60 protein-coding genes and 1 tRNA gene (1 of these 61 running past the window's edge) are annotated in these 56507 nt (G+C 71.3%); 36 read left to right on the top strand and 25 right to left on the bottom strand.

Features of this window, described 5'->3' with window-relative positions; genetic code table 11:
• Positions 1-284: inositol monophosphatase family protein (locus QRN30_RS11600; RefSeq protein WP_284761118.1), on the bottom strand; the 284-nt coding region annotated here is incomplete at its 3' end.
• A 241-nt stretch (positions 285-525) separates the two neighbouring features.
• Between QRN30_RS11600 and QRN30_RS11605 the strand changes: the two genes are divergently transcribed.
• From QRN30_RS11605 to QRN30_RS11620, 4 genes are all read left to right on the top strand, one after another.
• The gene (locus QRN30_RS11605; protein WP_017885686.1) at positions 526-1512 is read left to right on the top strand and encodes a carbohydrate ABC transporter permease; all 987 of its coding nucleotides are present in this window, start codon (positions 526-528) and stop codon (positions 1510-1512) included.
• On the top strand, positions 1512-2342 hold the full coding sequence (locus QRN30_RS11610; RefSeq protein ID WP_017885687.1) for a carbohydrate ABC transporter permease: 831 nt from the start codon (positions 1512-1514) through the stop codon (positions 2340-2342). The genes QRN30_RS11605 and QRN30_RS11610 overlap by 1 nt, the downstream gene beginning before the upstream one ends.
• Positions 2343-2398: 56 nt before the next feature.
• Positions 2399-3736 (top strand): ABC transporter substrate-binding protein, encoded by a 1338-nt coding sequence (locus QRN30_RS11615; protein ID WP_284761119.1) that lies wholly within the window; start codon positions 2399-2401, stop codon positions 3734-3736.
• 122 nt (positions 3737-3858) lie between these two features.
• Positions 3859-5052, top strand: coding sequence for a glycosyltransferase (locus QRN30_RS11620; RefSeq protein ID WP_056069065.1), 1194 nt, complete (start codon positions 3859-3861; stop codon positions 5050-5052).
• A 444-nt stretch (positions 5053-5496) separates the two neighbouring features.
• Here the strand turns inward: QRN30_RS11620 and QRN30_RS11625 are convergent, their stop codons facing one another.
• Together QRN30_RS11625 and QRN30_RS11630 are read right to left on the bottom strand one after the other, a co-directional pair.
• Positions 5497-6015 carry a GrpB family protein gene (locus QRN30_RS11625; protein ID WP_161598062.1) on the bottom strand — a complete coding sequence of 173 codons (519 nt, stop codon included), beginning with the start codon at positions 6013-6015 and terminating at the stop codon, positions 5497-5499.
• Positions 6016-6080: 65 nt separating this feature from the next.
• Positions 6081-6353 (bottom strand): hypothetical protein, encoded by a 273-nt coding sequence (locus QRN30_RS11630; protein ID WP_139179685.1) that lies wholly within the window; start codon positions 6351-6353, stop codon positions 6081-6083.
• Positions 6354-6664: 311 nt separating this feature from the next.
• Between QRN30_RS11630 and QRN30_RS11635 the strand changes: the two genes are divergently transcribed.
• The 6 genes from QRN30_RS11635 to eno all read left to right on the top strand — a co-directional run bounded on the left by QRN30_RS11635 (position 6665) and on the right by eno (position 10780).
• Positions 6665-7171, top strand: a complete 507-nt coding sequence (locus QRN30_RS11635) for a universal stress protein (protein ID WP_284761120.1) — start codon at positions 6665-6667, stop codon at positions 7169-7171.
• On the top strand, positions 7156-7911 hold the full coding sequence (locus QRN30_RS11640) for a 2,3-bisphosphoglycerate-dependent phosphoglycerate mutase (protein WP_350225052.1): 756 nt from the start codon (positions 7156-7158) through the stop codon (positions 7909-7911). Before QRN30_RS11635 ends, QRN30_RS11640 begins: the two co-directional genes overlap by 16 nt.
• Before the next feature lie 89 nt (positions 7912-8000).
• Positions 8001-8411, top strand: a complete 411-nt coding sequence (locus QRN30_RS11645; RefSeq protein ID WP_017885693.1) for a CrcB family protein — start codon at positions 8001-8003, stop codon at positions 8409-8411.
• Positions 8408-8779 carry a fluoride efflux transporter FluC gene (locus QRN30_RS11650; RefSeq protein WP_017885694.1) on the top strand — a complete coding sequence of 124 codons (372 nt, stop codon included), beginning with the start codon at positions 8408-8410 and terminating at the stop codon, positions 8777-8779. Before QRN30_RS11645 ends, QRN30_RS11650 begins: the two co-directional genes overlap by 4 nt.
• 26 nt (positions 8780-8805) lie before the next feature.
• Complete coding sequence (locus QRN30_RS11655) at positions 8806-9291, top strand: inorganic diphosphatase (RefSeq protein ID WP_042538949.1); 486 nt, start codon at positions 8806-8808, stop codon at positions 9289-9291.
• A 154-nt stretch (positions 9292-9445) separates the two neighbouring features.
• Entirely contained in the window at positions 9446-10780 is a 1335-nt protein-coding gene (gene eno / locus QRN30_RS11660; protein ID WP_082046908.1) for a phosphopyruvate hydratase, read from the top strand.
• On the opposite strand, the gene QRN30_RS11665 is transcribed toward eno, so the two are convergent.
• Entirely contained in the window at positions 10765-11691 is a 927-nt protein-coding gene (locus QRN30_RS11665; protein ID WP_042538951.1) for a LysR family transcriptional regulator, read from the bottom strand. The genes eno and QRN30_RS11665 overlap by 16 nt on opposite strands.
• A 207-nt stretch (positions 11692-11898) precedes the next feature.
• Here QRN30_RS11665 and QRN30_RS11670 point away from each other — a divergent pair, with 207 nt between their 5' ends.
• The 3 genes from QRN30_RS11670 to QRN30_RS11680 all read left to right on the top strand — a co-directional run bounded on the left by QRN30_RS11670 (position 11899) and on the right by QRN30_RS11680 (position 14239).
• Positions 11899-12927, top strand: a complete 1029-nt coding sequence (locus QRN30_RS11670) for a TDT family transporter (protein ID WP_017885698.1) — start codon at positions 11899-11901, stop codon at positions 12925-12927.
• The gene (locus QRN30_RS11675) at positions 12924-13496 is read left to right on the top strand and encodes a uracil-DNA glycosylase family protein (protein ID WP_042538953.1); all 573 of its coding nucleotides are present in this window, start codon (positions 12924-12926) and stop codon (positions 13494-13496) included. Before QRN30_RS11670 ends, QRN30_RS11675 begins: the two co-directional genes overlap by 4 nt.
• A 95-nt stretch (positions 13497-13591) precedes the next feature.
• Entirely contained in the window at positions 13592-14239 is a 648-nt protein-coding gene (locus tag QRN30_RS11680; protein ID WP_042538955.1) for a recombinase family protein, read from the top strand.
• Between the two features lie 105 nt (positions 14240-14344).
• On the opposite strand, the gene QRN30_RS11685 is transcribed toward QRN30_RS11680, so the two are convergent.
• Both QRN30_RS11685 and QRN30_RS11690 read right to left on the bottom strand, forming a co-directional pair.
• On the bottom strand, positions 14345-14716 hold the full coding sequence (locus tag QRN30_RS11685) for a hypothetical protein (RefSeq protein WP_284761121.1): 372 nt from the start codon (positions 14714-14716) through the stop codon (positions 14345-14347).
• Positions 14670-15086: a hypothetical protein gene (locus tag QRN30_RS11690; protein WP_284761122.1), complete on the bottom strand. Its 417-nt coding sequence runs from the start codon at positions 15084-15086 to the stop codon at positions 14670-14672. Before QRN30_RS11690 ends, QRN30_RS11685 begins: the two co-directional genes overlap by 47 nt.
• Positions 15087-15320: 234 nt before the next feature.
• Between QRN30_RS11690 and QRN30_RS11695 the strand changes: the two genes are divergently transcribed.
• Positions 15321-15833, top strand: a complete 513-nt coding sequence (locus QRN30_RS11695) for a hypothetical protein (RefSeq protein ID WP_139179712.1) — start codon at positions 15321-15323, stop codon at positions 15831-15833.
• 15 nt (positions 15834-15848) lie between these two features.
• On the opposite strand, the gene QRN30_RS11700 is transcribed toward QRN30_RS11695, so the two are convergent.
• The 3 genes from QRN30_RS11700 to QRN30_RS11710 form a co-directional block, all read right to left on the bottom strand.
• Positions 15849-17222, bottom strand: a complete 1374-nt coding sequence (locus QRN30_RS11700; RefSeq protein ID WP_259575367.1) for a cation:dicarboxylate symporter family transporter — start codon at positions 17220-17222, stop codon at positions 15849-15851.
• 176 nt (positions 17223-17398) lie between these two features.
• Positions 17399-18391 carry an endonuclease/exonuclease/phosphatase family protein gene (locus tag QRN30_RS11705; protein ID WP_152427134.1) on the bottom strand — a complete coding sequence of 331 codons (993 nt, stop codon included), beginning with the start codon at positions 18389-18391 and terminating at the stop codon, positions 17399-17401.
• A 210-nt stretch (positions 18392-18601) separates the two neighbouring features.
• The gene (locus tag QRN30_RS11710; RefSeq protein ID WP_071251461.1) at positions 18602-19288 is read right to left on the bottom strand and encodes a hypothetical protein; all 687 of its coding nucleotides are present in this window, start codon (positions 19286-19288) and stop codon (positions 18602-18604) included.
• Between the two features lie 132 nt (positions 19289-19420).
• Here QRN30_RS11710 and QRN30_RS11715 point away from each other — a divergent pair, with 132 nt between their 5' ends.
• Complete coding sequence (locus QRN30_RS11715; RefSeq protein ID WP_262159923.1) at positions 19421-20758, top strand: nucleotide disphospho-sugar-binding domain-containing protein; 1338 nt, start codon at positions 19421-19423, stop codon at positions 20756-20758.
• An 84-nt stretch (positions 20759-20842) separates the two neighbouring features.
• Here QRN30_RS11715 and QRN30_RS11720 read toward each other — a convergent pair whose 3' ends face one another.
• Complete coding sequence (locus tag QRN30_RS11720; RefSeq protein WP_017885707.1) at positions 20843-21592, bottom strand: GntR family transcriptional regulator; 750 nt, start codon at positions 21590-21592, stop codon at positions 20843-20845.
• A gap of 241 nt (positions 21593-21833) precedes the next feature.
• Here QRN30_RS11720 and QRN30_RS11725 point away from each other — a divergent pair, with 241 nt between their 5' ends.
• Positions 21834-24005: a phosphocholine-specific phospholipase C gene (locus QRN30_RS11725; RefSeq protein ID WP_194590570.1), complete on the top strand. Its 2172-nt coding sequence runs from the start codon at positions 21834-21836 to the stop codon at positions 24003-24005.
• A 144-nt stretch (positions 24006-24149) separates the two neighbouring features.
• Here the strand turns inward: QRN30_RS11725 and QRN30_RS11730 are convergent, their stop codons facing one another.
• The 6 genes from QRN30_RS11730 to QRN30_RS11755 all read right to left on the bottom strand — a co-directional run bounded on the left by QRN30_RS11730 (position 24150) and on the right by QRN30_RS11755 (position 28396).
• Positions 24150-24626 carry a hypothetical protein gene (locus QRN30_RS11730; protein ID WP_284761123.1) on the bottom strand — a complete coding sequence of 159 codons (477 nt, stop codon included), beginning with the start codon at positions 24624-24626 and terminating at the stop codon, positions 24150-24152.
• A 56-nt stretch (positions 24627-24682) separates the two neighbouring features.
• A complete protein-coding gene (locus QRN30_RS11735; protein ID WP_284761124.1) occupies positions 24683-25336 on the bottom strand; it encodes a hypothetical protein in 654 nt (217 codons plus the stop codon).
• Positions 25337-25434: 98 nt separating this feature from the next.
• The gene (locus QRN30_RS11740; protein WP_284761125.1) at positions 25435-26268 is read right to left on the bottom strand and encodes a hypothetical protein; all 834 of its coding nucleotides are present in this window, start codon (positions 26266-26268) and stop codon (positions 25435-25437) included.
• 28 nt (positions 26269-26296) lie between these two features.
• A complete protein-coding gene (locus QRN30_RS11745) occupies positions 26297-26539 on the bottom strand; it encodes a hypothetical protein (protein WP_194590572.1) in 243 nt (80 codons plus the stop codon).
• Between the two features lie 10 nt (positions 26540-26549).
• Positions 26550-27713, bottom strand: a complete 1164-nt coding sequence (locus tag QRN30_RS11750; RefSeq protein ID WP_284761126.1) for a sensor histidine kinase — start codon at positions 27711-27713, stop codon at positions 26550-26552.
• The gene (locus tag QRN30_RS11755; RefSeq protein WP_040418670.1) at positions 27710-28396 is read right to left on the bottom strand and encodes a response regulator transcription factor; all 687 of its coding nucleotides are present in this window, start codon (positions 28394-28396) and stop codon (positions 27710-27712) included. The genes QRN30_RS11750 and QRN30_RS11755 overlap by 4 nt, the downstream gene beginning before the upstream one ends.
• Positions 28397-28520: 124 nt before the next feature.
• On the opposite strand from QRN30_RS11755, the gene QRN30_RS11760 reads away from it, so the two are divergent.
• Entirely contained in the window at positions 28521-29693 is a 1173-nt protein-coding gene (locus QRN30_RS11760) for an acyltransferase family protein (RefSeq protein ID WP_284761127.1), read from the top strand.
• Here QRN30_RS11760 and QRN30_RS11765 read toward each other — a convergent pair.
• Positions 29650-30069 carry a MerR family transcriptional regulator gene (locus QRN30_RS11765; protein ID WP_052481778.1) on the bottom strand — a complete coding sequence of 140 codons (420 nt, stop codon included), beginning with the start codon at positions 30067-30069 and terminating at the stop codon, positions 29650-29652. The two genes, QRN30_RS11760 and QRN30_RS11765, sit on opposite strands and share 44 nt — an antisense overlap.
• 91 nt (positions 30070-30160) lie before the next feature.
• Between QRN30_RS11765 and QRN30_RS11770 the strand changes: the two genes are divergently transcribed.
• Positions 30161-31144 (top strand): aldo/keto reductase, encoded by a 984-nt coding sequence (locus QRN30_RS11770; RefSeq protein ID WP_214562163.1) that lies wholly within the window; start codon positions 30161-30163, stop codon positions 31142-31144.
• A 57-nt stretch (positions 31145-31201) separates the two neighbouring features.
• Here the strand turns inward: QRN30_RS11770 and QRN30_RS11775 are convergent, their stop codons facing one another.
• Positions 31202-32413 (bottom strand): FAD-dependent oxidoreductase, encoded by a 1212-nt coding sequence (locus tag QRN30_RS11775; protein ID WP_071251454.1) that lies wholly within the window; start codon positions 32411-32413, stop codon positions 31202-31204.
• A gap of 187 nt (positions 32414-32600) precedes the next feature.
• Here QRN30_RS11775 and QRN30_RS11780 point away from each other — a divergent pair, with 187 nt between their 5' ends.
• Together QRN30_RS11780 and QRN30_RS17645 are read left to right on the top strand one after the other, a co-directional pair.
• The gene (locus QRN30_RS11780) at positions 32601-32939 is read left to right on the top strand and encodes an ASCH domain-containing protein (protein WP_214562164.1); all 339 of its coding nucleotides are present in this window, start codon (positions 32601-32603) and stop codon (positions 32937-32939) included.
• 293 nt (positions 32940-33232) lie between these two features.
• Entirely contained in the window at positions 33233-33706 is a 474-nt protein-coding gene (locus QRN30_RS17645) for an NUDIX domain-containing protein (RefSeq protein ID WP_350225053.1), read from the top strand.
• Here QRN30_RS17645 and QRN30_RS11785 read toward each other — a convergent pair.
• The 3 genes from QRN30_RS11785 to QRN30_RS11795 all read right to left on the bottom strand — a co-directional run bounded on the left by QRN30_RS11785 (position 33652) and on the right by QRN30_RS11795 (position 37126).
• Positions 33652-34287, bottom strand: a complete 636-nt coding sequence (locus QRN30_RS11785; protein WP_284761128.1) for an RNA polymerase sigma factor — start codon at positions 34285-34287, stop codon at positions 33652-33654. The two genes, QRN30_RS17645 and QRN30_RS11785, sit on opposite strands and share 55 nt — an antisense overlap.
• A gap of 456 nt (positions 34288-34743) precedes the next feature.
• Positions 34744-34816 (bottom strand) — tRNA-Val (locus QRN30_RS11790).
• Between the two features lie 54 nt (positions 34817-34870).
• Complete coding sequence (locus QRN30_RS11795; RefSeq protein WP_284761129.1) at positions 34871-37126, bottom strand: hypothetical protein; 2256 nt, start codon at positions 37124-37126, stop codon at positions 34871-34873.
• Positions 37127-37290: 164 nt separating this feature from the next.
• Here QRN30_RS11795 and QRN30_RS11800 point away from each other — a divergent pair, with 164 nt between their 5' ends.
• From QRN30_RS11800 to QRN30_RS11820, 5 genes are read left to right on the top strand one after another with little or no spacing between them, the layout of a single operon-like run.
• Positions 37291-37935 (top strand): SatD family protein, encoded by a 645-nt coding sequence (locus QRN30_RS11800; protein ID WP_262159940.1) that lies wholly within the window; start codon positions 37291-37293, stop codon positions 37933-37935.
• The gene (locus QRN30_RS11805) at positions 37935-38810 is read left to right on the top strand and encodes a hypothetical protein (RefSeq protein WP_052481781.1); all 876 of its coding nucleotides are present in this window, start codon (positions 37935-37937) and stop codon (positions 38808-38810) included. Before QRN30_RS11800 ends, QRN30_RS11805 begins: the two co-directional genes overlap by 1 nt.
• A gap of 43 nt (positions 38811-38853) precedes the next feature.
• On the top strand, positions 38854-39387 hold the full coding sequence (locus QRN30_RS11810; protein WP_140447963.1) for a hypothetical protein: 534 nt from the start codon (positions 38854-38856) through the stop codon (positions 39385-39387).
• Between the two features lie 50 nt (positions 39388-39437).
• Complete coding sequence (locus QRN30_RS11815; RefSeq protein ID WP_042538995.1) at positions 39438-40418, top strand: aldo/keto reductase; 981 nt, start codon at positions 39438-39440, stop codon at positions 40416-40418.
• Positions 40415-40966, top strand: a complete 552-nt coding sequence (locus tag QRN30_RS11820) for a hypothetical protein (protein WP_052481782.1) — start codon at positions 40415-40417, stop codon at positions 40964-40966. The genes QRN30_RS11815 and QRN30_RS11820 overlap by 4 nt, the downstream gene beginning before the upstream one ends.
• Before the next feature lie 18 nt (positions 40967-40984).
• Here QRN30_RS11820 and QRN30_RS11825 read toward each other — a convergent pair whose 3' ends face one another.
• Positions 40985-42559, bottom strand: coding sequence for a phenylacetate--CoA ligase family protein (locus QRN30_RS11825; RefSeq protein ID WP_236559504.1), 1575 nt, complete (start codon positions 42557-42559; stop codon positions 40985-40987).
• Positions 42556-43593 carry a nitroreductase family protein gene (locus QRN30_RS11830; RefSeq protein WP_071251441.1) on the bottom strand — a complete coding sequence of 346 codons (1038 nt, stop codon included), beginning with the start codon at positions 43591-43593 and terminating at the stop codon, positions 42556-42558. Before QRN30_RS11830 ends, QRN30_RS11825 begins: the two co-directional genes overlap by 4 nt.
• A gap of 103 nt (positions 43594-43696) precedes the next feature.
• On the opposite strand from QRN30_RS11830, the gene QRN30_RS11835 reads away from it, so the two are divergent.
• From QRN30_RS11835 to QRN30_RS11855, 5 genes are all read left to right on the top strand, one after another.
• The gene (locus QRN30_RS11835) at positions 43697-44074 is read left to right on the top strand and encodes a holo-ACP synthase (RefSeq protein ID WP_175470742.1); all 378 of its coding nucleotides are present in this window, start codon (positions 43697-43699) and stop codon (positions 44072-44074) included.
• An 81-nt stretch (positions 44075-44155) separates the two neighbouring features.
• On the top strand, positions 44156-44455 hold the full coding sequence (locus tag QRN30_RS11840; protein ID WP_071251437.1) for an acyl carrier protein: 300 nt from the start codon (positions 44156-44158) through the stop codon (positions 44453-44455).
• Positions 44452-45627, top strand: coding sequence for an acyl-CoA dehydrogenase family protein (locus tag QRN30_RS11845; RefSeq protein ID WP_284761130.1), 1176 nt, complete (start codon positions 44452-44454; stop codon positions 45625-45627). Before QRN30_RS11840 ends, QRN30_RS11845 begins: the two co-directional genes overlap by 4 nt.
• A complete protein-coding gene (locus QRN30_RS11850; RefSeq protein ID WP_194590585.1) occupies positions 45624-46619 on the top strand; it encodes an amino acid--[acyl-carrier-protein] ligase in 996 nt (331 codons plus the stop codon). The genes QRN30_RS11845 and QRN30_RS11850 overlap by 4 nt, the downstream gene beginning before the upstream one ends.
• Positions 46616-48202, top strand: coding sequence for an alpha/beta hydrolase (locus QRN30_RS11855; protein WP_194590586.1), 1587 nt, complete (start codon positions 46616-46618; stop codon positions 48200-48202). The genes QRN30_RS11850 and QRN30_RS11855 overlap by 4 nt, the downstream gene beginning before the upstream one ends.
• A gap of 37 nt (positions 48203-48239) precedes the next feature.
• Here QRN30_RS11855 and QRN30_RS11860 read toward each other — a convergent pair whose 3' ends face one another.
• Together QRN30_RS11860 and QRN30_RS11865 are read right to left on the bottom strand one after the other, a co-directional pair.
• Entirely contained in the window at positions 48240-49157 is a 918-nt protein-coding gene (locus QRN30_RS11860) for an alpha/beta fold hydrolase (RefSeq protein ID WP_284761179.1), read from the bottom strand.
• Positions 49158-49222: 65 nt separating this feature from the next.
• On the bottom strand, positions 49223-49711 hold the full coding sequence (locus QRN30_RS11865; protein WP_017886715.1) for a peroxiredoxin: 489 nt from the start codon (positions 49709-49711) through the stop codon (positions 49223-49225).
• A 241-nt stretch (positions 49712-49952) separates the two neighbouring features.
• Here QRN30_RS11865 and aceE point away from each other — a divergent pair, with 241 nt between their 5' ends.
• From aceE to QRN30_RS11895, 6 genes are all read left to right on the top strand, one after another.
• Positions 49953-52697 carry a pyruvate dehydrogenase (acetyl-transferring), homodimeric type gene (aceE, locus tag QRN30_RS11870; RefSeq protein WP_017886714.1) on the top strand — a complete coding sequence of 915 codons (2745 nt, stop codon included), beginning with the start codon at positions 49953-49955 and terminating at the stop codon, positions 52695-52697.
• A gap of 7 nt (positions 52698-52704) precedes the next feature.
• Positions 52705-53931 (top strand): PucR family transcriptional regulator, encoded by a 1227-nt coding sequence (locus tag QRN30_RS11875; protein ID WP_056068318.1) that lies wholly within the window; start codon positions 52705-52707, stop codon positions 53929-53931.
• Positions 53932-54024: 93 nt separating this feature from the next.
• A complete protein-coding gene (locus tag QRN30_RS11880) occupies positions 54025-54966 on the top strand; it encodes an ACP S-malonyltransferase (RefSeq protein ID WP_056068316.1) in 942 nt (313 codons plus the stop codon).
• On the top strand, positions 54963-56015 hold the full coding sequence (locus tag QRN30_RS11885) for a beta-ketoacyl-ACP synthase III (RefSeq protein ID WP_017886711.1): 1053 nt from the start codon (positions 54963-54965) through the stop codon (positions 56013-56015). Before QRN30_RS11880 ends, QRN30_RS11885 begins: the two co-directional genes overlap by 4 nt.
• A 122-nt stretch (positions 56016-56137) precedes the next feature.
• Positions 56138-56386: an acyl carrier protein gene (locus tag QRN30_RS11890; RefSeq protein ID WP_017886710.1), complete on the top strand. Its 249-nt coding sequence runs from the start codon at positions 56138-56140 to the stop codon at positions 56384-56386.
• Positions 56387-56473: 87 nt separating this feature from the next.
• Positions 56474-56507 carry the beginning of a beta-ketoacyl-[acyl-carrier-protein] synthase family protein gene (locus tag QRN30_RS11895; protein ID WP_017886709.1) on the top strand. 1211 nt of this gene lie beyond the right edge of the window, so 34 of the gene's 1245 nt are visible here — the first part of the coding sequence; its start codon is at positions 56474-56476; its stop codon lies off the right edge, out of view.

A 56507-nucleotide genomic window follows, 5' to 3' on the forward strand; every position in this document is an offset into this window, starting at 1 on the left:
GTGCTGCCCGTGGTGTCGGCGCTGCCGGTGGTGTCGGCGCTGCCGGGGCCGCCGGTGGTGCCGCCTTCTTCGCCGAGCACGACGGAACCCGGCACCGCCGCGGTGAGCACCGCGGTGATCGCCTCTTCGGCCGCGCGGTCGTGCAGGGTCACCACGTCGTGCGCATCGCGCTTCGTGCTGATCGTCATCGGGGCGCGGAACACGGCGAGGAGGTCGGGCGCGACGGCACGCGCGGCATCCTCGGCGATCACCCGGAGCGTCTGGGGAGCAGGATCGGTTCGCATGGTCCCCGGTTGTACGACGTCGAGGCCCCTGGACGGCGAACCACGCCGGTCGTCGGCCCGAACCGCAGGTGAACGGGTGGGTGCGAACGGTGAACGGCGGCTCTCCGCCGACGGAGGGGTTGAACGCCGCGTGAACGGGTGACGGCGGGTGATCGACGCGCCTTGACCCGTCTCCGGCACCCGCCGCAGAGTGGAGTCGTTCCCGGATAGGGAACGTTCCCTACTCGGAGGTGTCCGCCCCATGACGGTCCCCGTCACGTCCGGCCTGCTCGCCGGTCCCCCGCGTACCGCGGGATCGCCCCGGCCGCCGCAGTCGCGGCGTCCAGCACGGGCGGCCCGGTCCGCCCGGTCGTCGTTGCGCTCCGACCGACGGCTCGGTCTGGTGCTCCTCGCACCGGCGCTGCTCGCGTTCGCGGTCTTCGTCTTCTACCCGCTCGGCCGCGTCCTGGTCCTCAGCACCCAGGGCACCGACATCTTCGGCCAGCCGGCCGGCTCGGTCGGGCTGCAGAACTACGTCCGCACGTTCACCGACCCCGCGTTCGGACGGACGATGCTGACCACGGCCGTCTTCTGTGTCGGCGTGGTCGCCGGGCGGATCGTGTTCGGGCTGCTCGTCGTCGTGCCGCTCACCGTGAAGCTCCGCGGTCTGCCGGTGTTCCGAGCACTCCTGACCGCGCCGATGGTCGTCTCCGTGTCGGCCGGGTCCGTCGCGTTCGCAGCGATGCTCGCTCCCGGCAACGGGCTGTTGAACACGGTGATCACGCAGTTCGGCGGAGCACCCGTCCCGTTCCTGACGAGCACGCAGTGGGCCCTGGCGAGCGTCATCGTCGTCACGATCTGGGGGTCGCTCGGGTTCACCGTGCTGCTCCTGCTCGGAGCGTTCGGCGCCATCGACCAGGACGTCATCGAGGCCGCGCACCTCGACGGGGCCGGCCCCGTCCGGACCCTGTGGTCGATCTCGTTGCCGCTCGTCACCCCGACGCTCTTCTTCGTGGTCGTGACCGGCACCGTCGAGGCGCTGACGACCTTCGGACAGATCCAGATCCTGACCGGTGGCGGTCCAGCCGACTCGTCGAAGACCCTCGTCTACGCCATCTACCAGCAGGCGTTCGGGTCGGGCAGTGCGAACTTCGGCCTCGCCGCCGCGCTCGGGGTCGTGCTGTTCCTGCTGGTCCTGGGGCTGTCGATCGTGCAGTTCGGCGTGCTCGAGAAGCGGGTGAACTACTGATGCGCCCCGTCACCGTCCGCCGGCTCCGGAGCGCCTTCGTCTACGCCTGGCTCGTCATCGCGGTCGTCGTCGTCTGCTTCCCCCTGTACTACGTGTTCGAGGGCGCACTCACCCCGACCCGGTACCTGGACCAGGGCCTCGCCGGTCTCGTCCCGATCCACCTGACGCTCGACAACATCGTCCGCGCCACGCAGGTCGTCCCGCTCGGAGCGCAGTTCCTGAACAGCGTCGTCGTCACCCTCGCCCAGACGGTGCTGCAGGTCGTCATCGGCATCATGACCGCCTACGCGCTCGTGTTCTGCCGGCTCCGCGGCACCCGTGCCCTGTTCCTCGTCCTGCTCGCCAGCCTGATGATCCCCGGCGAGACGACCCTGATCGCGAACTACCTGACCGTGGCGTCCTGGCACCTCATCGACACGCTCCTGGTCGTCTTCCTGCCGTTCGTGGCCTCGGCGCTGACGATCTTCCTGTTCCGCCAGGCGTTCCTGAGCTTCCCCGACGAGCTGCGGGAAGCCGCGGTCCTCGACGGCGCCGGGCACTTCCGGTTCATCCGGTCCATGCTGCTGCCGCTCACCCGCCCGACGCTCGTCTCGGTCACGCTCGTGAGCGCGACGGCCGCGTGGAACGGGTTCTTCTGGCCGCTCCTCGTCACCAACTCGCCCGAGCACCGCACCGTGCAGGTCGGCATCGCCCAGCTGTCCGACGCCGAGGCCGCCGACATCGGCGTGGTCCTGGCCGGCGCCGCCATGGTGACCCTCCCGGTCCTCGTCCTGGTCCTCGTCGCCCAGCGGTTCCTCGCCGGTGGCCTCACCGCCGGCGCACTCAAGTGACGACGCACACGTTCCCCTCCCCGATCCCCGCCCGCCCCGCACCCGAAGGACGCACCATGCCCACTCGTCGTTCCACCGCCCTCACCGCACTCGCCACCGGCGCCGTCGCGGTCCTCGCCCTGACCGGATGCTCCACGTCGAGCTCGGCGTCGGAGCGCTCCGGCCCCGTCACCGTCGACTTCTGGCACGCCATGTCCGGTCCTGCGGCGACCGAACTCGACGCCCTCGTCGCACGCTTCAACAAGCAGAACGACGACCACATCACCGTCAAGTCGTCGTTCCAGGGCGACTACGCGGCCGTCCAGACGAAGTACACGGCGGCGGTGCAGTCCGGCTCCACGCCCGACCTGCTCATGATGAACGACGTGTCGACGGGCTTCATGATCGACTCCGGCCAGACGGTGTCCCCCGCGACGGTGAGCGGCTCGACGTCGAGGACCGACACGATGGCACCGGCCGTCTCGACCTACTACAGCGACGGCAAGTCGCTCGCGGCGATGCCGTTCTCGGTCTCGATGCCCGTGCTCTACCTGAACAAGGCACTCGTCGCGAAGGCCGGCCTCGACGCTGCGAAGCCGCCGAAGACGCTGGCCCAGGTCGCCACCTGGGCCGAGAAGATCCACGCCGCGACCGGTGGCTACGGCATGAGCATGAACATGGGCGACTCGTGGATGCTCGAGGAACTGAGTGCCTCGGGCGGCCAGCCGTTCTGCACGCCGGACAACGGCCGGAAGGGCAAGCCCGTCACCGGCGTCTCGCTCACCTCGGACACCCAGGTGCAGTTCATGAGCACGCTGCAGAAGCTCTACCAGGACGGCGCCGCCCTGAACCCCGGCACCGACTCGACCGTGCAGAACTCGGCGTTCTCGAGCGACAAGGTCGGGATGCTGCTGACCTCGTCCGGCGCGTACACGACCGTCGACCCGGACGGCTCCAAGTCGGTCGTCGCCCGGTTCCCCACGACGTCGGACTCCGACGACGCCGGCCAGGTCATCGGCGGCAACGCCCTGTGGATCTCCGGCAAGGGCCACTCCACCGCCGAGCAGAAGGCGTCGTACACGTTCGCCAAGTGGCTCCAGAGCCCCGACGTGCAAGCCGAGTGGGCGAAGGCGACCGGCTACGTCGCGATGAACACCGACTCCGCGAAGACCACCGTCGGCAAGCGCTCCCTGTCCGACCCGAACATCGCCACCATGTACCAGCAGCTCACCGACGACCCCACGAGCGTCGCAGCGGCCGGCTGCATCACCGGCGCGTTCCCGACGGTCCGTGCCACCGTCATCGGAGCCTTCAACCGCATCGTCGAGGGTGCCGACGTCGAGTCGACGATGCAGGACGCCGAACAGCAGGCCGGCAAGCAGATCGCGTCCTACAACGAGGCCGCCGGCAAGTGAGCACGGTCGGCGCGTGAGCGCCCCGCGAGGCTGACCAAGGGTTCATGGAGCACGGCCGCCGTTCGCCATACGGTTGTCTGACGAAGCGGGCAGGCAGCCCGCACGACGATCGGAGCCCTGTGGTGTCTGCTGCGAACGGCCGGCCCGGCTACGGTGCTCCGGAACCCCTGCGCATCGTGTTCTCGTTCCCGCGGGGGCGCGGACACCTCGCACCGATGCTGCCGCTCGCCCGCGCGGCCAGCGCTGCCGGACACCGGACGGCCCTGAGCGGCGCACGCGAGGCGGTCCTCGAACAGACCGGCTTCTCGCACCGGCAACCGCGGGACGTGGAGCTGCCGGCGAGCAGGCCGGGCACCGGCACCCTGACCCCGATCGACCCGAGCACGGTGCTCACCCGCGTCCCCCAGGTGTTCCTGGGGGACGCGGCCGCCGGTGCCGTCGTCGACGTCGGACGGCTGGTCACTCGGTGGACGGCTGACCTCGTGGTCTGCGGGGAGTTCGACTTCGGCGCGATGACCGCCGCCGAACGAGCCGGGGTGCCGTGCGTGGTGGTCCTGGCCTTCGCCTCGGCCGGCGGGACCTGGCGCGAAGCGGTGCGAGAGCCGCTCGAGGCGCTCCGTCGACGCGCGGGACTCGGGCCCGACCCGGAGCAGCACATGCTCGGCGGCGCGCTCACCGTCGTCCCGTTCCCGGCGTCGATGCGATCCGGGCGCGAGCTGCGTGGCCCGGTGATCCGGATGCGACCGGACACCTGGTCGTCACCCCCGTCGGACGCCGCGGCGTGGTTGGCCGCCGGCGACGGACCCCGCGTCTACGTCACGCTCGGCACCGAGTTCAACACGAAGTCCGGCGACCTGTTCGCTCGGCTGATCGACGCGCTCGCCACCCTGCCTGCGCGGATCCTCGTGACGACCGGACCCTGGGTCGACCCGACGACCTTCCCGGTGCCGGCGGGTCCGGGGACGATCCGGGTCGAGCAGTACGTGCCGCAGGACTCGGTGCTCGGGCTCGTGGACCTGGTCGTGAACCACGGCGGATCCGGATCGGTGACCGGGGCGCTCGCGCACGGGGTGCCCCTGCTGGTCCTGCCGCTCGGTGCGGACCAGTTGCCGAACGGCGGCTGCGTCGAGGCCCTGGGCGCCGGACTCGTCCTCGACGCCGCGACGGCGACCGCGGAGGACATCCGCACCACCGCGTCGCGGCTCCTGACCGACCCGGCGTTCCGCGTCGCCGCCGGACGGATCCGGACCGAGATCGCTGCCGGCGAGACCCCGGCCGTCGTGCTGGACGCCGTCGAGCGCCTGGTCGGTGGGTGAGCGCGCACCGCGGTGACGAGCGCCGATCAGCCCGATGCTCGGCGCACCAGGCACGTGTGAGGACGGCGTCTCGCCCGTCCTTCGGAAGGATGCACTCCCCTTCCGCTCGGCCCGCTCGTTGCACCGGGCCAACAGGTTGGGTCCGAGAGTCCCCGATTCGACCCTCACACGGCGCGAGGGCAGAACGTGGAGCCCGTCAGCAACCACTACGACGCCTTTGCGATGAGCCCGGTCCCCGCTCCCAGCCCTGACGCCGTCGCTGCCAGCGAGGTCGCCGCTGTGGTGCGTTTGGCGCCCCTTCACCGGGCATTTTTGCGGGACAGGCATGCGGCAACACCCCCGGTCAGGCGGCAGTACACAACAGAGGCTGTCGAAGGCGGCAACTGTCATGGAGCGGTGAACCACCGCCTTACGGGCACGTTCTGCCGCCCGCCAGACACACCACTATTTGTCGTAGACCGGTACGGAAGGAAGACCTCGGTCAGCTCGGGCACGATCAACGATGGACTGGATGACTGCCGTCTTGGCTGCGTTATACGAAGCTCCGCGCTGCTGAGCTCCCTCTGCGGCAGCAACTTTCGCCGCCTCGTAACGCCTCATGTCCTCGGGGTGGTTGAGGAGCCAATCCCGCAAGATGCGCTGGTTGTTGTGCTCCCATTCGTCTGCCGTGAAGAAGTGCGCGATACGAAGTCTTCGCCCGTCGCGCTCGAAGACCATCACGGGATGGGAACGCACGCTGCTTCCAAGTTCCCATCCGCCAGCTTCCAAGCGCTGGCGGTGGGCCTCGAAGTCCGCGCCGTCGCAGACCCGGACTGCAAGATCGATGATTGGCTTCGCGGCCAGACCAGGAACAGAGGTCGAGCCGATGTGCTCGACGAGCCAAACACTGTTCCCCAGCTTCTGGATCTCCTCAGCGGCAGCCTCGAATTGGTGTGGCCAGGACGGATCGTACGGAACGAGCACAGTTCGCACTCTAGATCCCGCTGCCGTCGAGCCGCTGCCCGGCCACCGATCGGTCTGCGGGACGATCAGCGACCGAACTTGCCGGTGGTTCGCTTGGACTCCCATCGATCGAGCTGGTGCAGCTCATTCCGAGAGTGCCCGACCGCGGCCATGGCCTCCTTGATGCGCGCGAGCGACAGGTCTGCGGCGGCCGCTTGTTCCAACAGCCGCGGCATCATCTCGTCGCTCTGGCCGTTGCGATCCCACCCGTTGTTGCCGATGAAGTGCAGCGTCTCGAGAAGGTCGCGCTGCTGGTTGGTGAAACCGATCCAAGAGAGATCAGCAGGAGGGGTCGTCATGACTCGATTCTGCTGGTCCACTCCGGTGTTCGATGACCGATCGTCCACCGGACACTCCGAGATCTGCGCCAGCCCCCCCCCCCCCCGGAATCCGTCTGTGGGCAGCTTCGCTCCGTGTCGTCGGAATCGCTTCCTTCGGTGTCGGGACGTCACGGGTGCGCGAGACGGCTCGCGTGACGAGGGGTTCGGGTGCATACTGGTGGTGTCTTCGGACCCGGTAGTGGGGCTTGCCGGACCCAACCTCGACAGTTGTCGACAACAGTCCCTATCTCAGCTGGTCGCGTTTCTGCGCGCCTGAGGTAGGGAGTGTCATGACAGCACCAATAGGTACCGGACCGGTCGTCGTCGGTGTCCTACCCGGCCTCGCGCCGGCGGTGATCGAGGTTGCGTCGTCCATCGCGCGGCGCTTCGGTACGACGCTGGTGTGCGTCAGCGTGGATGCGTCGCTCATCGATGCCGGTACGCGCTCGGACGGGTCGGTGATGGCGGAACCGATCGACCCTGACACCGCTGACACGACACCGCAGGGCTTGTCTGACAGTGACGAGGCGGCAGTACGTGCTGCCGCAACGACCTACGGCGTCGACGTCACGTTCGTTGCCGGTGTCGGGGATCCGAGCCGGGCATTGTCGCAGGTGGCCGAAGACCGCGACGCGGCGATGCTGGTCGTCGGGGCCAGGACGGGAGCGGGTCGAATCGCGGAGTTCTTCACGGGGTCGGTCGCGGCACGACTGACCCATCGACAGCACCGTTCAGTGCTCGTGGTGCCCGTTGATCCGGTCGGGTTCGATGCCCCGCTGCCGTGGGAAACCCCGTGACCGGCCAGCTTGTTCTGCTCCGCCACGGACAGAGCACTGCGAACGATGCCGGCACCTTCACCGGCTTGCGAGACGTCGCGCTGACCGAACAGGGTACCGCCGAAGCGAATCGGGCTGGGTTGCTGCTCCTGCATGCGGGCATCCGACCGGACCTCGTGCTCACGTCGACGCTCGAGCGGGCGCTCCACACGGCGGAGCTCGTCACCGACGTCGTCGGACGTGATGCGCCGATCGAGTCGTCGTGGCGGTTGAACGAGCGGAACTACGGCGCACTCACCGGCATGTCCAAGCAGAGTACGCAAGCGGCGTTGGGGGCGGAGCAGTTCTTCGCTGTTCGCCGGACCCGCACGGGTCGGCCGCCACGCATGTCGATCCGCGCGTGGTTGGCGCTCCGGCGGACGCCGGCGCTTCGTGGACTGCCGTGGGCGGCAGTTCGTCGAACCGAGACACTGTCCGACGTCATCCTCCGGGTCCGACCCGTCCTGTCGGACCGAATCACCCCGGCACTCCGCGACGGGCAGACAGTGCTCGTCGTCGCGCACGGCAACTCATTGCGGGCACTGTGTGCCTGCATGGACGGCCTGACCGACGGTGAGCTCGCGGACCTGAACCTCCCCACGGGCGAACCCCTGGTCTACCGGTTCGACGGCGACGGTGGGTTCTGTCCGCGGGGTGGGGAGTACCTGCATCCGGCAGCACGAGCAGCAGCGGCAGCGGTCGCTGCGGAAGGTGGAACATGACCTCCAGAACGGACACGGACCTACCCGATGGGCAGCTCCCGCCCGACCCGGACATCGACGCCGATGACCCGGAACGTATCGCCAGGCCAGTGCATCTGCGGTGGCGGTACCTCGGTGTCGTCGCACTCGGCGGCGCCATCGGTACCGCCGCACGTGACGGACTCAGCACCGCGTTCCCCGCTCAGCACGGGGTGTCCTGGGCGATCTTCTGGATCAACATCGCCGGCGCGCTCCTACTCGGTGTGCTGCTGGAACACCTCGCGCATCGCGGACCTGACGAAGGGCGCCGCCGGGCACTGCGCCTGCTTCTGGGAACCGGTGTCCTCGGCGGGTTCACCACCTACAGCACCCTCGCGACCAGCACCGCGGTGTTGTTCCTCGCCGGCCGCGGGTTGTCCGGCACCGGGTACGGGCTCCTGACGGTCCTGGCCGGCGCGATCGCCACCGGGAGCGGCCTCGCGATCGCGGGCTTGGTCCGACCGAACGGAGCCACATCATGAGCGCCCTGGCATTCCTCAGCGTCGCTGTCGCTGGCGGCGTCGGCGCGGCCGCACGGTTCTTCGTGGATGGTGCGATCAACCGGGGTCGGCAGTTCCGGCTCCCGGTCGGGACGCTGACGATCAACATCACCGGCTCGTTCCTGCTGGGCTTGATCACCGGCGCCGCCGGTCACCTCGGCGCTACCCCCGTCGCGCTGCTCGGAACCGGGCTCATGGGTGGCTACACCACGTTCAGCACCGCCAGCTTCGAGACCGTCCGCCTCGCACGCACCGGCCGCACCACCGCGGCTGCCGTGAACGGGCTCGGGATGCTCGTCGTCTCCGTCGCCGCAGCCGCCGGGGGCGTCACCCTCGGCACCCTCACTTGACCATCCGACTGGGAGAAGAACAGCTCATGCACTTCGACATCACGATCGAGATCCCCCGCGGCAGCGGCAACAAGTACGAGGTCGACCACGCCACCGGACGGATCCGCCTGGACCGGGCGGTGTTCACCAGCATGGTGTTCCCGCAGGACTACGGCTCGATCGACGACACGCTCGGCGATGACGGCGACCCCCTCGACGCACTCGTGCTGCTGCCCCGGCCCACGTTCCCCGGCGTCGTCGTCGACGTCCGCCCGGTCGGGATGCTCCGCATGGTCGACGAGAACGGCGGCGATGACAAGATCCTCACCGTCCCCGCCGGAGACGTCCGCTTCGACCACGTCCAGGACATCTCCGACGTCGCCGAGCCGGTCTTGGCGGAGATCGAGCACTTCTTCGCCCACTACAAGGAGATCGAGCACGGCAAGCACGTCACCACCAACGGGTGGGCGAACCGTGTCGACGCCGAAGCCATCATCCGCTCCGCACAGGAACGGTTCACCCCGCACCCCTGACCGGCACCCGCGCACCCGCGCACCCGCGCACCATCCAGTGCGCGCCCTGAACCGCCGTGGGGAGGCAACTGGCGCCCAGTGATCGCCAGGAGGTCGTCCTTCCGCCTCCCCGCGGCCCACACCAGCACGACCAACCCGAAAGGCGACAACCGCCATGAACGACTACATCAGCAACGTCCACCACACCACCCACCATCAGGGCGAGTACGTGACCCACACCAGCCGCCGCGTCACCATCAGAAGCCTGCACGGCTCCCGGATCCTCGACTCCCGCGGCTGCCCGACGATCCAGGTGCGTCTCGAGCTCGAGGACGGCACCGTCGTCACCGGTGACGCCCCCGCAGGCGCATCGACCGGCGCGCACGAGGCTGTCGAGCTTCGCGACGGCGGCAGCAGCTACGGCGGCCGCGACGTGAGCCAGGCGCTGCACCTCATCGCGACGGACGTCGCACCGATGATCACCGGTCAGTCGTGGACCTCGATCGGGCAGGTCGACGCCGCCCTCGCTGCCCTCGACGGCACCCCGAACTACCGCCGGCTCGGTGCGAACAGTGTCGTCGCGACCTCGATCGCCCTGGCACGCGCTCTCGCGGCCGCAGCGGAGCTGCCGCTCTGGCGTTGGATCGCAGACGTCACCGGCAGCACGCCCCGCCTGCCCGTCCCGCACTTCAACGTGCTCAACGGCGGAGCGCACGCAGCGAACGCGCTCGACTTCCAGGAGTTCATGATCGCCCCAGTGAACGCCGACACCATGACCGACGCGGTTCGGATCGGGTCGGACGTGTACCACGCACTGGCGGCACTGGTCCGGGAACGGTTCGGCAGTCTCGGTCTCGGGGACGAAGGCGGCTTCGCCCCATCGATCGCCGCGCCCGAGGAGGCCCTCGACCTCCTCGTCGCCGCGATCAGTGCCGCTGGCTACGAGCCCGGCGTCGACACCGTCGCGATCGCACTCGACCCGGCGGCGAACGAGTTCGCGCTCGGCGACGGTAGCTACCGGGTCGTGGATCGCCGTCTCGACCGCGCAGGCATGGTCGACTACTACCGCGACCTCACCAGCCGGTATCCGATCCGGAGCATCGAAGACGGCTTCTCCGAAGATGACCACGGCGGCTGGAAGGCGATGTCGTCCGCGCTCGGCGGCATGCTCCAGATCGTCGGCGACGATCTCTACGTCACCGATCCACAGCGCATCCGCGACGGCGGGAAGGACGGGCTCTCGAACGCAGCGCTCATCAAGCCGAACCAGATCGGCACCGTCTCCCAGACCCTCGACGCGATCGGCGTAGCACGCTCGCTCGGGATGCGGAGCATGGTGTCACACCGGTCCGGAGAGACCACCGACACGTTCATCGCGGACCTCGTCGTCGGCACCGGAACCGGGCAGATCAAGTCAGGCGCCCCCGCCCGCGGAGAACGCGTCGCGAAGTACAACCGGCTCACCGAGATCGCGGAGAACAATCCGGAGCTGCCCTACGGGCTGCGCTGACCCCGACCGGTCACCTCGTGGGCGACGCGCAGGAAAGCAGAAACAGCTGGCTGGGGCTCTCCCGACCAGATCGCCCGCAACGGCCGGGCAAGTGGCGCTCCAGAGAGCGGGACCCGCACCAGCGACCCGTCGTTGATGTCGGCGGCGACCGTGCGAAGGCTCATCACCGCCGGTGCAATCCCAGCCTGCGCATTCGCCCGGATGATGCTCGTGGTCTCCAGCACCGCGGCCGGAACCGACATGTTCAAACCGGCCTCCCTGAGCCATGCGGCGAGGGTCGCGCGAGTCCCGGAACCTTCTTCCCGCAGGAGCAGAGCCGTCGCCGCCAGGACCTCCGCACTGATCCCGGTCGACCGAGCCCAGGGATGGCCCGGCGCAACGACGACCGCGAGCTCATCGTCCGCGATCACCTGCGCGGACACACCTGCTGCCGTCACCGGGGTTTCCGTGAACCCGAGGTTCGCGCCACCCGACTGCACGAGGTCCGTCACCGCGGCGGAGTTGCCCGCGATCAAACGCACCCGCACGTCGGGTTCACGGCGTCGGAATTCGAGCAGCCAGCCCGGCAGCAGCAGCTCCGCGATCGTCTGTGACGCTGCGACGACGAGCGAACCCGTGGGAGCCCGCAGCGCAGCCACTCCTGCCTCGAGGTGGCGAGACCCGTCGAGGACCGGTCCGGCCAGCCCGACGACGAGCCGGCCGGTCGCGGTCAGCACCGACCCCGTGGTCGAGCGGTGCACCAACAAGTGGCCGACCATGCGCTCGGCGACCCGGATCCGAGCAGACACTGCCTGTTGCGTGACGCCGAGCGCTCCAGCGGCAGCGGAGAAGGAGCCGGTCTCGGCGACGCATGCGAGCGCGTCGAGTGTGTCGAGGTCGAACGTTCGGTCCGTGAGTCGCCGTAGTGCCACAACCAACGATTGTGCCCCGCCAAGAGGTTCCCGGTACCGCCAGAGGCAGGATTCGCGCAGGCTTGGCCCATGACAACGCTCCGCACCGACCCTGCACCCGCGAACGGTAGCCAGCTGCCCCAACGGCCGCAGACGACGTTGTTCCGTGACCTGGAGCGGCCAGGCCTGATCGTGTCGAATCTCACACCGAACTGGTTCGCATCGATCATGGGCACTGGGATCGTCGCTGTCGCAGCTGCGTCACTCCCACTGCAGTTCCCCGGTCTGCGCATCGCGGCGACGGTCGTGTGGGCGATCGCCGCGGTGCTCCTCGTCGCCCTCACGATCGCGACGGTGCTGCACTGGATCCGCTACCGGAGCACCGCAGCCAGGCACCACCTCAACCCGGTCATCTCCCACTTCTACGGCGCACCACCGATGGCGTTCCTCACCGTCGGCGCCGGGACACTCCTGCTCGGCAAGGACTGGGTCGGCCTGCCGGCCGCCGTCACCATCGACTGGGTCCTGTGGACCATCGGCACCATCGGAGGGCTGCTCACGGCAGTCCTGGTGCCGTACCTGGCGTTCATCCGCCACGAGAACAAGCCCGACTCCGCGTTCGGCGGCTGGCTGATGCCCATCGTCCCGCCGATGGTGTCCGCCTCCACCGGCGCCCTGCTGCTGCCGTACGCTCCCGCCGGACAGGCGCGGGAGACGCTGCTGTGGTCCTGCTACGGCTTCTTCGGGCTCAGTCTCGTGACGTCGCTGGTCGTGATCACGCTGATCTGGAACCGGCTCGCGCACCACAAGGTCGGGGCCGCCGGCATGGTGCCGACCCTGTGGATCGTCCTCGGACCCGTCGGACAATCCATCACGGCGGTGAACCTCCTCGCATCGAACGCACCCACCGTCGTCGACGCATCCACCGCCCACGCGCTCCTCGTCGTGGCGCTGGTGTACGGGTTCGCGATGCTCGGCTTCGCGCTGCTGTGGACCGTCATCGCCCTCGCGGTCACCGTCCGGACCGCCCGCGAACACCTGCCGTTCAGCCTGACCTGGTGGTCGTTCACGTTCCCCGTCGGCACCTGCGTCACCGGACTCAACGGGCTCGCCCTGCACTCGGGCCTGACCGTCGTTGCCGTCCTCGCCGTCATCTACTACGCCGGCCTCGTCGCCGCATGGATCACCGTTGCCCTTCGCACCTTTCACGGATCCGTCATCCGTGGCACCCTGCTGGCACCGCCACAGCCGTCATGAGTACCCCCGAGGAACTCGCTGACGTTCGATCGCTGAACGGTCTTGCGGAGACGTGGCGGACCGCGCCCGACGGCAGCCGACGGTTCGTCCCGAGCTTCGACCCACGATCCGGCGGCAGATCCAGCCGCGTCCTGGTCCTGATGCAGTCGCCCGGCCCCCAGACCATCGCCGCAGCGCACGCAGCCATCTGCAGCGAGGACAACCCGGGCCCGACCGCGGCCGCGTTCCGAGCAGCCCGTATCGAGTCCGGGCTCGCACGCGGCGAGTACGTCCGCTGGAACCTCATCCCATGGGAACTGCCCGACCGCGTGCGACTCGCGGACGTCGACGAGGGGCGGCATGCCCTTGCCACACTGCTCGCGGCGCTCCCCGCTCTCACTGCGATCGTCACGTACGGGGCCGTCGCCCTCGACGGCGTCATGCGACACCTCACCCTGGACGAGCACCCCCGACTCCTCCCGGTCATCGCAGCACCACATCCGTCTCCCGCCAACGGCCGCCATCGCTCGGAACAACACTTCCGTTCCGTGCAAGCACTCCGGCTCGCCGCGCGAGCGCGACCCACGTAACAAACACCTCCGATTCCGCTGCACCGGAGCTTGAGCAGGTCGGAGCGTGGCTCAGACCGGCGTGTCTTGGAGCGAAACCCAGTTCCTGCATCCACGTGCCGCTACCGCGCCGGTCGGTCGAGTTTCGCTCCGTTCTCCTCACGGGTCACCTCCTCGGGTACGCGCGCGTGTCCACCACCGACCAGGACGCGTCGCTGCAGATCGATGTGCTCAACGCCGTCGGCTGCTGCCGCGTGTTCGTCGACACCATCTCCGGCTCGCTCCGACACCGGCCCGAGCTCGACAAGCTCCTCGACCAGCTCCGCGCCGGCGACACCCTCGTCGTCTGGCGGCTCGATCGGCAAGGTCGCTCCATCCGGCACCTCATCGACCACCTGCACGCCCTCGCCGAGCGCGGCAGCGGGCTCCGGTCGCTGCAGGAGACCATCGACACCACCTCGCCCGGCGGGCGGCTCGTGTTCCACGTCTTCGCCGCACTGGCGGAGTTCGAACGGGACCTCAGCAAGGAACGCACGAACGCCGGCCGTGCCGCCGCCCGAGCCCGCGGCCGGACCGGTGGCCGTCCGTCGCGGCTCTCCGTGGACCAGGTGCGCACCGCGCGCCGGCTCGACGAGCAGCAAGCGATGACCGTCGCGCAGATCGGCGACGTCCTCCGCGTCAGCCCCACCACCATCGACCGGGCTCTCGGCCGTCACACTGAACCAGTCACCGCGAGGCGGTCCAGGCCCGCACCCAACCTGTAGCCAGCGCTGGGACGCGCGCGGCTGAGCCCGACACCGACCGCCGCGAAAACGACGACACAGAGCGAAGCTGCTCACAGCCCGGAGGCCCCACCACGGCATGAGCCCTCAGCGCACCAGGCAGATCGTGCGGAAGTCGACGTCCGGTCCGGGCCGCGTGTACGACGAGGTGCTCTCGAGCCAGTCGGCTGTGGGTGAGATCTGGTCGGGGACCAGGTCCGCCTCGGAGCGGGCACCGATGCCCTCGGACTCCCAGTACGAGCGGACGCGGTCCACGTCGCGGTTCGCACCCTCGATCATCGTGTGGTCCTCGGGCAGGAGCTCCTTGCCGTCGGCGTCGGTGTACTCCCCCGGGGCGTACCAGTACGTCCACCGCACCCCCTGGTGGGCGTTCGACAGCTTGCACTCCTCGCTGTACGCACCACCGGCTCGCTCACCATCGCGGTAGGCGGACTTCCGGTCGCCGCCGAGGATCCGCACGGTGCGGTCCCCGATCCGTTCGAGTGTGCCCCCCGGCGTCGCCGTCGGCGAAGTGCCGCTCGGCGGCGGTCGCCGGCTGCGCCCTCTGCCGGGCGTCGGCGGCCATGCTCCGCACCTGTGACGTCAGGACCAGACCGTTCCACGGCACGGCGATGACCAGCACGACGATCGCCGCGACCACGGCGGCCAGCGAGTGCCGCCGTTCGCGCCGGCGAGCCCGGACCTGCACGACGAGCACCACCGCCGGGATCCCCACGGCCAGCGCGGCCCCGATCACCAGCCGGGTCAGCACGCCCCCTGGGCCGAGCCGGTCGTCCATCGACCCGAAGTCACGCTCCAGGTACGCCCCGATCTGGACCACCCAACTCACGACGAGCAGCACCGGCAACACGAGCGCGATGGCGATCGCGTTGCCCCGTCCCGTCGTCGGGCCCGTCCCGTGGTCGCGCCAGTCCTGCTGTTCGGTGCTCAGGTCCGCCCCGCCCCCGTGGTGTCGGGGCCATCCTGCCAGCAGAACGCACCACCGGCCCCGCGACCGTCGCCTCCGTTCCACCCCCGAAGCGGTGGTGCCGCAGCGGCACCGGTTGCTGCCAAGATGACCGACGTGACCACGACCACTCCCCACGCCGATCCCGACGCCGCTGCCGGCGACTTCGAAGGCGGATGGTTCCGCATCGACGACGACGTGGAGCACCTGGACTACCTGGTGTGGCGCCCCGCCACGGACACCGACGCCGCTGCTGCAGCCCCGGGCCCGGCCGCCGTCATCGTCGGCGGCGAACCGCGTGAGCACATCGGTTCGACGCTCCCGCTGGCGCAGCTGCCGGAACTCGACGCGGCACGTCAGCGCACCGTGCGGAAGCTCTGGAGCAGTCTGATCAACCTCGTCGTGGGCGCGATCGTCATCACGGTGCTCGAGCTGTCCGGGCTGCCCTGGCGAACGGATCTCGGCAGACAGCTCCTGATCGGACTCGGGACGATCCTGCCGACCACGTCGCTCTGCACCGCGATCTGGTGGCGCATCACCCGTGACCCCTCGGGCGCAGTCGTGCGCAAGATGGGCGGACACCGGACCCGCCAGCAGTACGACCAGCAGCGCGCCGTCCTCGACCGCTGACCGCGCCGCGGCCCCTCACCGAACCCGCGCCGTCGCCGTCACCGCGGCCGCACCCGCAGCACCCGAACCACCCGCAGCAGACTCCGGCTCCGACGACGGCCGGACCCCGCGCCCGGGCCGCAGCACCGCGTCCACCCGCTCACGGTCGAGCGCACCCTGCCACCGCGCCACCACCAGCGTCGCGACGCAGTTGCCGAGCAGGTTCACGCTCACCCGCATCGCGTCCATGATCCGGTCGGCGCCGAGCAGCAGCGCGACGCCCGCGACCGGGAACAGCCCGAGACTCGTCGCCGTCGCGGACAGCGCCAGGAACGACGACCCCGGCACCCCGGCCATGCCCTTCGACGTCAGCAGCAGCACCCCGAGCGCGGCGACCTGCTGCTCGAGCGTCAACGGCACCCCGAACGCCTGCGTCAGGAACAGCAGCGAGATCGACAGGTAGATCGCTGCCCCGTCCAGGTTGAACGAGTACCCCGTCGGCACGACGAGCCCGGCGACGCTCCGTGAGACGCCGACCTCGGTGAGCCGGGTGATCATCCGCGGCAGCACGGCCTCGGTCGACGCGGTGCCGAGGGCCAGCCCGAACTCGGCCCGGGTGTGCCACACGAACCGCCAGATCGGCACCCCGGACAGCAGCCGCCCACCGACGAGCAACGCCACGATGAACACCGCGGCGGCGCCGTAGCAGGCGGCGATGAGGAGTCCGTACGACCCCAGGGTGTCGACGCCGTACTGCCCCACCACGTACGCCATCGCGCCGAACGCACCGAGCGGCGACAGGCGCATGACCCAGCCCAGGATCCGGTAGACGACCTCGAGGCACAGGTCGAGCCCCCGGACCAGCGGCCGCGCACGCTCGCTCCCGATCGCGGCGATGGCCGCGCCGACGAACACCGCGAAGACGAGCACCTGCAGGATGTCGTTCGTCGCGAACGCGTTCACGACGCTCGACGGGATGAGGTCGAGGATGAAGGTGCCGGCGTCCGGAGCCGTGCCGCCCGCGGTCTTCGCCGCCACGGCCGAGGCGTCGAGCGACGACGGGTCGATCCGCAGGCCGGCGCCGGGGCGCACGAGGTTGCCGACCAGCAGACCGAACACGAGCGCACACGACGACGCGAGCAGGAAGTAGACCATCGCCTTGCCGGCGATCCGTCCCACCGACCGCAGGTCGCCGACGTGCACGATGCCGGTCACCACGACGATGAAGACGAGCGGCGCGATCACCATCTCGATCAGGCGGATGAACCCCTGCCCGACGACGTTGAGCACCGGCGCCGCGGCCGGGAAGCAGACCCCGACCGCGATGCCGAGGGCGACGCCGATCGCGATCTGCACGAACAGCGACTGGTACCAGCGAGCGGGGGCACGATCCGTGGTGGTGACGTCCATGCACCCACCCCACCGTGCGCGTGTTTCGACGACGTTGCGAGCCTGTTCCCACCTGACGCGCCCCACGCACGCCGAAACGGGCCGGAACAGGGCCCCGCGAACGCCGAAACAGGCCGGAACAAGGCCGCGCACGCCGAAGAACGGCCCCGCACGCCGAAACCGGGCCGTGGTCCGCCTCAGGTGCGCGTGACGACCGTCAGGGTGGGCCGGTGCCGGGCACCCGAGTGGTCCTCGGCCGTCAGCACGCTCCACGACCGGACGACACCGGCCGACGGACCGGCCGACGGACCGACCAGGGTGTGGTCGATCGGCATCGCCAGCCGCGGATCGAGCCACGTCGGCCACGTGCCGAGTGCCGCGGCGTGCACGGCCGACGCGGCGTCCCGGCACGACCCGAGGCGGCCGCCGTCGAAGCTGTCGACCGATCCGTTGAAGTCCCCCGACACGATGACGTCCGCGCCGCGGCCGCACTGCTCACCGATCCACCGCAGGTCGGTCCGCCAGCCCGCCAGGCCGCCGGGCAGCACCGGCTGCGGGGCGTGCACCGCGACGATCGTCGGGATCGACGGTCCGGACACCGTCATCGTCTTCACCGGGTCGACACCGGGACGCATCGACGCTCCGGAGGCCAGGTCGGCGCGGACGAGCACCGCCACCTGCGCGCCCTGCCGGCGCATGAACAGCCGCACCGGCCGACCGTGCTCGCCCATCGAACGCGCCACCGCGGCGGCAGCGCGTCGGTCCCCCGCGTCGGGCAGCACGACGACGTCCGCCCGTGCGGACAGCGCCGCCCGGGCGACACCCTGCGGACCGACGAGTCCCCCGTTGGTGTTCCACTCGAACACCCGGAGCGAGTCACCCGCACCGCTGACGGCCCCGACGTCCCACCCCCGCGCGCCGAGGACGGCCGTGTTGGCCACGGCGACGACGAGCACGACCACACCGACCGACGCGGCAACGAGTCGCACGCGACGCACGACGACGGCGACGAGCAGCAGCGAGAGGCCGACGGCGGCCAGCCCCACGGTCACGAGGGAACGTGCCGGCAGCACGGCGGCGAGCACCGGCGCTCGCCCGATCCCGAGCCACGGAGCGGTGACGAAGGCGACACCGACCAGCAGGGTCGCGACCACCACGGTGGTCCGGACAGCAGCCGCACGACGAGACACCCCTGGATCCTCGCGCACGGACCCCCTCGTCCGCCGGCGAACGGCGACGACGCGCTGAGGATCCTGCTGGGTCCCGGCACCGCAGCGGCGCGCTGCGCCAGCCCACGCCGTGGACCGCGTGACGACGGACGGGAGGCGCGACACCGGCCGGCACCGCGCCTCCCGTCCGCCACCGCGCACGTCGCGGGCCGCACGCGCGACCGCGGGCAGCTAGCTGCCGACCCCCTCGACCACGCCCCATACGAGCACGCCGACCGTCACCAGGGTGCCGAGCACCGAGACGATCGCCGCGACGACGCCGAGCCGTCGCCCGCGACCCGGCCGCACGATCGCGACCACGGCCAGGATCGACGCGATGAACTGGAACGGCCACCCGAGCACGAACACCGACGGCCAGCAGCTGCAGTACAGGCCGGTCAGGGCGAAGAACAGCGCGAGCAGGGCGATGCCGAGCCGGTTCGCGCCGGCGTCGTCCGGCTCGCCGCCCACGCTGTCGGCGCCGTCGTCGAGCGGGCCGCCCGGGTACGGGTTGTCGGGCCGGAGCGCCTGCAGTGCCCGGATCCGCTCGGCGTCGAGCGCACCGTCGCGGGCACGGGCGGCATCGGCCAGCGCGAGGACGTCGTTGCCGTGCCCCGCGGCCTCGTGCTGGGCGACGGCCCACGCGAAGAGCGCGCGCTGTCGGGGGTCCGATCGGGTCGCCGCGTCGACCGCCCAGCCGAACGTGGTGAGGAAGAGCAGGCCGCCGAACGCGGTCAGGAGCCCGCGTCCCGGTTCGTCGGGATCCGCCAGGAAGAGCACGACGCTGCACGCCACCATCCCGACGCCGAGCAGGGCCGTCGCCCAGATCTGGCCGCGCCAGTAGCCGTTGCCCGAACTCGCCCCCGCGGGTGTGGTCATGCAGCGACCCTAGCGCCCCGGTGCGGACGCTCGAGGACTCTCACCCATTCCCAGTCCGTGCCGCGCCACGCGCGTGCTCGCCGCACCTACGCTCCGAGCGTCCGGTCATCCCCAGCGTCGAAAAGCGGCCCCGTGTCCTCGTACCTGCTCTGTTCACCGCCCGTCTACGGCCACCTCGCGCCCCTCGTCGACGTCGGACGTGCCCTCGCGGTGCGCGGCCACGACATCACCGTGCTGACCGGCACCAAGTACCGCGAGCTCGTCGTCGGCGCGGGGCTCCGGTTCGCTGCGCTGCCGGCCGACGTCGACTTCGACGACGCCGACCTGCAGGAGCGGCTCGCCGACGCCAGTGCGGCACGCGGGATCGCGGTCGTCCGCGAGGGCATCATCGCCATGTTCGTCCGGGCGATCCCGTCGCAGTACCGGGAGCTGACGGCGCTGCTGGCAGCGGGGCGCTTCGACGCGGTGCTCGGCGAAGCGTCGTTCACCGGGCTCGCGCCGTACCTGGCCCTGCCGCCCGCGGAGCGTCTGCCCGTGCTCGGGATCGCGACCACCCCGGTGACGCTCACCAGCGTCGACGCGGCACCCTTCGGCACCGCGCTCCCCCCGGGTCGCGGGCCGGTGGCTCGCGCGCGCAACCGACTGCTCACGGCGGCGCTCCACCCCGTCCTCACCCGGCCGCTGCGTCGCGCGGTGGACGCCGTGCTCGCCGAGGTGGGGGCACCGCCGTCGACGATCGACACCTTCGACTTCGCGTACCGCGCGTTCGACACCCTGTTCCAGATGAGCGTCCGGGAGCTCGAGTACCCGCGCCGCGAGCTCCCGGACACGGTCCGGTTCGTCGGTCCGGTCGTGGCCCGTTCCGCGCCGACGTCCGCGGCCGACCTGCCCGCGTGGTGGGACGACCTGGACACCGACACCCCGGTGGTGCTCGTCACCCAGGGGACCATCGACACCGTCGACCTCGGCCGGCTCCTCGCGCCGACCCTGCGCGCCCTGGCGGACGAGGACGTCCTCGTCGTCGCGACCACGGGAGGCCGCCCGGTCGACCAGCTCGAGCGCGCACTCGGCACCGCCCTGCCCGCGAACGCCCGGGTGGCGACCTTCCTGCCCTACGACCAGCTGCTGCCGCGGTGCAGCGTCGTCGTGACGAACGGTGGGTTCGGCGGGGTGCAGCGCGCCCTCGCGCACGGCGTCCCGCTCGTGGTGGCCGGGTCGACCGAGGACAAGCCGGAGGTCGCCGCCCGGGTGGCCTGGGCCGGGTGCGGGCGGAACCTGCGTTCCGGGACACCACGGCCTCGGGCGATCCGTCGGGCCGTCCTCGAGGTCCTCAGCACGTCGACCCACCGCGCCCGCAGCCGGCAGGTGGCGGCGTCGATCGCGGCCCTGCCGGACCCCGTCGACGTCATCGAGGCCGGGCTGGCGGCGGCCGTCGCCGCGGCCACCGCGGGCGGCACCCAGCGACGCTGACCCCGCCTGCCGGCCCACGTCGTGGGGCTGCACGGAGACGGACAGGAGGCGCGGTGCCGGCCGGCACCGCGCCTCCTGTCCGTCTCATCCCGCGTCGTCGGGCCCGGCGCCGACCCGCGGTGCCGCTGCGGACGCCGTCCGGATCCGGAGCGGCACCGTCCCGGCGACGTACCGGTCGTCGCCGGCCTCGAGCGGTCGGCCGTCCTCGGCGGTGCTCGACCGGCGGACCTGCAGGAGCGCCGCCCCGGGCCGCACCCCGAGGAGCGCGGCGTCGGCGTCGTCCGCCAGCAGCGCGTCCACGGTGGTGACGGCGGAGCCGACCCGGATGCCGAACCGGTCCTGCAGGGTCGCGGACACCGACGTCTGCCCGCCCGGGATCGTCCGGATGACCGCGGCGACCCACGGCGCGTAGGCGGTGCGCTCGAGCATGACGTCGACGCCGTCCAGGGAGCGCACCCGCGCGACGTGCAGGACGGGCTCGTCGGGCGCGGCGTGGAACAACCGCCGCTCACTCATCGTGGCGGGGCGCTCCTCGACCGCCACCACCCGACCACCCGGCTCGTGTCCCCTGGCCCGAGCCAGCTGACCGAACGACTCGAGCGCGCCGGCGTCGTGGCCGAGCGTCGCGGTCCGGACACGCCAACGGGACCCCGGACGTGCCGTCAGCACCTGCCGGTCGCGGAGCAGACCGAGGGCATTCCGCACGGTGCCGCGCGCCACCCCGTAGTCGGCGGCCAGGTCGTGCTCGCCCGGCAGGAGCCCGGTGGCGTCGAACTCACCGCGGAGCACCCGGTCGGCGAGGTCCTCGGCGAGGTCCCGGAACAGTGGTCGCACCCCGTGATCCTCCCCCGCCCCAGCTCCACCTGTCCAGGTGCGTCGGAGTTCTGGTGGCAGCCACCCTGAGATGACAGGGTCCTGCCACGGCGCACCTGGACAGGTCGATCCCGATTCCACCGGACGCGTTCACCCCGCTGCCACGACCGGGCCAGGCACGGTTCAGCGCACCTCGTTGTCATGCTGACGGGTGCTCTTCCCCCGCAGCGCCCGCACTCCCCACCGATCTGGAAGGCCCGCGATGAGCACGAGGAAGCCCGAACACGGCGCACCCGACGTCAGCCTGGACGCCGCACCACCGCTGACCCCGGACGCCGCGTACACCGCAGCGGTCCGCCCCGGTCTGAGCCGCCGCACGGTCCTGGTCGGCGGCGCGGCGGCGATCATGGCCGGCGTCGCCGCAGGCTCCGCGTTCGGACCGGGCGCGGCCGACCGTGCCAGCGCCGCGACCGCCCGTGCCGTCCCCACCGGCACGATCGCCGACGTCAAGCACGTCGTCGTGCTCATGCAGGAGAACCGGTCCTTCGACCACTACTACGGCACGATGCCCGGGGTCCGAGGGTTCTCCGACAAGCAGGCGCTCGAGCTGCCGACCGGACACGACGTCTTCCACCAGCCGGCAGCGGCCCGCACCGACGGCGGCGCCATGCTGCCGTTCCGGCTCGACACCACGCGGTTCAACGCGCAGAACGCCGACGGCCTCGACCACTCCTGGGGTGGCGGGCACACCGCGTGGAACGGCGGGGCCTGGAACCGGTGGGTCGACGCGAAGAGCGCCCAGACGATGGGCTACTTCACGAGCGAGGACATCCCCTACCAGCGCGCACTCGCCGGCGCCTTCACGGTCTGCGACGACTACCACTGCTCGCTCAACGGGCCGACGACGCCGAACCGCCTGTACCAGTGGTCCGGCACGATCGACCCCCGCGGCACCCAGGGCGGACCGGCGACCGACAACCCGGCGGACTACGAACCGGTGTTCGCCTGGACCACCTACGCCGAACGGCTGCAGGCGGCCGGGGTCACCTGGAAGACCTACGCCAACGACGAGGTCGGCGACAGCTCCGCCGACCCCTACGTCGGCGACTACGGCGACAACCCGCTCTGGCTGTTCGAGCAGTACCACCGCGCCCTCGCATCCTCGGACCCCGCCCAGCAGGAGCTCGCCGCGCGTGCCGGGCTGCACGACGGGTGGAAGCCGAACTCCGGCAAGGGCCTCGACGTCACCCACCTGCTCAGCCAGTTCGGGCAGGACTGCGCGACCAACAGCCTGCCCACCGTGTCGTACGTCGTCGCCCCCTACGGCTGGAGCGAGCACCCCGCGGCCAGCCCGGACTACGGCGCCCACTACACGAACGCCGTGGTGCAGGCACTCTTCAGCAACCCGGACACCTGGGCCTCGACCGTCCTGCTCGTCAACTACGACGAGAACGACGGGTACTTCGACCACGTCGTCCCCCCGTTCGCCGAACCGGGCACCCCGGACGAGTACGTCGACGGCCTGCCCATCGGCATGGGTGCCCGCGTGCCGATGACCGTGGTGTCCCCCTGGAGCCGTGGCGGGTGGGTCAACTCGCAGGTGGCGGACCACACCTCCGTGATCCAGTTCCTCGAACACGTCACGGGGGTCCGCGAGCCGAACATCTCCGACTGGCGACGGACAGTCTCCGGCGACCTGACCAGCTGCTTCGACTTCAGTGCCCCCGACCCGAGCATCCCGGGCGCCGACGTCGTCCCCGGCATCGAGCAGACCCGCGCGCTGGTCGCTGCCGCCGACGCCGACCAGGCCAAGCCGCCCATCGAGGAACCCGCGATCGGCGCGCAGACGGTGCCCGTCCAGGAGCCCGGCACAGTCCGCCGTCGGCCCCTGCCCTACCGACAGCACGCGGACGCGACCGTCGACCACCGCACCGGTCGGGTCACCGTGGCGCTCGCGAACGACGGCCGCCAGGGCGTCAACTTCCTGGTGTACCCGAACACCGCGATGCCGTTCGCCGCCCACCCGAAGACCGTCCCCGTGGGAGCGAGCGCCGACTGGGTGTGGGACACCACGACGACCGGCGGCGCGTACGACGTCAGCGTCTACGGACCCGACCGGTTCCTCCGGCGCTTCGCCGGGACCGTCACGGTCGGCGGCCGGGCGACCGGTGGTGTCCCGCACGTCTCCGTCGTCCGGGACACCCGCGGCCGGCGAACCCTGCAGCTCCTGCTCGAGAACACCGGCACGGGCGAACTCCGCTTCGAACTCGTGGCCAACGACTTCGTCGAGCACCGCGAGACCGCGCACGTCCGTGGGTCCGGGCACAAGACGATGCACTGGCCGCTCGACGAGTGGGGCTACTACGACGTGGTCGTCACCGCGGACGGTGTGCCCGGGTTCCGGTACCGGTTCGCCGGGCGCGCGGAGCGCTGACGCGAGCCGACCCGTGGGGGTCGGCAGGGGCGGTCAGGCCGCGTCGACGACGAGACGGGAGGCCCGGTGCCAGCTGGCACCGGGCCTCCCGTCTCGTCTCGTGACCGTCTCACGTCCGTCCCGCGTGCCGTCTCGCTTGCTGTCTCACGCGTCGGCGGCGGTCCCGGCGGGTGCGACCGGAGCGACCGGTGTCGCGGCTTCGGCGTCGGCTTGCGCCGCCTGCCGGGCGAGCACCCGGTCCAGGAAGCGTTCGACGAACGGCAACCCGATGACGACCGCACCGACGACGGCCGCGACGGGGACGATCACCGTCCAGCCGCGCAGGGTCGAGTAGATGGTGGCACCGAGGAAGGCCCACACCACGATCGTGAGCGGCCGGAGCGGGCCGACCGCCTCGTGCAGGGTCATCGCTTCGCCGAGGGCGGGCAGGGCACGCCGTCCACGCAGCGTCAGCACGACCCCGATCACCAGGAGAGCAAGACTCCGGACGGTACCGACCCACGCAACGTCACTGCCCGGATCCGCCAGCACGCGCTGGACGAACACCACCGACCCCAGGAGCCCGGCGGCGAACACGAAGACGATCACGAGGACGGTCAGCAGACGGAGGGAGCGGCGCACGAGGACTCAGCATAGGGACCCGTCGCGGCGGCCCGTGCTCCGGTTCCGTTCCGGTCCTAGGCGACGACCACCTTCGCGTTGACCAGGATGTCGTGCAGGTCCGGGCGGAGCGCTTCCTGCGACGTCGTCCGGACCTTCACGATGAGCGCGGCCCCGGGCTTCGCGAAGGCGCGCGCGACCGTCGCCGACCACGAACCGTCCGTGTTGTGCCCGGCGATCGACAGGAACTGCGCGGTCCCCCCGGTCATCGTCGGCAGCAGCTGCTCCTCGAGCCGGTCGGCCGGGAGACCCGCCGCGGTGAACAGCTGCTCGGTGGCGGCGCGGTCGCCGATCGTCGGGTCGAGGTCGGTGAGCCGCTGCTGCGTGATGGTCGCCACGGAGCCGTCGGCGTTCGTGTACTCCCTGGACCCGCTGGTCGGGTCCTCGCCGGTCTGCTCCCAGCCGTCGAGTGCCGAGATCTCGAGCCCGAACGCGGGCAGGGTGCTCGACGAGAGCGCGGCGCCGTCCTCGAACGACAGGTCCTTCGTGGCAGCGTCGACGGTGGGTGCAGCCGACGGTGTCGGCGTCGTTGGCTGCGTGGGCGTCGACGACTGCGGTGCGGCCCGCTGCGTCCCCGGCGCCGTCGTGCCGGTGCCGGCGCAGCCGGAGAGTGCGAGCGCGACGATCGCCGCCGCTGTCCCCGCCGTGGTCATCCTGGATGTGATGGACATGTGGTTCCCCCTCGGATCCCGCCGTGCGCCCCGTGCACCGGTCGGTCCGACTCGGAGCCTACGGGTCCGATCGACGGCGCGCCGCTCGGGCTCGCGTATCAGCCGACCGGACCGGCGGTGTACATCGGTTCGGCGCCGGTCGTCACCGATGCCCGCACCCCGCCGCCGACCAGACGGACCGTCAGCGTCCCGCTGAGCGCCGTCGCCGACAGCGACACCCGTCCGTGCAGCGCCGCCCCGCGCGGCCAGCAGGCGCTCGTGCCCTCGAGTTGGTCGGCCGACGCGACGAGGCAGATCGTCGAACCGTCCCGACCGACCCCGGCCCAGACGTTCCACGGTGTCGCCGCGTCGTCGCCCGACAGCGATCGGTTCGTGAACACCAGACGGGTGCTCGAGCGTTCCATCGGCGTCGCGATCCCCGCTGGCGTCCGGTCGGCGACGGTCTGCGGCTGCTCGAACCGCCGGTCGATCGTCACCGCCCCGGCTGGCGGCGTGACGGTGTTCGTGGGGTCGACGGGGCGCGCCCCCAGCGACAGTCCGACCCCGGTCCCCGCGACGAAACCGATCACGACGGCGGCTGCGCCGAGGGTCCAGAGGACGCGATGGTCGGAGCGTCGGATGCGAGCGGCTCGTCGGCGGACGCCGGCCAGGAGGCCCCTGCCGCGGTCGTCCGCATCCGTTCCGCGGTCGGCGGTTCGCGTTCCGTGCGCGTCGGCTGCGGGTGCGCGGTCGGCGGCTCGCGTTCCGTGCGCGTCGGCTCCGGGTGGGCGGTCGGCGCTGTGCGGGTCGGCGTTGTGCAGATCGGCGTGGGAGCGGGCGGCGAGGGCACTCCGCGCGTCGGCCGCGTCGGCCGGCGTGGACGCGGCTCCCCAGGCGATGCGTTCCAACCGCGCACGTTCGGCATCGGCGTCGGCGTCCTCGGTCGGGTTCATCGCGCTGGTCGCCCCGGCCCTGGACCGGTCACGAGTCCTTCCCTGCGCCCCGAGCACGCTTGCGGCTGTGCGCACGGGCAACGAGCACCGAGCCGATCTGCACGGCGACGAGGATGCCCCAGAGGACCGCCATCTCGGTGTGGAACCGGGACGGCTCCACGACGGCCAGCACCAGCCAGACCAGGGCGATCACCGCCCACCCCCAGACGAGCCACGGCAGGGGCTTGCCGATCAGCCGTTCGAGCAGACTGCGTCGCTGCGTCTCGGTCATGGCGCTGACGCTACCGGACGCCGGGGTGATCGCCGAGGACCCGGGGTGCCGATCGGCTGGGTCCTGCCGGATCTGGTGGCTGCCGATCCGGGAAGCGGGTCGAAGCGGTCAACCCGCCGACAGCTCGCGCCGTCAGGGTCAGCTCCGCACCGTGGACGGCCGCGATCATCGCGACGAGCGGCAGGCCGAGCCCGTGCCCGCTCCCGTCCGTCCGCGTGCGGTGGCGTCGTCGGAACGGCTCCGTCAACTCGTGCGCCTCGTCGGTCGGGATCACCTCGCCGTCGTTCTCGACCCGGAGCTCGGACGCCCCAGCGTCGAGCACCACCCGTAGGCTCCCGCCGGAGACGTTGTGGACCACGGCGTTGCGGATCAGGTTGCCGACGAGTTGCCCGAGCAACGGTCGGTTGCCCAGCACGACGACGTCGTCGAGCTGCACCGACACGACGATCCGCCGGGCGAGGCGTTCTGCGTCCACCGCCAGCAGCGCGGCCGCGACCTCGTCGCGGAGCGACACCGGGCGGGCGTCGATGGGCTCGTCCCCTCGTGCCAGGTCGAGCAGCGCCGTCGTCATGCGGATCATCTGGTCCGTGGTGACGAGCAGCCGTTCGAGGGTCTGCGTCCGGTCCGGCCCGTCGGGTGCGCGGAGGGCGACCTGCAGCATCGTCTTCATCGTGGCGAGCGGCGTCCGGAGTTCGTGCGAGGCGTTCGCCGCGAACCGCGAACGGCTGACGAAGGCGGTCTCCAGGCGGTCGAGCATCCGGTTCAGCGTCGCACCGACGTCGCGGATCTCGTCCGGTGGACCCGAGACGTCCACCCGGGCGTCCAGCGTGCCGGCACCGAGCCGGTCGGCGGTCGTGATGATGTCGCGCAGCGGGCGGAGGAGTCTGCCCGCGACGAGCCAACTGACGACACCACCGGTGCCCCCGACCACGAGCAACGCCGGGACCGAGACGATGACGAAGAGGCGCAGGACGTCGTCGCGGCCGGTGATCTCGTACACGTCGTGGGTCGATCCGTAGGGGAACGGGCCCGCCGTGAACGCGTAGCCGGGCACGATGGCGAGGACTGCGAAGACGACCGCGAGCATGACGGCACCGGTCAGCAGGATCAGCGCCGTGTACGTCAGGGTGAGGCGCGCCCGGATCGACAGACGGCGCAGCGCGGCGATCCTCATGCTTCCGGACCCTCGTGCACAGGACCCGGCGCGACCGCGTACCCGACACCGGGCAGCGTCCGGATGGCGTCGGGACTGCCGAGCTTCTTCCGCAGCGTCGAGATGGTCAGCCGGACCGCGTTGGTGAACGGGTCAGCGTGCTCGTCCCACACCTGCTCGAGCAGCTGCTCGGCACTCACGAACCCGCCGTCGGCACGCAGCAGGACCTCGAGGACCGCGAACTCCTTGCGCCCCAGGCGCAGGTAGCGGCCGTCGCGGTAGGCCTCGCGTCGGAAGGGATCGAGCCGGAGACCAGCCGTCTCGAGGACCGGTGCGACCGCGCGACGTGCTCGACGGTTCAGCGCCCGGAGGCGTGCCACGAGCTCCTCGAAGTCGAAGGGCTTCCCGAGGTAGTCGTCGGCCCCGAGCTGGAGGCCGTGGACGCGCTCAGCGAGTGTCGTCGACGCCGTCAACATGAGGACGCTCGGTGCTTCCGGGTCAGCGACGATCCGGGCGCAGACGTCGTCCCCGTGCAGACCGGGGATGTCCCGGTCGAGCACGACCACGTCGTACGTGTGGACGGCCAGCTGATCGAGCGCGGCCAACCCGTCGCCCACCGTGTCGGCGGCGATCGCCTCGAGCCGCAGGCCCGCGCGGATCGCCTCCGCCAGGAACGGCTCGTCCTCCACCACCAGTACCCGCACGTCGCTCCTCGCTTCTCGCTGCTCCGGCTGATCCGGACCCGGTCAGCACAGCAGGTCGGATGTATGCGGAGCGTATGCGCTCGACCAGACGCCCGGCTGACGTGCCGACTGTTCCGATGAGGGCATGTCCAGAACCGACCCCGCGCTCGAGCACCCCGTCCTGCCGTCGTTGACCGGCCTGCGCTGGGTCGCGGCGTTCGGGGTGTTCGCCTACCACGTGCGGAACCTCGGGTACTTCGACGGGAACGCGCAGACGGCCCTGAGTGCCGTGGTCGGTAGCGGCGACACCGGCGTCTCGCTGTTCTTCATGCTCTCCGGCTTCGTCCTGGCCTGGTCGGACCGCGCGGTAGACGACACCGCGGGATCGGTGCGAGCCGCAATGCGCTTCTGGGCCCGCCGTGCCGCGCGGATCTGGCCGCTCCACCTGGTCGCCGTCCTCGCCGCGATCATCGTGGCAGCGACACTTCTGCCGGGCATCCGGACGACGTCGCCGGCAGCCCTCGTGGCGAACGTCCTGCTCGTCAACGCCTGGCACGCCCCGTGGTGGCAAGCCGGGAACCCGGTGTCGTGGTCGCTGACCTGCGAAGCGTTCTTCTACCTGACGTTCCCGTTCCTCATCCGGCTGCTCCGTTCCGCGCACCCCGCCGTGCTCGCGGCCCTCGCCGCGCTGGCAGCCGTCCTCGTCCTGGTCGCGCCGGTGCTCGTGCCGCACCTGCCCGGTTCTCCGGTCCCGGCGAGCTGGCCACCGGCACGGTTCCCGGAGTTCCTGCTCGGTGTCCTCACCGCTGCCCTGGTGCGCTCGGGCGCCTGGCGCGGACCACGACTCGCGGTCCCCGTCCTGCTGACGGTCGCGGGCCTCCTCGCCGCAGACCTGCACCCCACGTCGCGCTTCGCACTGACCGGCTGCACGGTCGTGGGGTTCTCGCTGCTGCTGCCCGCGCTCGCCAGGGCGGACGTCGAAGGACGCACCACCGGCCTGTCGTCTCCGCTGCTCGTGCACCTGGGAGCCAGGTCGTTCGCGTTCTACCTCGTCCATCTCCTGACGATCGACGCGGTGCTGGCCTTCCGCCCCCTGGGCACGGCCGCCGGAGGAGTGACCAGCGTGCTCCTGACCCTGCTGGCCTTGGTGGCCGCACTCGCCGTCGCGTCCGTCCTGCACGACGCGGTGGAGGTCCCGGTGCGCCGGCTCCTGCTCCGCGGCACGCGGCCCGCTGCTCGACGTGGGCCGGAGGCCGGACGAACGGACCAGGGCTTCAGGCAGCTGATCCGCCCGACGGTCGCACGTTCCCGTCGGTGATCGACTGGCGGTACGCGTCGATCTTCCGTTCCAACGCGGCCAGGTGACGGAGCAGTTCCCCCTGTCGATCCAGCACGACCGCGTGGTGGCGCTCGAGGAGCGCGAGTCGTTCGGCGTCATCGGCACCGGCTCGGTACGCGGCCGCGTACTCACGCATCTCCCGCACGTTCATCCCCGTACCGCGGAGCATAACCGTCCCGGCGAGCCAGCGCAGCGCAGCCGTGTCGTACCGCCGCCATCCATCCGGACCGCGCTCGGGCGCGGGCGCGATGCCTTCCTTCTCGTAGTAGCGGATCGTGTCGATGGTGATGCCGAGCACGTCCGCCGCGACGCCGATCGTCACCGGTTCGACGACGTGGACCTCGGGAAGCAGCACAGGGCGCAGTCTCGCACTTGACATGGTCTGCGCACCAGGGTGGATCGTCATCCTCGCCCGGGTCCTCCCCGGAGAAGAACGGAGCACTCCCGTGCAGCAACTCCCCCTCGGCTCGCAAGGCCTCGTCACGTCCGCACTCGGGCTCGGGTGCATGGGGATGAGTGCCTTCTACGGCGGTGCCACCGAAGCCGGATCCGTCGAGACCATCCGCCGCGCACTCGACACGGGGATCACCCTGTTCGACACGGCAGAGGCGTACGGGCCGTTCGCGAACGAGGAGCTGCTCGGCCGGGTCCTCGGCGCAGACCGGGGCCGCGTGGTCGTCGCATCGAAGTTCGCCACCGACTTCGCCGACGACGGCACCGCGATCGGACTCGACGGGTCCCCCGAGCACGCCCGCCGCGCGATCGACCGCTCCCTCAGCCACCTCGGCACCGACCACGTCGACCTCTGGTACCTGCACCGCGCCGACCCGAACGTGCCGATCGAAGACACGATCGGTGCGATGGCTGAAGCCGTCACCGCCGGCAAGGCCCGTGCCATCGGCGTCTCGGAGACCTCCGCCGAGACCCTGCGCCGTGCGCACGCGACGTTCCCGATCACCGCGATCCAGTCGGAGTACAGCCTGTTCGAGCGTGACGCCGAACACAACGGCGTCCTCGACACCGCCAGGGAGCTCGGCATCGGGTTCGTGCCCTTCTCACCGCTCGGGCGGGGGTTCCTGTCCGGGAACATCACCAGGAAGGACGGTCTCCCCGCCGGCGACGCCCGACGGAACCTCCCCCGGTTCTCCGACGAAGCCATCGACGCGAACCTCCGCATCGTCGACGCACTCACGGTCATCGCAGACGAGAAGGGCGTCACCACGGCGCAGCTCGCCCTCGCGTGGCTGATCCGGGCCGGTACCGTGCCGATTCCCGGCACCACGAGGGCATCGCGTGTCGAGGAGAACGTCGCCGCTGCCGACGTGGTGCTCACCGACGGCGACCTGGATCGCATCGAGGCGGCCGCACCGCACGGTGTCGTCGTCGGCGCCCGCAACACCGAGGCCGGGATGGCGCGAGACCGCGGCTGACCGAGGTGCGTGGCGGGAGTGCTCACTGCACCCTGCTGCTCGGAGGTTCGTCGCGGATCAGGTCGACGGGTCGAACCGGTACATCCACGCCGCAGGTCCCCCACGGTCTCGCCGCGCCGTGAACGCTGCGCCGGGCAGGACGAACCGATCGCGGACGATGGATCCCACCCTGCCGAGCGTCTTGCTCGTGTCCAACAACTCCCCTTGGCGCGTGATGGCGCGCACACGCTGACCGCGTCGCTCGTGCATGTGGACCGCAAGGGTCGTTGCCGGCACGCCACTCGCCACCAGCGAACCGAGGATGACGGCGTCCTCGAGAGCGAGGGAAGCACCCTGCCCCGCCGTCGGAGGAATCGCGTGTGCCGCGTCCCCGACGAGGACCACCCGCCCGCATCCCCACCGCACCGGGCGCGGCGTGGTGCGCGACGCCCACACGTCCACGTCGGCCGAGCCCGCCAGCAGGGCAGGCGTCGGCAGGACGTCCCGCCCGACGAGACGCGGGAGCATCGCGACCCACTCGGCTCCGGTCATCCCGACTGCAGCTGAGGCGCCGCCGTCCACGGCGCTGAGCCGGGGGTTCGCGAACCACATGACGGTGGAAGCGTCGACCCGCAACGTGCAGACGAAGCAATCCCTGCCGAACCGGAACTGCAGGGTGCCTGCGGGACCGGTCTCGGATTCCGTGAGCCCGGTGCCGGAGGAACTGCCACCGATGTTGACGACGGGAGCCAGCACATCCGTCGGGGTTGCGCCACCGTGCTCGGGTCCGTGGCTCCCGAAGGTGCGTCGGACAGCGGAACCGATGCCGTCGGCGCCGACGACGATGTCTGCGGTGAACCGCTCGAGCGTCTCGGTGAGCACGCTCGCCCGGTCACCCTCGTCGACAGCGCTCAGCACCCGGGCGCCCTGGATGATCGTGATGCCCCGCTGTTCCGTGTCGGTCCGGAGGAGCCGGTGGAGATCGGCTCGTTGCAGCGAACGGGTCGCGCCCTCCTCCTGCTGGAGCCCGAGCGGGAGCTCCGCGGTCAGCCGCCCCTTCGGGTCGAAGGTCTGCAACCGCGGCGTCGGGACCCCGATCTTCGAGACGGCGGCGCCGAGACCGAGCGCACGGAGCGCTCCGACCCCGTTGCTGGCCACCTGCAACCAGGATCCGGCGTCGTCTGCAGCGCCGGTGCTCCGCTCGAGCACGATCGGGACGTGCCCTGCTCGGTGCAGCGCGATGGCTGTGGCGAGGCCTGCGACACCGCCCCCGACGACGATTGCGTGCATGCGATGAACCCGTTCGTCTCGTCACGGAAGTCGTCGCACTCGCGCCGGACCTGCCGGGGTTGCGCTCGTGAGACGATCGTATGACCGGACGCGACCAGGTGCGCTGAGAAGCGTTGCAGGCTCACTCGCTGGACAGCGCGCCGTCGGACTCCCGCGCCCTTCGATCGCCATCCGGCAAGGTGGATGCATGACCGACTCCGACCCGTCCACCGTCCACTTCCACCAGAAGCACCACGAAGCGATCATCAGCGGCGAGAAGGTCACCACCGTCCGGTGGAACGAATCCGTGCGGGTCGGCGATGCGACGTTCGTGTTCGACGACCACCCGACTGCCGAACCGCTGGCCGGCACGATCACCGCCGTGCACCAGTACCGGCTCGACACCCTCACCGCAGAACAGGCGCGCCAGCCTCCTGAGACGGACATGCAGCTCTTCGGGCAGCAGCTCCGTGAGAACTACTACCCCGACATGCCGGACGATGCTGTCGTCGAGGTGGCCGAACTCTCGATCAAGCCCGCTCGATAGCCGTTCCGGCTGCGTGTCGTCGCGGTCCGCTGTCCGGGGATCGAGCGCGTGCGGAGCGCTGTGGGCCTCGGGAACCTGGCCAGCACCCCGACAGCACGTCTCGCTCGCCGATCTGCTGGCGGCGGCCGGTAGCCGATCCGCTGCCGACACCGCGTCTCGATGTTCGGCGTGCCGGTTCGTCCTACGCTGGCGGTGTGGACGAGTGGTGGGATCTTGTGGACGCGGCCGGGGTGCCGACGGGTGGGACGTTCCGGCGCGGTGACGCGGGTTGGCCGGGTGGGTCGTTCCATCTGGTGGTCACGGTGTGCGTCTACCGGGCCGACGGAACCGTCCTGCTCACGCAGCGGGCTCCGACGAAGGAGTTCGCCTTCGGGTGGGAGTTCCCCGGTGGGAGCGCGTTCGCAGGCGAGACTGGTCGTGCAGCTGCGTGCCGAGAGCTGCTCGAGGAGACCAACGTCACCGTCGAGCCCGAGGCGCTGCGCCGCGTCGGCCGCTTCACCGAGGAGACGGCGCTCGTGGACCTCTTCGTCGTGCAGGAGCCGAGTGGGTCAGCGGTGCGAGCGGATCCTGCCGAGGTGATGGACTGGCGTTGGGTCTCCCTGTCGGAGGTCAGCACGCTTCGCACGAGCGGGGTGATGGCGGCCCCGTGGGGGCCGCGGCTGGATGCGCTGTGGCCAGCGGTGACGGCATCGATCCTGGCCGCCTCGCCGCCTCACCGCCAGCTGACGAGAGACCGATCGACCACAGCTCGCGCACGCGCGATGTGACCGCGCACGGTCGAGTGCGGCAGACCCAGCGCCGCGGCGATCTCGGCGTAGGACCGACGCTCGAGATGGCGCAACTCCCAACACCGTCGCTGCATCGGCGCCATACCGTCAATGACCCGCTGCGCGGCTGCGACCAGCGATGCTCGCTCCGCGACGGCTCCCGGGGCGTTGTCGACGGACACAGGAGCCGTCTCATCGAGTTGCGTCCGGTACCGCGTCGCAGCACTCCGGAGCCGATCGAAGCTCCGGCGTCGGACCGTGGTCACGAGCCATGCCGTGACCGCGTCAGCATCGCGCAGCGCTTCGAGATGGGTCCACGCGGCGATGAAGGTCTCCTGCACGACGTCGTCGGCTTCACTGGACCCGCGCAGGATCCGCACGGCGATCGTTCGGAGCAGCGCAGCATTCCGCCCGACGATCATCGCGAACGCGCGATCGTCCACGGCGTCGGGAGCCACTCGCATCGGTGCCGCCGGCGGAGCGAATGCGTGCTGCTCCTTCACTGGGTTCCGTCGCCGGACCGGGGACTCGAGCACCCCGGTCCGGGCGGACGCGGTCTGCTGCAGTGTCGTCATCGACATACGGGTCCACTCCTCGGATCAATTGCGTGAGGATGTTTCGGACTCGTGGAGCAGGAGGGTGGGTGGGCGAAGGTCCCCAGTGCGAGGGCCAGGACGCCGGAACGACAACCGCTCGCTGCGGAAGCGCGGTCCGGAACCGGACGTTCCACCGAGGCAGAGAACGGGACCGCGGCGATCCGGTCGGCGACGCGGTGGATGCGGCGGCGATCGTCTACGAGCCGATGAGCCCCGTTGCCAAGGCGACGATCACACCGACGCCGGCGAACACTGCAACCAGACCCCCGACGATCGCGGCGAGCTGCTGGTCCTTGTTCATCCCCATGGTCGGAGCATACGAGTTCCGACCGCTCGGTCGTGGCCTTCGGTCTCTGTAACGGACCCTGCAGCACCGTGGTCCCGAGCCGGACTGCATGCGTTGTGGCGCAGCCCCAGCACGTTCTGGTCCGGCCTCGTGAGTGGGCCCTGCCGGGATCGAACCGACGACATCCACGGTGTAAACGTGGCGCTCTACCAGCTGAGCTAAAGGCCCTCACCACGATCCTAGAGTGTCAGCGCTCGATCGTCGTCGAACCGAGCAGGCACGTCACGACGTCCCGCACCGGGGTCGATCGCACCGGATCACGAGGCCAGGCACGTCCTCGTCCCGGTCGTCCGTCGCACCACCGGACAGCACGATCGGGGTGTCGTCGGCGGTCAGGCCGATCGCCAGGGTGCCGGTGCTCGACCGTGCGTCCTGCAGCGGCGGGAACCGGGCGATCGTCGTCTGCTCGGAATCGGTGCACCGCGCATCACGGCACGACAGGAGTCCCAGGGTGCCGCGTTCCTCGTCACGGACCGCGACGAGTGGCCGCCCCGATCGATCGATGACGAACGCCGGGAGCAGGTTCGTCGGCCCGTTCGGCGTGATGTCCGTGTGTGACGAAGACGAGCACGACGCATCCGCGCAGAACGTCAGCCGTTGGGTCGCGATCCCGTTCGACCGCGCGAGCACGACCGGGTTCCCGTCGCCGCCGATCGCCACCCGCGCGTCGTACGCCTCGTCCCACGCCCGCACCGGCTTGCCCGGCGGGATCGCGTGCGACAGGTCGCGGACGACGGGCTGGCCGCCGTCCGGGCGGAACGACACCAGCCGCAGGGCGGAGAAGGTCGGTGAACCGGCGTCGGTCTCGGACACCAGCGAGACCACGGCGGTGCCGTCCGGCGCGACGGCGACGTCCACACCCTGGTGGTCCAGCGGCGGGATCCACGGCAGCGCCACCTGCCGAACCGTGTGTTCGGCGCAGGACACGTCCTCGCAGAACACGGCGACCAGGTGCGAGCGTCCTTCCGGTTCACCGCCGCGGGCGATCCCGACCACGACCGGCCGGTCGCCGGAACTCGCGACTGCCACGTCGGTCATCCAGTAGCTGACGCGCCCCTGATCGGTGTCCACGATGTCGACGGCGGCGACCGTGGTGCGGCGCCCTTCCGGGCGGTCCACGGCCGGCGCCTCGTCGGCGGAGTCACGCTTCTCCGCCCGTCTCCCCGCGGGCCAGGCGGCACCGTCCGACTTCGGTGCCACATCGAGTTGGTCCGCGCGTGAGTGCACGACTTCGAGCTCGTACTGCTGCGCGACCTCGTCCTCGAACCGCACCTTCCACTGGGCGGTGAGCAACCCGCCGTCGCCGGCGCTCCCGATCGCGGAGCCGCCGGTCAGGCCGGGCATCTCGACGGGGGTGTCGCACGACGCATCCCCACACATCCGCAGACGGCTGGGCGGTGTCGACGGCGTGCTCACGACCGCCGTCCGGCCTCCGACGTCCGCGATGTCGCCGCCGAGCAGGCCGCGCGCATCCGCAGGGGCGGCGTCGTACTGCACGACGCCGATCGGATTGCTCGAGACGATCACCGCGAACACCACCGCCGGGACGAGCACCACGCCCGCTCCGACGAGTCCAGGCCGCGCCCGTCGTCCCCCGGCCACCGGGTCCGTCGTCAGCGGTGACCGGAGCCGACCGCCGTCGTTCCGTGTTGCGGCCCCGCGCACCGCGATCGCGACGACGACCAGCACCAGGCCGGTCACGGCGATGCAGCACCAGGCCACGACGACGCTGCTCCGGAGCGCCGACGGCGGCAACAGGCGCAGCAGCAGCAGGACGCCGACCCCGAGCACCGTCACCAGTGTCGCTCCCCCGACGAGCGCACGACGTGGCGTCGCCGTCGCCTCGTGTCCACCACGGACGATGACCCGACCAGATCCCCAGGCGCGACGGTAGGCCGATCGACGGGGCACACCGGCCACGACCAGCGCCCAGCCGAGCAGCAGCGGCGCCACGATGACGGCACCGACCGCCAGCAGCACGACGATCACGACGGTGCCCCATCCACCTGCCCGCCACCACACAGCGGTGGCCGTCACCACCGCCACCGCCACCAACGCGACGAGAGCGGCCTCGACGACGAGCCGCCAGTGGTGGACCGACCACCGCCAGGCGTCGCGCGGCCCCGCCACCGCATCGTCTGCGGCCGCGAGCACGACCACGGTGGCTGCGGTCACCCCGAAACCGAGCCCGAGCGCCGCGATGACCGCGCCCACGGCGAAGAGGGGCGCAGGCACCCCGGTCCCGTCGAGGGCCGCGAACGCACCGTTCACCAGGGCGACCCGACCACCCGGTACGCCGAGCAACAGCACCACCCCGGCCAGCAACAGCCCGGCAGCGAACGGCACCCCGAAGGCGAACACCGCACGGCCACCGCTCCAGACGATCAGCGGCACGGGTGGTGGGCCGTACTGCCGCCGCACCGCGGTCCCCGTCGATCCGGCGCCTGCGACACCCGTCCCCGGTCGTGCATCATCCATCTGCTCGTCCCCCTCCGACAGCGTCCGCCCATGCTGTCAGGTTCGACGGCACACGTCGAGAAGGTGACATTTCAGCCGTCAGCCCGCCCCGGTGCATGAGCGACCGACCCGAATGGTTTAGCCCAAACCTTACTTTCAACGATATGAAGCTCTACGCTTAACCCATGCAGCCCGAGCCCCTGTTCGCCGTGATCGTCGACCTGGTCGACTCCCGCACGCTCGCGGACCGCTCCGCAGCCCAGCACGACGTCGAGCGCGCGTTCGACAGTACCGCTGACGTCACCGCCCTCGATCCCCTGCGCGCCACCGTCGGCGACGAGTTCCAGGTCATCTACGGCACGCTCACCGACGCGCTGCTGGCGACCACGGCAGCGACCCTCGCGCTCCCCCAGACGGTGCAGATCCGGCTCGGCATCGGCCGCGGACAGGTCCGGACGATCGGTACCGGCGGCGGCGGCCCCCTGCAGGACGGCCCCGGCTGGTGGTCGGCGCGGGACGCCATCAACGAGACCCACCGCCGCGAGGACGGCCGGACCGCGTTCCTCCGGTCCTGGTACCACGACGCGGACGACCGCCACGGAACGACGGAGCGCCTCGTGAACGCCTACTTCCTCGGTCGCGACCACGTCGTCTCGCGGCTCGCACCCCGCGCCCGCCGGATCGCACTCGGGCTCGTGCAGGGCCGGACGCAGGCGCAGATCGCCGCGGACGAGGGGATCAGCCCGTCGGCGGTGTCCCAGACCGTGCAGAAGTCGGGCGTGGCAGCCGTGGTCGAGGGCCTCCGCGTCCTCGGGGACGGGGGCCGCTGATGCTCGCCGGTGTCCTCCTCGCCCTCGTCGGGCTGGCCGACGTCGTCCGAGCACGGACCGGGACGGACGCGGCACCACGGCGCGTGCTGACCACCACCGTGATCGTCCTGCTCTGGGCCGCCGTGACGACGACGGCGGTGCTCGGCCTCGGCCTCGCCGTCTGGTCGGCGCTCGTCACGGTCGTCCTCGCAGCCCTGTGGGTCGCGACCACGATCCCGGTGCGCTCCGGCGGAACCCCCGGCGGTCGGGATCGACCACTCCCCTGGCTCCGCCGCTCGGGGTCCTGGCCGGCCGTCCTGCTCGCGGTCGCCGTCGCCGTGCTGCTGCTCTGGGCGCCGGGCCCGGACGCGCCCGGCTTCGTGGCCGACTGGCACCGCGACGCCGGCCCGACGTTCGTCGGAGCCGTCCCGCTCGCAGCGATCGTCGCCGGCGTCGGCTCGGCGCTGTTCCTGGTCGACTCGGCCAACGTGGTCGTCGCCCAGGCGCTGCCACCGGGGCTGTCGTCCGACGCACGGCCCGACGCGGCGGCAGCGGCCGAGCAGACCCGCCGCAAGCGCTTCGGCTGGCGCCGCACCGCCAAGGCACCCGCGGCCGACGCAGCCGCAGCCGCAGCCGCAGCCGCGGACAGCACGGTCACCCTCAAGGGCGGACGCATGATCGGCCCGATCGAGCGGCTGCTGCTGGCCGGGTTCTCGTTGGCCGGCGCCTTCCCCGTCGTCGCCGCCCTGATCGCCGCGAAGGGGATCGTCCGGTTCCCCGAGATCCGCCGCGAGACGACCGGGTACCAGGCCGAGTACTTCCTGATCGGCAGCCTGGTGAGCTGGGCGATGGCCTTCTCCGCCGCCGGCATGTGCTGGTTGCTGGCACTGGGCTGACGAACGCACCCGGCCCCCGATGTCCGCAGGTACGCTCTCCTGCGTGAACGGTGTCGGAGTCGGTGTGCTCGACGAAGCCGGGCGGCTCCGCCTGCTCGGTGCAGGTGTGACGGGTGCCGCCTTCGCCGTCGTGCTGGTCATGCTGGTCCTGTCGTCGTGGACCGAGGCGACGACCACCGTCCTGGTCTCGGTCGGCATCCCGACCGCGACGGCCGGAGCCGCGATCGCCGTCGTCCTGCAGCGCCGAGCCTGGCGCGCCGAGGGCGGCTACGAACGGTCGATCGTCGTCCGCGAGTGGATCGCCGACGGCCAGGTGCCCGCCGGGGTGCCGGCAGACCAGTGGATCCCGCTCGTGCAGGCCCAGGCCGACCGCGAAGGCGCCGGCTGGGGCAAGGTCGTCCTCGGCGTGCTGTGGATCGCGATGACGTGGTCGATGCGCGACCAGCACGGCACGCTCATCACGACGATGCTCATCGTGCTCTGGAGCGCGATGGCCCTGTGGGCGGCCGTCTGGGTCATCCCCCGTGCCCGGGCAGCGCGAGCGCTCCTGCGTCGCGGCGTCTCCACGATCGGCTGAACCCCGCTCGGCTGAACCCCGCTCGTGCGCGCCTGACTACGCTCGGACCCATGCAGAGTCGCACCCTCGGCCGCACCGGCCGCTCCGTCTCCCCCATCGGCCTCGGCACCTGGCAGTTCGGCGGTGACTGGGGTCCGGTCTCCGAAGCCGACGCGAACGCCGTCATGGACGCATCCGTCGAGTCGGGCGTCACCCTGTTCGACACCGCCGACGTCTACGGTGACGGCCGGAGCGAGCAGCTCATCGGCGCGTGGCGTGCCGCGAACCCCGACGTGCCGCTGACGATCACCACGAAGATGGGCCGTCGCGCCGACCAGGTCCCCGAGAACTACGTCGCCGCGAACTTCCGCGAGTGGGTCGACCGCTCCCGCCGGAACCTCGGTCAGGACACGCTCGACCTCGTGCAGCTGCACTGCCCGCCGACCCCGGTCTACGAGGACGACGCCGTCTACGACGCCCTCGACGCCCTGGTCGCCGACGGCTCGGTCGCCGCCTACGGCGTCAGCGTCGAGACCGCCGACCAGGCGCTCACCGCGATCGCCCGGCCCGGCGTCGCGAGCGTCCAGATCATCCTCAACGCGTTCCGGCTCAAGCCGCTCGACCGCGTGCTGCCGGCCGCTCTGGAGGCAGGGGTCGGCATCCTCGCGCGCGTCCCGTTGGCCTCGGGGCTGCTCTCCGGCAAGTACACGACCGACACGTCGTTCGCCGAGGGCGACCACCGCAACTACAACCGCCACGGCGAGGCCTTCGACCAGGGCGAGACCTTCAGCGGCGTCGACTACGACGACGGCGTGCGCGCCGCCCAGACCTTCGCGGCGTCCCTGCCGGACGCCGTCTCCGTCCCGCAGGCAGCGCTCGCGTGGATCATCGCGCAGGACGGCGTGACGGCGGCGATCCCGGGCGCGCGCAACCCGGAGCAGGCGCGTTCGAACGCCGCTGCCGGCGACCTGCCGCCGATCGAGGGACTCGACGCCACCGTCCGCGACCTGTACGACACGTGGTTCCGCGCGAGCGTCCACGACCGCTGGTGAACCTGCGGAGCGTCGCGGTCGCGGTGGCCGCACTCCTGCTGCTGTCCGGGTGCGCGGCGCCCGGAGCGGTGACCACCCGTGACGCTCCGCCGTGGCCACGCCCGACGGACCTGACGGCCCGCGCGGAGTCCGCCGGGCTGCACAACGTCTGGGGCGAACGGCTGGCCGAGCACGTGCACTCGCACCTGACGATCCTGGACGGCGACGAACCGGTGACCGTCCCGGCGAACATCGGTCACTCCGACGACCGCGAGTTCGCCGCCGAGATCCACACGCACGACACCTCGGGCATCGTGCACGTCGAGTCCCCGACGAAGCAGACGTTCACGCTCGGGCAGTTCTTCGACGAGTGGGGTGTCTCGCTCGGCCCGGAGCACGTCGGTGGCCTGCGCGGCGAACTGACCGTGTGGGTCGACGGGCACCGACGGATCGGCAACCCGCGCTCGATCGAGCTGACGGACCTGCGGCAGGTCGTCCTCATCGTCACGACCGTGGGCGAGGTCCCCCGCCTGCCGGCTCCCTTCGACTGGCCGCCGCAGTACGACTAGCGCCGGAACCGGCTCGCTTCAGGCCTCCTTCGCAGCGACCCACGACAGGTCGAGGTCCCACTGCTCGACCGAGCCGGCCGGCAGCTGCCACACGTACTCGTTCTTGAGCTTCTTGCCGTCCTCACGGAACGGCCCCGTCCGGTACGGGTAGAACGCGACCGTCGGCAGTGTGCCGGGCGGGGCCGTGCGGATCGCGTTCGAGAAGTCCTTGTTCAACCGGCGGAGCTCGGCGATCACGGCGCCGCGAGCGGCATCGGCGTCGAACCCACCGGCGCCCGAGGCGAGCTGGAACGCGATGTGCAGCTGCCGGTCCCCGTGGTCGTCCTCGTAGCTGATCAGCCGGTGGTTCTCGACGGCTTCGAGCAGCTCCGGGTCGCCGTACACGACGTCCCGCACCACGTCGGGCGCGACGACGGCCCCGTTGTAGTCGACGGACAGGTCGGACCGGCCGTAGTGGAACAGCAGCGGCAGGTCGAGCTCGGCCTCGGCGGCGAGCGCCGCGTGCCCCGTCGCCCGCAGCACGGAGCGGAGTTCCTTCATCCGCACCACGTGTCCGCGGTCGTGGATGTTGTACCGGATGCGGGGGCTGATGTTCTCGGAGCGGGCGATCGTCACCACGAGTTCGCCGAGGTCGTTCGTCTCGATCAGGTAGCCGAACGGGTTGAACTGGAACACCATCGGGAGCACCCCGTACTCGCCCTGCTTGGTCAGGGCGGCGGAGAGTTCCGGTGAGGCGGCGATCGCCCGGCGGAGCTGCACGCTGAACGGTGTCTCGATGCCGAGGTTGATCTCGAGGTCGCTCGCCCCGTAGGAGCCGAGGACGGCCTGCGCGTACTGCTCGATGTGGGCGCGCATGTTCTCGCTGATGCCCTCGCCCCCGAACGCGGCGACGATCGTGTACTGGCTCCAGTCGAGCCGGTCGTCCTCGAACAGGGCCTTCAGGAACGGTGGGTAGCTGCAGATGATGTAGGTGAAGTCGGTGCCGAACTCGCGCATCGTCTGCACGATCTTGTCGCGGTCCGGGCCGATCGACTTGATCATGGAGGACTCGGTGAGCGAGGCGGTGACGTTCATCCCGGTGGCCCAGGCCCCGAGCGAGAAGGCGTTGAGCACGAACGGCTGTTTGGACAGGTCCTTCGCGGTGCGGGAGAACCCGAGCTGCAGCAGCTGTCGGGTGGCCTGGCGTTCGTCGGGGCCGCGCACCCAGCTGGTCGGGGTGCCGCTCGATCCGCTGGACTCGTCGACGACGACGCCGCGTCGGGGCAGGCGTCCGTCGATGCAGCGTTCGGGGATGCTCCAGCGCTTGACGTAGGAGTCCTTGTCCATCTCGGGCAGTCCGGAGATCGCCGCGGCGATCCCGCCGCGGGTGTCGAGCCTGGAGGCGCGTCCGGACTCCGCCAGGAACGCGCGGTAGGCGGGGACCCGCTTGGCGGCCCGTTCGGCGGTCCGCCAGGCGCGCCAGCGTCCGAGGGTCCAGCGGAGCGGCTCGATGCCGGGCGTGAGCAGGAGCTTGTGGGTGCCGACGCGGGGCATGAACAGTGCGACGAAGGTCTCGACCACCCACACCACCGTGAACACCGCTGCGCGCTTCACCGGGTCCCCCCGACGGTCATCGCTGCTGCGGGGCGGCGGTGTGCCAGGGGTGGTGGGTCGCTGTGTCCGAAGCGGAACAGCATCCAGGCCATCCGCCCGTCGGACTCGTCGACGCCCGCGCGTTCCACGAACGCGGCGTGTGACCGCGGGTTGGTGATCACGGTGCCGAAGGGGTGCATCGCGATGCCGCGTGCGGAGAACTCGAGCCAGATGCGCATGAAGACCCGGCCGGCCTCGACGTACTCGGCCGGGGTGCTGAACGGTCCTTCGAGCCAGGCGAGCTGTCGGACGCCCCGCATGGTGGACAGGTACACCCTGCGGAAGACCCCGCCGATGCCCGGTGCCTGCCAGAGTCCGCGGTGCTCCATGGCGAACCGGAGCACCGGGCCGGGCATGAGCATCGTCTCGGCGGACAGTCCGTCGCCGGTGGCCGCTGCCTGTCGCTTCGAGAACCGCAGCCAGTGCAGGATCTCGTCGTGCACGGCGTCGTGCTGCAGGTCGTCGAACAGGGTCTCCTGGTTGACGCGGACGATCTCGTCGACGGTGGCACGGTCGTCGGTGGTGCGGAAGCGTTGCCCGGCCGCCGAGGCGATGGCGGCTGCGGCCTCGATCGCGGTGGCGTCCACCAGGGTCGAGTCGTAGGGCCTGCGTGAGGTGCGCCGGGCGAGGAAGCCGGCCAGGGCCTCCCGGTCGTCGGCGGTGACCACGTGCGGACGCAACGTCACGGTGCCCAGCCGGTGCAGGTGGTCCTCGGCACCAGCGCCGAGCCGACCGAAGTCCATCTCGGCGTGGTCGAGCTGTTCCTGCACGGTGAACCCGTGCGCCCGTGCCACCACGTCGAGCCCGGCCAGGAACACCCCGGCGCAGACGTGCCCGAACGGGATGCCGAACGATTCCGCCGGCAGCCCCCGTCGCAGGTCGTAGAACACGGTCGCGGTGTGGTCGTCCTCGACGCGCACGACGATCGGTTGCGAGTTGTGCGGCGACGGGTAGTGCCGCGCGTCCTCGATGATGCCCGTCCACGGTGATGCCATCGTTCCCCCTCGGTGGTCCCTGGCGACGATCATACGAACCCCTGCCGTCCGCCATGCCCGTCGGGGCATGCACGGTGGAGGACTCCTGCGTACCCTGCTCCTCGTGCAGACCATCCGGACCGGGACCGACCTCGCCGCGGTCGAGGACGTCGTCGACGCCGTCGCGGCCCACGGCGAGCGGTACCTGGACCGCGTGTTCACCGTCCGGGAGCGCGCCGACACCGGTGACGACCCGGAGCGCCTGGCGGCTCGGTTCGCCGGCAAGGAGGCCGTGGTGAAGCTGCTCCGGCCGGCCCCGGACCAGGCGATCCCGCTGCGTGACGTCGCCGTCGTGCTCGACGCCGCCGGCGCCCCCACGGTCACGCTCTCCGGGGCGGCGGCAGCGCTGGCGGAGTCGATCGGGTGCGGCCCGATCGCGATCTCGCTGGCGCACGAACGGGGGCTTGCGGTGGCGACGGCGGTGGCCCTTTCCGAGTGGTGACCCGGGGCGCGTGACAGGGGTGCGGTTTCCCGCATCCGCACGGCGGTTTCCCGAGGGCTGTTCCTCCTTATGGTTGCCGTCATGGAACAGGACCCGAACCCCTCCAGCGCCACCGCGACGATCGCCGGACCGGCCACCGACCAGGCTGTCCGCCGCGCCCTCGCCGAGCACGGCCGGCTGACGGTCGACGCGTGGGACGTCGCGCCGATCGCCGACCTCTACGTCCTCGGCCTGACCTCGCACGCGACCGTCAACGTGATGCTCGCGGTGGAGTCCGAGCTCGACGTCGAGTTCCCCGACTCCGTGCTCAACCGGTCCACCTTCGCCAGCGTCGAGTCGATCACCGCCGCCGCGGAGCTCGCCGCGGAGCTCGCCTCGTGACCCTGGTCCTGCCGGCACCGTCGGTCGTCGACCGGTTCGACGAGCGTGCGAGCGCGGTGGCCGAGGTCGCCGCGCAGTTCGCCGACGAGGTCGACCGCGACGCCCGGCCCCCGCGTGAGGCCATCGCCGCGATGCGGGAGTACGGCCTGCTCGCGGCAGCGGTGCCGACCGAGCACGGTGGCGAGGGCGCCTCCGTGGCCGAGCTCTCGGCGATCGCGACCGAGCTCGGCCGGGCCTGTGCCGCGACCGGCATGGTGTTCGCGATGCACCAGGGCCAGGTCATGGCGCTCTGGCGGCACGGCGGCGACGGTGCCGGCGTGCTCGAGACCATCGAGGCCGTCCGGGGCGGGGCACTCGTCGCGTCGGCAACGAGCGAGCGCGGCGTCGGCGGCGACGCCCGGCGTTCCACCTGCTCCATCGAGCCGACCGACGACGGCCGGATCCGCCTGCGCAAGGACGCGCCGGTGATCTCCTACGCCACCGAGGCCGACGCGGTGTTCGTCACCGCGCGACGCGACCCGGACGCCCCGGCGTCGGACCAGCGACTGCTCATCTGCCGCACCGACACGATGGTCCTGTCGCAGACGTCGACCTGGGACACCTTGGGGCTCCGCGGCACCTGCAGCAACGGGTGGATCCTCGACACCGAGACGACGACCGACCGGGTGTTCCGCGACGACTACGCCGCGATCTCCGCCCAGACCGTCCTGCCGGTGTCGCACGTGCTGTGGGCCTCGGTCTGGCTCGGCATCGCCGTGTCGTCCGCCGAACGTGCCCGCAGCGCCGTCCGCAAGCAGGCCCGGGCAGCCGTCGGCACGACCCCGCCCGGTGCCCTCCGGCTCGCCGAGCTCCTGGTCGACCTGCAGGCGCTGGCCGACTCGGTGCGCCACGCCGCCGAACGGTTCGACGCCGCCGCCGACGACCCGGACGTGCTGGCCTCGAGCGCGTACGCCCTCGCCGCGAACGCCCTGAAGATCGGTGCGTCCGAGCGCGTCACCGACATCGTCACGAAGGCGCTGCGCATCGTCGGGATCGCCGGCTACGCCGCATCGGGTCCGATGAGCATCGCCCGCCACCTCCGAGACGCCCACGGTGCCGCCGTCATGGTGAGCAACGACCGTCTCCTGGGGAACGACGCCGACCTGGCCATCATGACGGGAGTGATCCTGTGACCACCACGGACACCACCACGCACACCACCGACGCCTCCACCGCGGACACCGCGGACACCGCCGGCACGGACACCGCCACGGCGCTCGACGCCGCCCGCGCCGCCCTCCGCGCCCGCCTGCTCACCGACGGCGTGCTCCTCGACCTCGGCACGCCCGGCCTCTACGGCCGCACCGGGGTGTTCGAGCGCGTCTCCGCCGCGGTCGACGCCGCAGCGGTCCGCAGCCAGCAGCACCTCGGCGCCGAGGTCCTGCGTTTCCCGCCGGTCGAGCCGCTCGCGTCGTTCGAGCGCACCGACTACATCGCGTCGTTCCCGGACCTCGCCGCGTCGATCTCCGGGTTCACCGGCGACGACCGCACCCACCGCGCGCTGCTCGCCGCCCGCGAGCGCGGGGAGCGCTGGGAGGGCTTCCTCGAGCCGGCCGACCTCATGCTCACCCCCGCTGTCTGCCACCCCGTCTACGGCCTCATCGGCGACACCGTGCCGCAGCAGGGCCGGTTCCTCGACGTCCTGGGCGACTCCTTCCGCCGGGAGCCCTCGCTCGACCCGATGCGCCTGCAGGCCTTCCACATGCACGAGTTCGTGCACGTCGGCACCCCCGCGTCCGCAGCGGCCCACCGCGACGGCAGCATCCCGGTGATGCGCGCCCTGCTCGAGTCGTTCGGGCTCGAGATCGACGTCGTCCCCGCCAACGACCCCTTCTTCGGCCGCGTCGGGCAGATGCTCGCCCGCAACCAGGTCGAGCAGGCCCTGAAGTTCGAGTTCGTGACGAAGGTCTACGGCGCCGACCACGACGCCACCGCGATCAGCTCCGCGAACCTGCACGAGGACCACTTCGGTACCTCGTTCGGCCTGCGCACCGAGGACGGGCAGGTGGCGCACAGCGCCTGCATCGCGTTCGGCCTGGAACGCATCACCATCGCCCTGTTCGCCGCCCACGGCACGGACCTCGACGCCTGGCCGGCGTCCGCCAGCGCCGCCCTGGCACTGTGACCACGCTGCACGGCTGGTCCGGATCGCCGGCGATCCGCGCCGCGGTCCAGCTCCCCGCCGCCGCGCGCGCCGGTGTCGTCATCTGCCCGCCGCTCGGGCAGGAGGGCGTCATCGCGTACCGCACGCTCCGCCTGCTGGCCGACCGTCTGGAGGCCCGTGGCATCGCCTCGGTGCGCTACGACCCGTCCGGACGTGGTGACGGCGCACCCGACACCACGTCCGACGCGCAGGTCCGGTCCGCGCGCCACGCCGCTGCGCTGCTCCGGTCGACGGGCATCCGGGACGTCGCGTTCGTCGGGCTGGCGTCCGCCGCACTCGTCGCCGCCGCTGCCGCCCAGACGACCGACGGCCTGCTCGTCTGGGACGCCCCGGCGTCCGGCAGGGGCTGGCTCCGCCGACAGCGTGCCCTGGCGACGATCACCATCGGGGCCGATCGGGTCGTCGACGGTGTCGAGAGCCTCATCGGCATCGAGGTCGACACCGACGAGGCCGCCGCACTGTCCGCCCTGGCGTTCGCTCCGCGCACCGGACCGACCGTCGCCCTCGTCCGTCCGGGTACCCGTGCGCCGAAGCCCCTCGGTGGCGTCGAGGTGACCGAGGTCACCGGCAGCCCGGAGCTGCTCGACGGCACGAGCATCCACGCCCGGATCCCCGGCACCGCCATCGACACCGCCGTCGCCTGGCTCGGTGCCTGGGCACCCACCGCTGCGGCACCCGTCGCCCCGCCCGAGCTCGACGAGGTCCTCGACGTGGACGGCCGCGTCTCGGAACGGATCGTCCGCCTGGGCCCCGAGCGGCTGTTCGCCGTCGAGACCGTGTCGTCCGCGCAGCACCACGACGCCCCGCTCGTCGTCCTGCACAACGGCGCCGCGGAGCACCGCGTCGGCGCCACCGACTACCAGGTCGGACTCGCTCGGGCCCTGGCACGCGACGGCGCTCGGGTGGTCCGCGTCGACCGCCGCGGCACGGGCGAGAGCAGCGCCGTGCACGAGGACGAGCGCAGCTTCCTGTTCGCCCAGGAGTGGGTCGAGGACCAGTCCGCCGTCGTCACCGCCCTCGGCGAACCCTCGGACCGTCTGGTGCTCGTCGGCATGTGCGCCGGTGCCTGGCTCGCGGGCCGCTCGGCCGAGGAGGCCCCACGCCTCGTGGTCGAGATCAGCCCGAACGACTACCGGCGGCATCCCGCGGCCCCCGGGAGCTACGAGGACGCCGTCCGCGCGATCGACGCCCCCTCACCGACGCGACTCTGGATCCGGCACCGCTACAACGCCCTGGTGCCGAAGGCCCTCCGCGACCGCATCGCCCGACGCGACCGGGTCGGCGGCGTCGTCGAGCACGTGCGCCCCCTCGTCGAGCACGGCACCGACGTGGTCGTGATCGTGGCCCCGGACGACGCCGCACTGTTCGACCGTCTCGGCGGGCAGAAGGCCGTGCGTCGCTACACCGGCACCGGCCGCCGTGGCGCCCTGTCGGTCGTGCGGGTCGAGGCCGGCGACCACTCGCTGTTCTCGCCCGTGATGCGGCAGGCGGTGCAGGCCGAGGTGCGCTCCCGCGTCGCGGCGACGTTCCCCGTGCCCGCCTGACGGCTGCCGACCGTGCGGCAGGCCGGCGTGCAGGAGCTCAGACGAACCCGAGCTCGTGCGCGACCGCGTCGGGACGCTCGACGTGGGCGAAGTGCCCGCACGCCTCCAGCAGCACCGTGCGGGTCTGCGGCACGAGCGCCCGCAGTGCGGCCAGGTCCGAGACGCGAGCGAACACGTCGTCGCGGCCCGCGATCGCCGTCACCGGGCAGGTGATCGCGCGCCACCGGTCGACGTCGTACGCCGCCGCCGACCGTGCCGCCTCGGTGAACTGCTCCGGCCGGAGCTCGTCCACGAAGGCTGCCAGGACGCTCGGGTCCAGGCGTCGCACGTGCGTGAACACCGGCGCCGCGACGAGTGGCAGCAGGCCGATCCGGGCGATCCCCCGGAGCAGCGGACGAGCGGCGCCACCGGTCACCGTCAGGCCGGCTCGCAGCAAGGTGAACGCCGGCAGGGTGCCGAGCGCCCGGACGGGGTGCCGAGCTGCACCGGCCGTCGCGACCGTCGTGCCGGACACCAGCGCGAGCGACCGGACCCGCTCGGGCGCCACCACGGCCAGGTGCAACCCGACGAACGCGCCCATGGAGTGCCCGACGACGTCGACCGCACCGAGGTCCAGTGCTCCGAGGACCGCGGTCACGGCAGCCGTGACGGCGTCGAGCCCGAACGGACCGTCGGGGGCCGGCGAGGACCCCCAGCCGGGCAGGTCGACGAGCACCAGTCCGCGGGCACCGATGCCGTCCGCGGCGCGCAGCAGCGGGGTCCACGTCGACCAGGAGCCGGCGATGCCGTGCAGCAGCAGGAGCGGGTCCGGGCCGACGCGGTGGTGCACCACGACGGGGCCGGTCGGGGTGTCGACGACCGTGCGGGTCAGGCCCCAGGCGCCGGGCGTGACGCGCACCGGGTACGGGGCGTAGCCGTCGGAGGCGACCCCACGACCACGCGCGTCGGTGTCCATGGCGTGCACCGGGCCTCCTGTCCGACCGTCGACGCGGATGCGTCCGTCAGCAGGGATTCGGAACGCTAGCCGACGGGGACGGGTGCCGAGCAGGCGGCGAGCCGGTCGAGGGCCGCCTTGTACTCGGCGACGTCGCGCTGCAGGCCGGGCTCGGTGATGATCGAGGCCTTGATGCGGCCCTGCACGTCGATGACGAAGGTCGCGCGGGTGGCGAAGCCCTTGTGCTCGAGGAACACGCCGTACTCCTTCGAGACCGCGCCGTGCGGCCAGAAGTCGGCGAGCAGTTCGAAGTCGTAGCCGTTCGTCTCGGCGAACGACCGCAGCGTCGCCTTCGAGTCGACCGAGATGCCGAGGAGCTCGATGCGCTGGTCCTGGAACATCGTGATGTTGTCCTGCAGGGTGCAGAGCTCGTTCGTGCACCCGGACGAGAACGCCAGCGGGAAGAAGACGAGTGCGACCGGGCGGTTGCCGCGGAAGTCGCTGAGTCGGACGTGCTCACCGAACTGGTTCGGGAGCTCGAAGTCCGGCGCGAGTGAGCCGATCTCCAGTGCCATCGCTACGTGTGCTTCTTCCTCGGGCGTGGGGTGTGCCCGTCGGGTCCGTGCGCCGCGGATCGCGTGTGCACGATCGGCCATGCTACGCCGACGACACGCGAATGCAAGCACCCGTCCACCTGCACGTCACCATCAGCATCAGCGTCGGTCCTGGGGCCTAGAGTGGACGGGGCCCCAGCCGGTCGCGACCCGACCACCGGAGCCACCATGTCCACCACCACGAGAACGAACGAGGTCAAGGGTGACGGTGAACGACCAGGACCCGTACAGCACCGGGGCGAACGACCAGGATCCGCAGGAGACCGCCGAATGGCGTGAGTCCCTGGACGGGCTGGTCCAGACCCACGGACACCAGCGCGGTCGCGAGATCATGCTGAGCCTGCTCAAGCGGTCCAAGGAACTGCACCTCGGTGTGCCGATGGTCCCGACGACGGACTACGTGAACACCATCGCGCCGGAGAACGAGCCGGAGTTCCCCGGCGACGAAGAGCTGGAGCGCCGGTACCGCCGCTGGATCCGCTGGAACGCGGCCATCACGGTGCACCGCGCGCAGCGTCCGGGCATCGCGGTCGGCGGGCACATCTCGACGTACGCGTCGAGCGCCGCGATGTACGAGGTCGGCTACAACCACTTCTTCCGCGCGCAGGACCACCCCTCCGGTGGCGACCAGGTCTTCTTCCAGGGCCACGCCTCCCCCGGCATGTACGCCCGCGCCTACATGGAAGGGCGCCTGTCCGAGGACCAGCTCGACGGGTTCCGGCAGGAGAAGTCGCACGCCGGCGGCGGCCTGTCGTCGTACCCGCACCCGCGCCTCATGCCGCACTTCTGGCAGTTCCCGACCGTGTCGATGGGCATCGGCCCGATCAACGCGATCTACCAGGCGCAGCAGGCCAAGTACCTGTCGAACCGCGGCATCAAGGACGCCATGGACCAGCAGGTCTGGGCGTTCCTGGGTGACGGCGAGATGGACGAGGTCGAGTCCCGCGGCCAGCTCCAGGTCGCTGCGAACGACGGCCTCGACAACCTGAACTTCGTCATCAACTGCAACCTGCAGCGACTCGACGGTCCGGTCCGTGGCAACGGCAAGATCATCCAGGAGCTCGAGGCGTTCTTCCGCGGTGCGGGCTGGAACGTCATCAAGGTCGTCTGGGGCCGCGAGTGGGACGACCTGCTCGCCCGCGACACCGAGGGGGCGCTGCTCAACCTGATGAACCAGACGCCGGACGGCGACTACCAGACGTACAAGGCCGAGAACGGTGCCTACGTGCGCGAGAACTTCTTCGGGCGCGACCCGAAGGCGCTCGAGCTCGTCCAGGACTACACCGACGACCAGATCTGGAACCTCAAGCGCGGTGGCCACGACTACCGCAAGGTCTACGCCGCGTTCAAGGCCGCGACCGAGCACAAGGGCCAGCCGACCGTCATCCTGGCGAAGACGGTCAAGGGCTACGGCCTCGGCCCGAGCTTCGAGGGCCGCAACGCGACCCACCAGATGAAGAAGCTCACGCTCGACAACCTCAAGCAGTTCCGCGACGAGATGCGCATCCCGATCTCCGACGCGCAGCTGGAAGAGAACCCCTACACGCCGCCGTACTACCACCCGGGCAACGACGACGAGGCGATCCAGTACATGCACGAGCGCCGTCGCGCGCTCGGTGGCTACGTGCCGGAACGTCGCACGAAGTACACGCAGTTCACGCTGCCGGACGACTCGAAGTACCAGGTCGTGAAGAAGGGCTCCGGCAAGCAGGAGGTCGCCACCACCATGGCGTTCGCCCGCCTGCTGAAGGACCTGCTGCGCTCGCCCGACTTCGGCGACCGCGTGGTCCCGATCATCCCGGACGAAGCACGCACGTTCGGCATGGACGCCTACTTCCCGTCGGCGAAGATCTACAACCCGAACGGCCAGCACTACACGTCCGTCGACCGCGAACTCCTCCTCGCCTACAAGGAGAGCCCGCAGGGCCAGATCATCCACGTCGGCATCAACGAGGCGGGCGCCCTGGCGGCGTTCACCGCGGTCGGTACCTCGTACTCGACGCAGGGCGAGCCGCTCATCCCGGTCTACGTCTTCTACTCGATGTTCGGGTTCCAGCGCACCGGCGACGCCATCTGGGCCGCCGGCGACCAGATGACCCGTGGCTTCATGATCGGCGCGACCGCCGGCCGCACCACGCTGACGGGCGAAGGCCTGCAGCACGCGGACGGCCACTCGCCGCTCCTCGCCACGACGAACCCGGCCGTCGTCTCGTACGACCCGGCGTACGGCTACGAGATCGGCCACATCGTCAAGGCCGGCCTCGACCGCATGTACGGCACGAACGAGGACGGCTCGCCGAAGCACGCCGACCCGAACGTCATGTACTACCTGACGGTCTACAACGAGCCGCTGGTGCAGCCGGCCGAGCCCGAGGGCGTCGACGTCGAGGGCATCCTCAAGGGCATGTACCTGCTCAAGCCGAGCGAGCACGACGGCCCGAAGGCCCAGCTGCTCGCGTCCGGTGTCGCCGTGCCGTGGATCCTCGAGGCGCAGCAGCTCCTCGCCGAGGACTGGGGCGTGTCGGCCGACGTGTGGAGCGTCACGAGCTGGGGTGAGCTGTACCGCGACGGTGTGGCCGCCGAGCAGCAGGCGTTCCTCAACCCGAACGAGCCGGCCCGCACGCCGTTCGTCACCGAGCGTCTGCTCGGCACCGAAGGACCGGTCGTCGCCGTGAGCGACTTCATGCACCTGGTGCAGGAGCAGATCCGTCCGTTCGTGCCGACCGACTACGCCACCCTCGGTGCCGACGGCTTCGGTTTCTCGGACACCCGTCCGGCCGCTCGCCGCTTCTTCCACATCGACGGCCCCTCGGTCGTCGTGCGGACGCTGCAGCAGCTCGCCCGCCAGGGCAAGGTCGACGGCGCGCTCGTCCAGCAGGCGATCGACAAGTACCGCCTGCACGACGTGACCGCCGGCACCACCGGCAGCGCGGGCGGCGAGAGCTGATCACCCCGTGACGACGGTCCGCCCGGACCACGAGAGCCAGGAGAGCGCGCGTGAGCGTGCGCTCTCCTGGCTCCGTCAGGTGTCCGGAGAACTCTCCACCGCGACCATCAAGCGGCTCGAGGAAACCCTCCCCTGGTACAGCGAGATGCCACCGGGGCGCCGCTCCGCCGTGGGCCTCGTCGCCCAGGCCGGCATCACGTCGTTCATCAGCTGGCTCGAGGGCACTGCGTCGACGCCGTGGATCGCCGCGGCCGACGTCTTCGGGTCCGCCCCACGGGAGCTCCTGCGCTCGGTGAGCCTGCAGCAGACCCTGCAGCTCATCCGCGTCGTCGTCACCGTGGTCGAGGAACGCGCCGCCGACGACGAGATGCTGCAGGAGGCGATCCTCAAGTACTCCCGTGACATCGCGTTCGCGGCCGCCGACGTCTACGCCCGCGCGGCCGAGGCCCGGGGCCTGTGGGACGCCCGGCTCGAAGCCCTCGTGGTCGACTCGATCCTCTCGGGCGAGTACGACGACGAACTGCCGTCCCGCATCGCCGCCCTCGGGTGGCACGGGCACGGCGAGGTCGCGGTGCTCGTCGGCACCGCGCCGAAGCAGCTCGAGGTCGACCAGGTCCGTCGCACCGCACGGCACATGGACGCCGACGTGCTCGTCGGGGTCCAGGGATCGCGGCTCGTCGTGGTCATCGGTCGCGCCACCCCGCGTGACGACGTGCCCGAGGGCGAGGAGCCCGTCTCCTTCACGACCATCGCGCAGGCCCTCGAACCGCTGTTCGGCGACGGCCACCTGGTCCTCGGCAACGAGGTCCCCGGGGTCGTCGACGCCTCGACCAGCGCGAAGGCCGCCTTGGCCGGGTTCGCCGTCGCGCGTGCCTGGCGCGGTGTCCCCCGTCCGGCCCTCGCCGACGACCTGCTCCCTGAGCGCGCCCTGGCCGGTGACCCGCTGGCCCGCTCGGCCCTGGTCCAGCGCATCTACGTCCCGCTCAAGGACCAGTCGACCGAGCTCCTGCAGACGCTGTGGTGCTACCTGGACACCGGCCGCTCGCTCGAGGCCACCGCCAGGGAGCTCTTCGTGCACCCGAACACCGTGCGCTACCGCCTGCGCCGCGTCGCCGACATCATCGGCTGGGACGCCACGAACGCCCGGGACGCCCTGATCGTGCAGTCGGCGCTCATCCTCGGCGCGATGTCGGAGTCCGCGACCGGCCGTCGCCGCATCACACCCCGACGCTGACGCGCCGGGGCGTAGAGAACCGACAATGTCCCACCGGGATTCGTGTGGGAAGTCCACACGTGCCCTGTGGGGCGAGAACGCGAGGATTGTCCGGTGATCGTCGTCGTCGCGCCCGGACAGGGCTCCCAGACCCCCGGCTTCCTCGCCCCCTGGCTCGAGGACGCCACCGTTCGTGAACGCGTCGGGCAATGGTCGGAGTCGATCGGCGTCGACCTCGCCGAGCACGGCACGAACTCCGACGCGGACACCATCAAGGACACCGCGCTCGCACAGCCCCTCATCGTGGCCGCCGGCCTGGTGACCGCCGACGCACTGCTCGCCGAGGGCCGTCGTGCCCTGGTGGGCGGGGTCGCCGGACACTCGGTGGGCGAGTTCACCGCCGCCGCGGTCGCCGGGATCCTCGAGCCGACCGACGCCGTCGCCCTGGTCGCCGAGCGCGGCCGGGCCATGGCCGACGCCGCAGCGCTCGAACCGACCTCGATGGCCGCCGTCCTCGGTGGCGACGCCGATGCGGTCGCCGCCGCCCTCGCCGAGCACGGCCTGGTGCCCGCGAACCACAACGGTGGCGGCCAGACCGTCGTCGCCGGCGCCGCGGACGCCATCGCCGCCCTCGCCGCAGCCCCGCCCGCCAAGGCCCGGGTCATCCCCCTCGCCGTCGCCGGCGCGTTCCACACCCGCTACATGGCGCCCGCCGTCGAGCGGGTCGCACCGGTGGCGGCCTCCGCTGCCGTGCAGGACCCGACCCTGCCGATCTGGACCAACGCCGACGGCTCCCGGGTGGACGACGGCCGACGCTTCGTCGACCTGATGGTCCAGCAGATCGCGAACCCCGTGCACTGGGACGCGGTCATGGAGTCCTTCTCCGCCGCCGGCGTGACCGGCATCATCGAGCTCGCACCCGCCGGTGCCCTCGTCGGCCTGGCGAAGCGCGGCCTCCGCGGCACGCCGACCGTCGCCATCAAGACCCCCGACGACCTGCCTGCAGCGATCGACCTGCTGCAGCGCGCGGGCCAGGAAGCAGACGCAACCGCATGACCGACCCGACCACCCCGACGGACGCCCCCACGGGCCTCCCGACCGGATCCGCGCGCCCGCTGCTCCAGCAGCGCCGCGGCCACGAGTTCACCCGGATCCTGGCGTTCGGCGCCGCCCGCGGCGAGAACGTCGTGCCGAACGACGACCTCGTCGGCCCGATCGACTCGTCCGACGAGTGGATCCGCCAGCGCACCGGCATCATCACCCGCAAGCGTGCCGGCGAGGACGTCGAAGCCGTCGACCTCGCCGAGACCGCCGCACGCGAGGCGATCGAGAAGGCCGGCATCGAGCCGTCCCAGATCGGCGTCGTGCTCGTGAGCACCGTCACGCACACCGTCGCCACCCCGTCGATGGCGTCGCTGCTCGCCGAACGCATCGGTGCCACCCCGGCCGCCGCGTACGACATCAGCGCCGCCTGCGCCGGGTACGCCTACGGCATCGCCCAGGCCGACTCGTTCATCAAGTCCGGGCTCGCCGACCACGTGCTGGTCGTCGGGGCCGAGAAGCTCAGCGACGTCGTCGACCCGACCGACCGCTCGATCTCGTTCCTGCTCGGGGACGGTGCCGGCGCCGCCGTGATCGGCCCGAGCGACTTCCCGGGCATCGCCCCCACCATCTGGGGCTCGGACGGCTCGAAGTGGGACGCCATCGGCATGACCGCGACCTACAACGAGTGGGAGGCCGGTGCACCCCGCCCGACCATGCGCCAGGCCGGCCAGACGGTGTTCCGCTGGGCCGTCTGGGAGATGGTCAAGGTCGCCCGACAGGCGCTCGAGACCGCCGGGGTCCGCCCCGAGGACCTCGCAGCCTTCGTGCCGCACCAGGCGAACATCCGCATCATCGACGAGTTCGCCAAGCAGCTCGGCCTGCCCGAGACGGTGACGATCGCCCGCGACATCACCACCACCGGCAACACCTCCGCCGCGAGCATCCCGCTCGCCACGCACCGCCTGCTCGAGGAGCACCCGGACCTGTCGGGCGGTCTCGCCCTGCAGATCGGCTTCGGCGCTGGACTCGTGTTCGGCGCCCAGGTGGTCGTCCTCCCCTGATCCCACCCCGGTCGCGCACCCGCGCGACCGGTCCCCATCCCGACGAGCCTCCGCGCACCCGGACCCCGCGTGCCCTAGGCTGGTCAACGGTCAAACGACACCCCCCTTCAAGGAGAACACTCATGGCCCTGTCCAACGAAGAAGTCCTCGCCGGCCTGGCCGAGCTGATCAACGACGAGACCGGTATCGCCACCGACACCGTCGCCGCCGACAAGTCCTTCACGGACGACCTCGACATCGACTCCATCTCGATGATGACCATCGTGGTCAACGCCGAGGAGAAGTTCGACGTGAAGATCCCGGACGAAGAGGTCAAGAACCTCAAGACCGTCGGCAACGCGGTCGACTACATCGTCAAGGCCCAGGCCTGACACGAGCTTCCTGAGCGCCGCGGCCCGCGGACCCCTGCGGGCCGCGGCGCTCATCTTGTTCACCCCAACGAAAGAACACGTCGTCCCATGACCAAGAAGACCGTCGTCGTCACCGGGATCG

This window comes from Curtobacterium sp. MEB011 (genome assembly GCF_030209655.1).
Classification (GTDB): Bacteria; Actinomycetota; Actinomycetes; order Actinomycetales; family Microbacteriaceae; genus Curtobacterium; species Curtobacterium poinsettiae.

Excerpts from the sequence above, each read along its gene's own strand:
- QRN30_RS11605 (WP_017885686.1), top strand. The coding sequence starts at position 526 with ATGACGGTCCCCGTCACGTCCGGCCTGCTCGCCGGTCCCCCGCGTACC.
- QRN30_RS11610 (WP_017885687.1), top strand. The coding sequence starts at position 1,512 with ATGCGCCCCGTCACCGTCCGCCGGCTCCGGAGCGCCTTCGTCTACGCC.
- QRN30_RS11615 (WP_284761119.1), top strand. The coding sequence starts at position 2,399 with ATGCCCACTCGTCGTTCCACCGCCCTCACCGCACTCGCCACCGGCGCC.
- QRN30_RS11630 (WP_139179685.1), bottom strand. The coding sequence starts at position 6,353 with ATGACGACCCCTCCTGCTGATCTCTCTTGGATCGGTTTCACCAACCAG.
- QRN30_RS11635 (WP_284761120.1), top strand. The coding sequence starts at position 6,665 with ATGACAGCACCAATAGGTACCGGACCGGTCGTCGTCGGTGTCCTACCC.
- QRN30_RS11650 (WP_017885694.1), top strand. The coding sequence starts at position 8,408 with ATGAGCGCCCTGGCATTCCTCAGCGTCGCTGTCGCTGGCGGCGTCGGC.
- QRN30_RS11655 (WP_042538949.1), top strand. The coding sequence starts at position 8,806 with ATGCACTTCGACATCACGATCGAGATCCCCCGCGGCAGCGGCAACAAG.
- eno (WP_082046908.1), top strand. The coding sequence starts at position 9,446 with ATGAACGACTACATCAGCAACGTCCACCACACCACCCACCATCAGGGC.
- QRN30_RS11670 (WP_017885698.1), top strand. The coding sequence starts at position 11,899 with ATGGGCACTGGGATCGTCGCTGTCGCAGCTGCGTCACTCCCACTGCAG.
- QRN30_RS11675 (WP_042538953.1), top strand. The coding sequence starts at position 12,924 with ATGAGTACCCCCGAGGAACTCGCTGACGTTCGATCGCTGAACGGTCTT.
- QRN30_RS11700 (WP_259575367.1), bottom strand. The coding sequence starts at position 17,222 with ATGGACGTCACCACCACGGATCGTGCCCCCGCTCGCTGGTACCAGTCG.
- QRN30_RS11710 (WP_071251461.1), bottom strand. The coding sequence starts at position 19,288 with ATGACCACACCCGCGGGGGCGAGTTCGGGCAACGGCTACTGGCGCGGC.
- QRN30_RS11725 (WP_194590570.1), top strand. The coding sequence starts at position 21,834 with ATGAGCACGAGGAAGCCCGAACACGGCGCACCCGACGTCAGCCTGGAC.
- QRN30_RS11735 (WP_284761124.1), bottom strand. The coding sequence starts at position 25,336 with ATGTCCATCACATCCAGGATGACCACGGCGGGGACAGCGGCGGCGATC.
- QRN30_RS11740 (WP_284761125.1), bottom strand. The coding sequence starts at position 26,268 with ATGAACCCGACCGAGGACGCCGACGCCGATGCCGAACGTGCGCGGTTG.
- QRN30_RS11745 (WP_194590572.1), bottom strand. The coding sequence starts at position 26,539 with ATGACCGAGACGCAGCGACGCAGTCTGCTCGAACGGCTGATCGGCAAG.
- QRN30_RS11750 (WP_284761126.1), bottom strand. The coding sequence starts at position 27,713 with ATGAGGATCGCCGCGCTGCGCCGTCTGTCGATCCGGGCGCGCCTCACC.
- QRN30_RS11760 (WP_284761127.1), top strand. The coding sequence starts at position 28,521 with ATGTCCAGAACCGACCCCGCGCTCGAGCACCCCGTCCTGCCGTCGTTG.
- QRN30_RS11775 (WP_071251454.1), bottom strand. The coding sequence starts at position 32,413 with ATGCACGCAATCGTCGTCGGGGGCGGTGTCGCAGGCCTCGCCACAGCC.
- QRN30_RS11780 (WP_214562164.1), top strand. The coding sequence starts at position 32,601 with ATGACCGACTCCGACCCGTCCACCGTCCACTTCCACCAGAAGCACCAC.
- QRN30_RS11785 (WP_284761128.1), bottom strand. The coding sequence starts at position 34,287 with ATGTCGATGACGACACTGCAGCAGACCGCGTCCGCCCGGACCGGGGTG.
- QRN30_RS11795 (WP_284761129.1), bottom strand. The coding sequence starts at position 37,126 with ATGGATGATGCACGACCGGGGACGGGTGTCGCAGGCGCCGGATCGACG.
- QRN30_RS11800 (WP_262159940.1), top strand. The coding sequence starts at position 37,291 with ATGCAGCCCGAGCCCCTGTTCGCCGTGATCGTCGACCTGGTCGACTCC.
- QRN30_RS11805 (WP_052481781.1), top strand. The coding sequence starts at position 37,935 with ATGCTCGCCGGTGTCCTCCTCGCCCTCGTCGGGCTGGCCGACGTCGTC.
- QRN30_RS11815 (WP_042538995.1), top strand. The coding sequence starts at position 39,438 with ATGCAGAGTCGCACCCTCGGCCGCACCGGCCGCTCCGTCTCCCCCATC.
- QRN30_RS11830 (WP_071251441.1), bottom strand. The coding sequence starts at position 43,593 with ATGGCATCACCGTGGACGGGCATCATCGAGGACGCGCGGCACTACCCG.
- QRN30_RS11840 (WP_071251437.1), top strand. The coding sequence starts at position 44,156 with ATGGAACAGGACCCGAACCCCTCCAGCGCCACCGCGACGATCGCCGGA.
- QRN30_RS11860 (WP_284761179.1), bottom strand. The coding sequence starts at position 49,157 with ATGGACACCGACGCGCGTGGTCGTGGGGTCGCCTCCGACGGCTACGCC.
- QRN30_RS11865 (WP_017886715.1), bottom strand. The coding sequence starts at position 49,711 with ATGGCACTGGAGATCGGCTCACTCGCGCCGGACTTCGAGCTCCCGAAC.
- QRN30_RS11885 (WP_017886711.1), top strand. The coding sequence starts at position 54,963 with ATGACCGACCCGACCACCCCGACGGACGCCCCCACGGGCCTCCCGACC.
- QRN30_RS11890 (WP_017886710.1), top strand. The coding sequence starts at position 56,138 with ATGGCCCTGTCCAACGAAGAAGTCCTCGCCGGCCTGGCCGAGCTGATC.